At 73.6% G+C, this 56010-nt stretch carries 55 protein-coding genes, 4 tRNA genes, 1 other RNA gene and 1 pseudogene (2 of these 61 only partly in view); 26 read left to right on the plus strand and 35 right to left on the minus strand.

Features of this window, described 5'->3' with window-relative positions:
- Positions 1–92, minus strand: the start of a protein-coding gene (locus ACI78T_RS06310) for a MarR family winged helix-turn-helix transcriptional regulator (protein ID WP_456557230.1). It extends 349 nt beyond the left edge of the window; 92 of the gene's 441 nt are visible here — the first part of the coding sequence; it begins with the start codon at positions 90–92; its stop codon lies beyond the left edge, outside the window.
- A 61-nt stretch (positions 93–153) separates the two neighbouring features.
- Between ACI78T_RS06310 and ACI78T_RS06315 the strand changes: the two genes are divergently transcribed.
- Complete coding sequence (locus tag ACI78T_RS06315; RefSeq protein WP_456557231.1) at positions 154–486, plus strand: antibiotic biosynthesis monooxygenase; 333 nt, start codon at positions 154–156, stop codon at positions 484–486.
- A gap of 4 nt (positions 487–490) precedes the next feature.
- Here the strand turns inward: ACI78T_RS06315 and ACI78T_RS06320 are convergent, their stop codons facing one another.
- From ACI78T_RS06320 to ACI78T_RS06355, 8 genes are all read right to left on the minus strand, one after another.
- Complete coding sequence (locus ACI78T_RS06320) at positions 491–2176, minus strand: ABC transporter ATP-binding protein (RefSeq protein ID WP_456557232.1); 1686 nt, start codon at positions 2174–2176, stop codon at positions 491–493.
- On the minus strand, positions 2173–3234 hold the full coding sequence (locus ACI78T_RS06325; protein WP_456557233.1) for an ABC transporter permease: 1062 nt from the start codon (positions 3232–3234) through the stop codon (positions 2173–2175). The genes ACI78T_RS06320 and ACI78T_RS06325 overlap by 4 nt, the downstream gene beginning before the upstream one ends.
- Positions 3234–4343: an ABC transporter permease gene (locus ACI78T_RS06330; RefSeq protein WP_456557234.1), complete on the minus strand. Its 1110-nt coding sequence runs from the start codon at positions 4341–4343 to the stop codon at positions 3234–3236. Before ACI78T_RS06330 ends, ACI78T_RS06325 begins: the two co-directional genes overlap by 1 nt.
- Positions 4344–4445: 102 nt before the next feature.
- On the minus strand, positions 4446–6089 hold the full coding sequence (locus ACI78T_RS06335; RefSeq protein WP_456557235.1) for an ABC transporter substrate-binding protein: 1644 nt from the start codon (positions 6087–6089) through the stop codon (positions 4446–4448).
- Positions 6090–6540: 451 nt separating this feature from the next.
- Positions 6541–7140, minus strand: a complete 600-nt coding sequence (gene recR, locus ACI78T_RS06340; RefSeq protein WP_456557236.1) for a recombination mediator RecR — start codon at positions 7138–7140, stop codon at positions 6541–6543.
- Positions 7141–7168: 28 nt separating this feature from the next.
- Positions 7169–7507 (minus strand): YbaB/EbfC family nucleoid-associated protein, encoded by a 339-nt coding sequence (locus tag ACI78T_RS06345; RefSeq protein ID WP_456557237.1) that lies wholly within the window; start codon positions 7505–7507, stop codon positions 7169–7171.
- A gap of 64 nt (positions 7508–7571) precedes the next feature.
- Entirely contained in the window at positions 7572–8729 is a 1158-nt protein-coding gene (locus ACI78T_RS06350; RefSeq protein WP_456557238.1) for an acyl-CoA dehydrogenase family protein, read from the minus strand.
- A gap of 4 nt (positions 8730–8733) precedes the next feature.
- Positions 8734–10932 (minus strand): DNA polymerase III subunit gamma and tau, encoded by a 2199-nt coding sequence (locus tag ACI78T_RS06355; protein ID WP_456557239.1) that lies wholly within the window; start codon positions 10930–10932, stop codon positions 8734–8736.
- Positions 10933–11080: 148 nt separating this feature from the next.
- Here ACI78T_RS06355 and ACI78T_RS06360 point away from each other — a divergent pair, with 148 nt between their 5' ends.
- Together ACI78T_RS06360 and ACI78T_RS06365 are read left to right on the plus strand one after the other, a co-directional pair.
- A complete protein-coding gene (locus ACI78T_RS06360) occupies positions 11081–11599 on the plus strand; it encodes a SigE family RNA polymerase sigma factor (RefSeq protein WP_456557240.1) in 519 nt (172 codons plus the stop codon).
- On the plus strand, positions 11596–12429 hold the full coding sequence (locus ACI78T_RS06365) for a hypothetical protein (RefSeq protein WP_456557241.1): 834 nt from the start codon (positions 11596–11598) through the stop codon (positions 12427–12429). The genes ACI78T_RS06360 and ACI78T_RS06365 overlap by 4 nt, the downstream gene beginning before the upstream one ends.
- Positions 12430–12436: 7 nt before the next feature.
- Here the strand turns inward: ACI78T_RS06365 and ACI78T_RS06370 are convergent, their stop codons facing one another.
- Positions 12437–13099: a YceI family protein gene (locus ACI78T_RS06370; protein ID WP_456557242.1), complete on the minus strand. Its 663-nt coding sequence runs from the start codon at positions 13097–13099 to the stop codon at positions 12437–12439.
- Between the two features lie 74 nt (positions 13100–13173).
- An RNA gene (ffs, locus tag ACI78T_RS06375) (signal recognition particle sRNA small type) lies at positions 13174–13269 on the minus strand.
- 211 nt (positions 13270–13480) lie between these two features.
- Between ffs and ACI78T_RS06380 the strand changes: the two are divergent.
- A pseudogene (locus ACI78T_RS06380) lies at positions 13481–14353 on the plus strand (DMT family transporter); the annotation flags it as partial.
- Positions 14354–14368: 15 nt separating this feature from the next.
- On the opposite strand, the gene ACI78T_RS06385 reads toward ACI78T_RS06380, so the two are convergent.
- A tRNA-Ser gene (locus ACI78T_RS06385) sits at positions 14369–14453 on the minus strand.
- A gap of 160 nt (positions 14454–14613) precedes the next feature.
- Between ACI78T_RS06385 and ACI78T_RS06390 the strand changes: the two genes are divergently transcribed.
- Complete coding sequence (locus ACI78T_RS06390; RefSeq protein WP_456557243.1) at positions 14614–14961, plus strand: hypothetical protein; 348 nt, start codon at positions 14614–14616, stop codon at positions 14959–14961.
- A gap of 31 nt (positions 14962–14992) precedes the next feature.
- Positions 14993–16636, plus strand: coding sequence for a serine/threonine-protein kinase (locus ACI78T_RS06395; protein WP_456557244.1), 1644 nt, complete (start codon positions 14993–14995; stop codon positions 16634–16636).
- A gap of 47 nt (positions 16637–16683) precedes the next feature.
- Here the strand turns inward: ACI78T_RS06395 and ACI78T_RS06400 are convergent.
- From ACI78T_RS06400 to ACI78T_RS06420, 5 genes are all read right to left on the minus strand, one after another.
- Positions 16684–16772 (minus strand) — tRNA-Ser (locus ACI78T_RS06400).
- A 10-nt stretch (positions 16773–16782) separates the two neighbouring features.
- Positions 16783–17247, minus strand: a complete 465-nt coding sequence (locus tag ACI78T_RS06405) for a nucleoside deaminase (protein WP_456557245.1) — start codon at positions 17245–17247, stop codon at positions 16783–16785.
- A gap of 76 nt (positions 17248–17323) precedes the next feature.
- The gene (locus ACI78T_RS06410) at positions 17324–17971 is read right to left on the minus strand and encodes an HAD-IA family hydrolase (protein ID WP_456557246.1); all 648 of its coding nucleotides are present in this window, start codon (positions 17969–17971) and stop codon (positions 17324–17326) included.
- Positions 17968–18459, minus strand: coding sequence for a tRNA adenosine deaminase-associated protein (locus tag ACI78T_RS06415; protein WP_456557247.1), 492 nt, complete (start codon positions 18457–18459; stop codon positions 17968–17970). Before ACI78T_RS06415 ends, ACI78T_RS06410 begins: the two co-directional genes overlap by 4 nt.
- Complete coding sequence (locus ACI78T_RS06420) at positions 18456–19118, minus strand: O-methyltransferase (RefSeq protein WP_456557248.1); 663 nt, start codon at positions 19116–19118, stop codon at positions 18456–18458. Before ACI78T_RS06420 ends, ACI78T_RS06415 begins: the two co-directional genes overlap by 4 nt.
- Positions 19119–19156: 38 nt before the next feature.
- Here ACI78T_RS06420 and ACI78T_RS06425 point away from each other — a divergent pair, with 38 nt between their 5' ends.
- Together ACI78T_RS06425 and ACI78T_RS06430 are read left to right on the plus strand one after the other, a co-directional pair.
- Entirely contained in the window at positions 19157–20050 is an 894-nt protein-coding gene (locus ACI78T_RS06425) for a prephenate dehydrogenase/arogenate dehydrogenase family protein (RefSeq protein WP_456557249.1), read from the plus strand.
- A gap of 44 nt (positions 20051–20094) precedes the next feature.
- The gene (locus tag ACI78T_RS06430; RefSeq protein WP_456557250.1) at positions 20095–20328 is read left to right on the plus strand and encodes a DUF2630 family protein; all 234 of its coding nucleotides are present in this window, start codon (positions 20095–20097) and stop codon (positions 20326–20328) included.
- Positions 20329–20414: 86 nt separating this feature from the next.
- On the opposite strand, the gene ACI78T_RS06435 is transcribed toward ACI78T_RS06430, so the two are convergent.
- Positions 20415–21632 carry a PucR family transcriptional regulator gene (locus ACI78T_RS06435; protein WP_456557251.1) on the minus strand — a complete coding sequence of 406 codons (1218 nt, stop codon included), beginning with the start codon at positions 21630–21632 and terminating at the stop codon, positions 20415–20417.
- A gap of 256 nt (positions 21633–21888) precedes the next feature.
- On the opposite strand from ACI78T_RS06435, the gene ACI78T_RS06440 reads away from it, so the two are divergent.
- From ACI78T_RS06440 to ACI78T_RS06470, 7 genes are all read left to right on the plus strand, one after another.
- On the plus strand, positions 21889–22686 hold the full coding sequence (locus ACI78T_RS06440) for an ABC transporter ATP-binding protein (protein ID WP_456557252.1): 798 nt from the start codon (positions 21889–21891) through the stop codon (positions 22684–22686).
- Positions 22679–23449 (plus strand): ABC transporter ATP-binding protein, encoded by a 771-nt coding sequence (locus ACI78T_RS06445; RefSeq protein ID WP_456557253.1) that lies wholly within the window; start codon positions 22679–22681, stop codon positions 23447–23449. Before ACI78T_RS06440 ends, ACI78T_RS06445 begins: the two co-directional genes overlap by 8 nt.
- Before the next feature lie 36 nt (positions 23450–23485).
- Positions 23486–24364 carry a branched-chain amino acid ABC transporter permease gene (locus tag ACI78T_RS06450; protein WP_456557254.1) on the plus strand — a complete coding sequence of 293 codons (879 nt, stop codon included), beginning with the start codon at positions 23486–23488 and terminating at the stop codon, positions 24362–24364.
- A 2-nt stretch (positions 24365–24366) separates the two neighbouring features.
- Positions 24367–25554, plus strand: coding sequence for a branched-chain amino acid ABC transporter permease (locus ACI78T_RS06455; RefSeq protein ID WP_456557255.1), 1188 nt, complete (start codon positions 24367–24369; stop codon positions 25552–25554).
- Positions 25555–25676: 122 nt separating this feature from the next.
- Positions 25677–26999, plus strand: a complete 1323-nt coding sequence (locus ACI78T_RS06460) for an ABC transporter substrate-binding protein (protein ID WP_456557256.1) — start codon at positions 25677–25679, stop codon at positions 26997–26999.
- 173 nt (positions 27000–27172) lie between these two features.
- Entirely contained in the window at positions 27173–28168 is a 996-nt protein-coding gene (locus ACI78T_RS06465) for a UDP-glucuronic acid decarboxylase family protein (RefSeq protein WP_456557257.1), read from the plus strand.
- A 96-nt stretch (positions 28169–28264) separates the two neighbouring features.
- The gene (locus ACI78T_RS06470) at positions 28265–29902 is read left to right on the plus strand and encodes a VWA domain-containing protein (RefSeq protein ID WP_456557258.1); all 1638 of its coding nucleotides are present in this window, start codon (positions 28265–28267) and stop codon (positions 29900–29902) included.
- 116 nt (positions 29903–30018) lie between these two features.
- Here ACI78T_RS06470 and ACI78T_RS06475 read toward each other — a convergent pair whose 3' ends face one another.
- The 10 genes from ACI78T_RS06475 to ACI78T_RS06520 form a co-directional block, all read right to left on the minus strand.
- On the minus strand, positions 30019–30990 hold the full coding sequence (locus tag ACI78T_RS06475; protein WP_456557259.1) for a glycosyltransferase family 9 protein: 972 nt from the start codon (positions 30988–30990) through the stop codon (positions 30019–30021).
- Positions 30987–32348: a D-glycero-beta-D-manno-heptose 1-phosphate adenylyltransferase gene (rfaE2, locus tag ACI78T_RS06480; protein WP_456557260.1), complete on the minus strand. Its 1362-nt coding sequence runs from the start codon at positions 32346–32348 to the stop codon at positions 30987–30989. Before rfaE2 ends, ACI78T_RS06475 begins: the two co-directional genes overlap by 4 nt.
- Positions 32345–33028, minus strand: coding sequence for a D-sedoheptulose-7-phosphate isomerase (locus tag ACI78T_RS06485; RefSeq protein ID WP_456557261.1), 684 nt, complete (start codon positions 33026–33028; stop codon positions 32345–32347). The genes rfaE2 and ACI78T_RS06485 overlap by 4 nt, the downstream gene beginning before the upstream one ends.
- A complete protein-coding gene (locus tag ACI78T_RS06490) occupies positions 33025–34239 on the minus strand; it encodes a glycosyltransferase (protein ID WP_456557262.1) in 1215 nt (404 codons plus the stop codon). The genes ACI78T_RS06485 and ACI78T_RS06490 overlap by 4 nt, the downstream gene beginning before the upstream one ends.
- Positions 34236–35216, minus strand: coding sequence for a glycosyltransferase (locus ACI78T_RS06495; RefSeq protein WP_456557263.1), 981 nt, complete (start codon positions 35214–35216; stop codon positions 34236–34238). The genes ACI78T_RS06490 and ACI78T_RS06495 overlap by 4 nt, the downstream gene beginning before the upstream one ends.
- Positions 35213–36202, minus strand: coding sequence for a glycosyltransferase family 9 protein (locus ACI78T_RS06500; RefSeq protein ID WP_456557264.1), 990 nt, complete (start codon positions 36200–36202; stop codon positions 35213–35215). Before ACI78T_RS06500 ends, ACI78T_RS06495 begins: the two co-directional genes overlap by 4 nt.
- Positions 36203–36249: 47 nt before the next feature.
- Entirely contained in the window at positions 36250–37749 is a 1500-nt protein-coding gene (locus tag ACI78T_RS06505) for an HAD-IIIA family hydrolase (protein ID WP_456557265.1), read from the minus strand.
- A gap of 90 nt (positions 37750–37839) precedes the next feature.
- Complete coding sequence (locus ACI78T_RS06510) at positions 37840–38340, minus strand: MarR family winged helix-turn-helix transcriptional regulator (protein WP_456557266.1); 501 nt, start codon at positions 38338–38340, stop codon at positions 37840–37842.
- A gap of 25 nt (positions 38341–38365) precedes the next feature.
- The gene (locus tag ACI78T_RS06515; RefSeq protein WP_456557267.1) at positions 38366–39244 is read right to left on the minus strand and encodes a hypothetical protein; all 879 of its coding nucleotides are present in this window, start codon (positions 39242–39244) and stop codon (positions 38366–38368) included.
- A 316-nt stretch (positions 39245–39560) separates the two neighbouring features.
- Positions 39561–39752 (minus strand): hypothetical protein, encoded by a 192-nt coding sequence (locus ACI78T_RS06520; RefSeq protein ID WP_456557268.1) that lies wholly within the window; start codon positions 39750–39752, stop codon positions 39561–39563.
- A 137-nt stretch (positions 39753–39889) separates the two neighbouring features.
- On the opposite strand from ACI78T_RS06520, the gene ACI78T_RS06525 reads away from it, so the two are divergent.
- From ACI78T_RS06525 to ACI78T_RS06535, 3 genes are all read left to right on the plus strand, one after another.
- Positions 39890–41170: an alpha-hydroxy-acid oxidizing protein gene (locus ACI78T_RS06525; RefSeq protein ID WP_456557269.1), complete on the plus strand. Its 1281-nt coding sequence runs from the start codon at positions 39890–39892 to the stop codon at positions 41168–41170.
- A 96-nt stretch (positions 41171–41266) separates the two neighbouring features.
- A complete protein-coding gene (locus ACI78T_RS06530) occupies positions 41267–42715 on the plus strand; it encodes an amino acid permease (RefSeq protein ID WP_456557270.1) in 1449 nt (482 codons plus the stop codon).
- A 236-nt stretch (positions 42716–42951) separates the two neighbouring features.
- Positions 42952–43563: a maleylpyruvate isomerase family mycothiol-dependent enzyme gene (locus ACI78T_RS06535; protein ID WP_456557271.1), complete on the plus strand. Its 612-nt coding sequence runs from the start codon at positions 42952–42954 to the stop codon at positions 43561–43563.
- 60 nt (positions 43564–43623) lie between these two features.
- Here the strand turns inward: ACI78T_RS06535 and ACI78T_RS06540 are convergent.
- The 3 genes from ACI78T_RS06540 to ACI78T_RS06550 form a co-directional block, all read right to left on the minus strand.
- A tRNA-Arg gene (locus ACI78T_RS06540) sits at positions 43624–43696 on the minus strand.
- Positions 43697–43716: 20 nt separating this feature from the next.
- Positions 43717–43805 (minus strand) — tRNA-Ser (locus ACI78T_RS06545).
- 153 nt (positions 43806–43958) lie between these two features.
- Positions 43959–45167, minus strand: a complete 1209-nt coding sequence (locus ACI78T_RS06550) for an MFS transporter (RefSeq protein ID WP_456557272.1) — start codon at positions 45165–45167, stop codon at positions 43959–43961.
- Positions 45168–45271: 104 nt separating this feature from the next.
- On the opposite strand from ACI78T_RS06550, the gene ACI78T_RS06555 reads away from it, so the two are divergent.
- The 8 genes from ACI78T_RS06555 (at position 45272) to ACI78T_RS06590 (ending at position 51057) form a co-directional block, all read left to right on the plus strand.
- On the plus strand, positions 45272–45802 hold the full coding sequence (locus tag ACI78T_RS06555; RefSeq protein ID WP_456557273.1) for a CGNR zinc finger domain-containing protein: 531 nt from the start codon (positions 45272–45274) through the stop codon (positions 45800–45802).
- Positions 45803–45841: 39 nt separating this feature from the next.
- Positions 45842–47278 carry a phosphatase PAP2 family protein gene (locus ACI78T_RS06560; protein WP_456557274.1) on the plus strand — a complete coding sequence of 479 codons (1437 nt, stop codon included), beginning with the start codon at positions 45842–45844 and terminating at the stop codon, positions 47276–47278.
- A gap of 23 nt (positions 47279–47301) precedes the next feature.
- Complete coding sequence (locus ACI78T_RS06565) at positions 47302–47709, plus strand: GtrA family protein (RefSeq protein WP_456557275.1); 408 nt, start codon at positions 47302–47304, stop codon at positions 47707–47709.
- 30 nt (positions 47710–47739) lie between these two features.
- A complete protein-coding gene (locus tag ACI78T_RS06570) occupies positions 47740–47967 on the plus strand; it encodes a hypothetical protein (protein WP_456557276.1) in 228 nt (75 codons plus the stop codon).
- 118 nt (positions 47968–48085) lie between these two features.
- Positions 48086–48634, plus strand: coding sequence for a DoxX family protein (locus tag ACI78T_RS06575; protein ID WP_456557277.1), 549 nt, complete (start codon positions 48086–48088; stop codon positions 48632–48634).
- Positions 48631–49683 (plus strand): PHP domain-containing protein, encoded by a 1053-nt coding sequence (locus tag ACI78T_RS06580; protein WP_456557393.1) that lies wholly within the window; start codon positions 48631–48633, stop codon positions 49681–49683. Before ACI78T_RS06575 ends, ACI78T_RS06580 begins: the two co-directional genes overlap by 4 nt.
- 310 nt (positions 49684–49993) lie before the next feature.
- Entirely contained in the window at positions 49994–50356 is a 363-nt protein-coding gene (locus tag ACI78T_RS06585) for a hypothetical protein (protein WP_456557278.1), read from the plus strand.
- The gene (locus ACI78T_RS06590) at positions 50350–51057 is read left to right on the plus strand and encodes a hypothetical protein (RefSeq protein ID WP_456557279.1); all 708 of its coding nucleotides are present in this window, start codon (positions 50350–50352) and stop codon (positions 51055–51057) included. The genes ACI78T_RS06585 and ACI78T_RS06590 overlap by 7 nt, the downstream gene beginning before the upstream one ends.
- A 501-nt stretch (positions 51058–51558) precedes the next feature.
- On the opposite strand, the gene ACI78T_RS06595 is transcribed toward ACI78T_RS06590, so the two are convergent.
- The 4 genes from ACI78T_RS06595 to ACI78T_RS06610 form a co-directional block, all read right to left on the minus strand.
- Positions 51559–53061, minus strand: a complete 1503-nt coding sequence (locus ACI78T_RS06595; protein WP_456557280.1) for a hypothetical protein — start codon at positions 53059–53061, stop codon at positions 51559–51561.
- 118 nt (positions 53062–53179) lie between these two features.
- On the minus strand, positions 53180–54022 hold the full coding sequence (locus ACI78T_RS06600) for an SDR family oxidoreductase (protein WP_456557281.1): 843 nt from the start codon (positions 54020–54022) through the stop codon (positions 53180–53182).
- Complete coding sequence (gene rfbB, locus ACI78T_RS06605; RefSeq protein WP_456557282.1) at positions 54019–55014, minus strand: dTDP-glucose 4,6-dehydratase; 996 nt, start codon at positions 55012–55014, stop codon at positions 54019–54021. The genes ACI78T_RS06600 and rfbB overlap by 4 nt, the downstream gene beginning before the upstream one ends.
- Positions 55015–55131: 117 nt before the next feature.
- Positions 55132–56010, minus strand: partial view of a UDP-glucose dehydrogenase family protein gene (locus tag ACI78T_RS06610; protein WP_456557283.1) — the 3' portion only. 441 nt of this gene lie beyond the right edge of the window; the window shows 879 of its 1320 coding nt (coding positions 442–1320); its start codon lies off the right edge, out of view — the gene reads right to left on this strand; its stop codon occupies positions 55132–55134.

Genomic DNA, 56010 nt, shown 5'->3' on the forward strand with positions numbered 1-56010 from the left:
CGGGCCAGCACCTCGCTGGTGCGCCGCGACTCCCCGGCCAGCTCGTAGACGTCGGCCATCAGCAGCCGGTACGTCGTCAGGTCGTCGGACATGTTGACAGCATACTGTCAAGGGAGCAGTGTGCTGCCATCACCGGACGGACGGAGGGACGACGTGATCCTGCGACTGTGGCGCGGCTGGACCGAGCCCGCGAACACCGCTGCGTACGAGCAGCTGCTGACCGGGACGATCGCGCCCGGCATCCTCGACCGCGCCGTCCCGGGGCTCCGGAGCCTGACCGTGCTCCGGCGGCACCCGGACGAGCTCGACCCCGCCACGGGCGGCGAGGTGCTCACCGCCATGACCTTCGACGACCTCGCGGCCGTGGCAGCGTTCACCGGCGGCGACCCCCGCCGCTCCGTCGTCCCGCCCGCCGCCCGGGCGCTGCTGGCCCGCTTCGACGAGCACTCGCTGCACTACGAGCAGGTCGCCGACTTTCGGGCCTGAGCGCTCAGGCGTGCCGCAGCTGCTCCCAGACCCCTCGGCGGGTGGCCTGCTCGTCTGGATCGGGCACGGGCAGGGAGGCCAGCAGCCGCTGCGTGTACGGGTGCCGCGGCGCGCCCAGCACCTCGGCGCCCGTGCCCTCCTCGACCAGCTTGCCCTTGTAGAGCACCGCGATCCGGTCGGCCAGCAGGTCGACGACGGCGAGGTCGTGGCTGATGAACAGGCAGGCGAAGCCGTGCTCCCGCTGCAGCTCGTCGAAGAGCTCCAGCACGCGGGCCTGCACCGACACGTCGAGCGCGGACGTCGGCTCGTCGGCGATGAGCAGCTCGGGCTCGAGCGCCAGCGACCGGGCCAGGCTGGCGCGCTGCCGCTGACCACCGGAGAGCTCGTGCGGGAACCGGTCACCGAACGCCTTGGGCAGCTGCACCTGCTCGAGCAGCTCGTCCACCCGCGTCCGGGCGTCGCCGACGTCGCGCGCCCGCTTGTGCACGACCAGCGGCTCGGCGACCGCCTCGGCGATGGTGAGCAGCGGGTTGAAGCTGGACGCCGGATCCTGGAAGACGAAGCCGATGCGCTCTCGCACCGGCCGGAACGCCTTCTCCTTGACGCCGTTCATCTCCGTGCCGAGCACCTGCAGCGAGCCGCCGGTGACCTTGGTCAGCCCGGCGATGGCCCGGCCGATGGTGGTCTTGCCGCTGCCGCTCTCCCCGACCAGGCCCAGCACCTCGCCGGGGCGGATGGCGAAGTCGACGCCGTCCACGGCCACGAAGTCCGGCTGGCGCAGCCGGCCGGGGTAGACGATCCGCAAGTCGCGGGCCTCGACGACCGGCGTCGCGCCGTGCCAGTCGGCCGACCGGCCGGCCGCGCGCTCCTCCGTGCGGGCCCGGCCCGAGCCGAGCTTCGGGACGGCAGCCAGCAACTGCTGCGTGTACGGGTCCTGCGGCGCGGAGAACAGCGTGCGGACGTCGGCCTGCTCGACGATCCGCCCTTGGTACATGACGGCGACCCGGTCGGCGAGGTCGGCGACGACGCCCATGTTGTGCGTGATGAGCACGATGGCGGCGCCGAACTCGTCGCGGCAGCGGCGCAGCAGGTCGAGGATCTCGGCCTGCACCGTGACGTCGAGGGCGGTGGTCGGCTCGTCGGCGATGATCACGCCGGGGTCGAGCACGAGCGCCTGGGCGATGACGATGCGCTGCTTCTGCCCGCCGGAGAACTGGTGCGGGTAGTGGTCGACGCGGTGCTCGGGGTCGGGGATGCCCACCCGGCGCAGCACGTCGATCGCCTTCTCCCGCGCCTCCTTCTTCGAGTACTTCCCGTGCGCGCGCAGGCCCTCGGCGATCTGCCAGCCGACCGGGTAGACCGGGTTGAGCGCGGTCGACGGCTCCTGGAACACCATCGCGGCGTCCCTGCCCCGGACCTCGCCCAGGGCGGCACCGGTCAGCGGGACGACGTCCTGCGTCGTCCCGCCGTCCTTGCTGGTCAGCAGGATCGCGCCGCGGGTCAGCGCCGTCTCGGGCAGCAGGCCCAGGATGCTGCGCGCGGTGACGGTCTTCCCGCTGCCGCTCTCGCCCACGATGGCCAGCACCTCGCCGGCCGCGACGCCGAGGCTGACGCCGCGGACGGCGTCCACGGTGCCGAGGTCGGTCGCGAAGCTGACCGACAGGTTCTCGATGTCGACGACGTCAGTCACTGGTCGTACCGCCTTCCGTCGTCAGGTCCTTCCAGACCGGCCAGGCCACCCGGGCCGGCGTCCAGCGAGCCGCCGGGAACGACCGTCGTCTCCGCGACGTCGGCCGGCGTCGCCGCCGCCCGGCGCCGGGTGCGCAGCCGCGGGTCGGCCAGGTCGTTCAGGCTCTCCCCGACCAGGGTCAGGCCGAGCACGACCCAGACGATCGCCAGACCGGGGAACACCGAGGTCCACCAGATGCCGCTGGAGACGTCGGCCAGCGCGCGGTTGAGGTCGTAGCCCCACTCGGCAGCCGCGGTCGGCTCGATGCCGAAGCCGAGGAAGCCCAGGCCGGCGAGGGTCAGGATGGCCTCGGAGGCGTTGAGGGTCAGGATCAGCGGCAGCGTGCGGGTCGCGTTGCGCAGCACGTGCCGCGACATGATCCGCCAGTGGCCGGCGCCGATGACCTTCGCCGACTCGACGAACGCCTCGCTCTTGATCCGCACCGTCTCCGCGCGGACGACGCGGAAGTACTGCGGGATGTAGACGACGGTGATCGCGATCGCCGCCGCCAGGATGCCGCCGAGCAGGCTGGACTGGCCGCCGTTGATCGCGATGGCCACCACGATGGCCAGCAGCAGCGTCGGGAAGGCGTAGATCGCGTCGCAGATGACGATGAGGACGCGGTCCAGCCAGCCGCCGAAGTAGCCGGAGACCAGGCCGAGGAACACGCCCAGGAAGATCGACAGCACGATCGCGACGACGATGACGTAGAGCGCCGTCCGCGAGCCCCAGATCACCCGGGACAGGACGTCGTAGCCGCCGACCGTCGTCCCGAGCCAGTGCGCGGACGACGGCGCCTGCTGGGCGCCGAACGCGCCGGACGGGTCGCGCAGCTGGTTGTACTCGTAGGGCGCCAGCAGCGGGGCGAAGATCGCCGAGATCAGGAAGATCCCCGACAGCACCAGGCCGGCGATCAGCATGCCGCGCTGCAGGCCGACGCTCTGCCGCAGCTGGCGGACGACCGGCAGGTTCTTCCAGCCGCCGCGGGTGCGGGGCGCCGGGGCGGTGGTGGTGGCCATCAGTACCTCACCCGCGGGTCGATCAGGGCCGCGATGACGTCGACGATGAAGTTGGTGACCGCGACGATGACCGCCAGCAGCACGACGATGCCCTGGACGGCGACGAAGTCACGGGCCTGCAGGTACTCGGCCAGCTGGAAGCCCAGGCCCTTCCACTCGAACGTCGTCTCGGTGAGGACCGCGCCGCCGAGCAGCAGGGCGATCTGCAGGCCGATGACCGTGACGATCGGGATGAGCGCCGGCCGGTACGCGTGCTTCTTGAGCAGCCGTCGCTCGGCGACCCCGCGGGAGCGGGCGGCCTCGACGTAGCCCATGCCGAGGGTGCCGATGACGTTGGTGCGCACCAGCCGGAGGAAGACGCCGGCGGTGAGCAGGCCCAGCGCGATGGCAGGCAGGACGGCGTGCTCGAGGACGTCGGCGATGACCTCGCCGTCGCCGAGCCGGATGGCGTCGATCAGGTAGATCCCGGTGGAGCCGTCGAGCGTCTGCAGCTGGATCTCCGCGCCGGTCGAGGCGCGGCCGGCGACCGGCAGCCAGCCCAGGTTCACCGCGAAGACGAGCTTCAGGATCATCCCGAAGAAGAAGACCGGGGTGGCGTAGCAGAGGATCGCGAAGACCCGCAGACCGGCGTCGGGCCACTTGTCGCGCAGGTAGGCGGCCAGCCGGCCGAGCGGGATGCCGACGACGAAGGCCACCAGGAGCGCGTACACGGCGAGCTCGAGCGTGGCCGCCCCGAAGGTCGTGAGGATCTCGGTGACCGGGCGGCGGTCGCTGATCGCGGTCCCGAAGTCGCCGGTGAAGACGTTGCCGAGGTACTCGAGGTACTGGGTGAGCAGCGGGCGGTCGTAGCCGGCCGCGGCCACGCGCTCGGCCAGCTGCTCGCCGGTGAGCCGGCCGCCCAGCGCCGCGGTGATCGGGTCACCGGTCGAGCGCATGAGGAAGAAGACCGTCGTCACCAGGATGAACACGGTCGGGATGATCAGCAGGAAGCGGATCAGCAGGTAGGTGCCCAGCCCGCCGCCGCTGCGCCGTCCCTTCGACGGCGCCGCCACGGGGGCTGCGTCAGGAGCCGCACCGCCGCCGGTGAGCTCGGTGGTCGTGGTGGTCATCTCTCCCGCTCGTGTCGTCCCCGTACGTGCCCGACCCCGGGTGGCCCGCGCTGCGGGTCACCCGGGGTCGGAGTGTGCTCCTGCGGTTCTGCGGAGGAGCGATCAGCCCTTGCTGAGCGCGCCGTAGCGGAACTTGAAGGACGGGTCGAGGGTGTCCTCGGCGCCTTCCACGTCCGCACCGGTGACGGCGACCTGCGCACCCTGCAGGTACGGCACCGTCGACAGGTCGTCGGCGACGAGGTCCTGGATCTGCTCGATCAGGGCCTGGCGCTCGGCGGGGTCGGCGGTGGCGGCCTGCTGCAGGATCAGGTCGTTCACCTGCTGGTTCTCGTAGTGGTTGCTCAGGAAGTTCTCCGTGAGGAAGAACGGCGTGAGGTAGTTGTCGGCGTCCGAGTAGTCCGGGAACCAGCCCAGCTGGTAGGCCGGGTAGACGTCCTCGGTGCGCTGCTCGGAGTACTGGACCCACTCCGTGGTCTGCAGGTCGACCGTGAACAGGCCGGTGGACTCCAGCTGGTCCTTGATCAGCGCGTACTCGTCACCCGACGACGGGCCGTAGTGGTCGTTGGAGTACTGCAGGCTCAGCTGGACGGGGGTCTCGACACCCGCGGCCTCGAGGACCTGAGCGGCCTTGTCGGGGTCCGCGCCACCGCTGCCGTCGCCGTACTTCTCCTGGAGCGGCGTGGTGGCGCCGGTCAGGCCCTCGGGGACGAAGGAGTACAGCGGGGTGTAGGTGCCCTTGTAGACCTGGTCGGCCAGCTCCTCGCGGTCGATCAGGTTCGCGACCGCCTGACGGACGGCGAGCGCCTTGGCCGGGTCGGCCTCGGGCGTCGTGGCGCCGTAGGGCTGGGTGTTGAAGTTGAAGACGATGTAGCGGATCTCGCCGCCAGGACCGTCGACGACCTTGACCTCGTCGTTGCCGCGCAGGTCCTCGATGTCGGTGGCCGACAGGCTGCGGAAGGCGACGTCGATGTTGCCCTCCTGGATGTCGAGCTTCAGGTTCGAGGCGTCCGCGTAGTACTTGACGTTGACCTGGTCGGTCTTGGCCTCGCCGAGGATGCCCTGGTAGTCCGGGTAGGCCTCGTACGACACCAGGTTGTTCAGGTCGTAGCTGGTGATGACGTACTGGCCGTGGAAGGCGTTGCCGTCGACGATCTCGTCGTCCGGGGTCAGCTCGGTGGCCGAGAAGACGTCCTCGTCCACGATCGGGCCGGCCGGGCTCGACAGGATCTGCGGGAAGACCTGGTCGTTCTCCGACTTCAGGTTGAAGACGACGGTGGTGTCGTCGGGGGTCTCGACGCTGTCGAGGTTGTAGAGCAGCGACGACGGTCCGTTCTCGTCGGCGATCGCCAGCTGGCGGTCGAACGTGAACTTGACGTCGGAGCTGGTCAGGTCGTTGCCGTTGGCCCACTTCAGGTCGGGCTTGAGGGTGACCGTGTACTGGGTCGGCGAGGTGAACTCGGCCGACTCGGCGATGTCGGGCTCGACGTCGGGGCTGCCGAGCGGGGTGTTCATCAGGAAGGGGAACACCTGGTTCATGACGGCGAACGAGCCGTTGTCGTACGAACCCGCGGGGTCGAGCGTCGTGACCTTGTCGGTCGTGCCGATGGTGAGCGTGCCGCCACCGCCGCCGCCCTCGGAGCCGCCGCTGTCACCGTCGCTGCCGCCGCACGCGGCCAGCACCAGGGCCGTCGCCGCGACGCCCGCCGTGGCGACGACGCGCCGACGGCTGCTCGATCGGGGAGTCATCCGTACCTCTGTCTTCGTGACGGCGGCGCGACGGGCGCCCGCGGCGCCACGAGGCCGCCAGGGCCAATGGAGGATCTAGGTCTAACACCTGGGCAACGCCGTAAGGAGTCCTGCGAAAAAGGTGTTACCCGCTCGTGACTGCGCGACGTGAGGCGCAACACGCGCACGCACCCGTCCGGGCGACACGCCGCCCGCCCCGGCGCTCCCAGGCCCCAACTTCCCCGAACTAGGGGCCCACACGCGCAGCCAGGCCCCCACTTCCCCGAAGAAGGGCCGCGGATCAATCCTCGACTTCCCGACGCGCGGACCCAGGCCCCAACTTCCCCGAAGCAAGGCCCTGCGCGCGGAGCCAGGCCCCTACTTCCCTGAAGTGGGGGCCCGCCGTGAGCAGACACCCAGGGCCCCGCGCGCGGAGCCACGCCCCTACTTCGCCGAAGTGGGGGCGCCCGCCTCAGGCGTCGATGCGGCGGCGGCCCTCGAAGGCCCGTCCCAGGGTGACCTCGTCGGCGTACTCCAGGTCGCCGCCGACCGGCAGCCCGCTGGCCAGCCGCGAGACGGCCAGCCCCATCGGGGACACCAGCCGCGCCAGGTAGGCGGCCGTCGCCTCCCCCTCGAGGTTGGGGTCGGTGGCGATGATCAGCTCGGTGACGACGCCGCTCATCAGCCGGGTCATGAGCTCCTTGACCCGCAGGTCGTCGGGGCCGACGCCGTCGATCGGGCTGATCGCCCCGCCGAGCACGTGGTAGCGGCCGCGGAACTCACGGGTGCGCTCGATCGCCACGACGTCCTTGGGCTCCTCGACCACGCACAGGACGTCGTCGCTGCGGCGCGGGTCGCGGCAGATCTTGCACTGCTCGGCCTCGGCGACGTTGTAGCAGGTCACGCAGAAGCGGACGTTCTCCTGCACGCGGGTCAGCGCCTGCACCAGGCGGCCGACGTCGGCGGACTCGGCCGACAGCAGGTGGAAAGCGATGCGCTGCGCGCTCTTGGGGCCGACGCCGGGCAACCGGCCCAGCTCGTCGATCAGGTCCTGGACGGCACCTTCGTACACGGGGTTCCTCTGCGATCCGGGGAGGCGGTCAGAAGCCGGGCAGGCCCAGGCCGCCGCCACCCAGGCCGCCCGCGAGGGGGCCCATGGTGTTCTGCGCGAGCTCGTCGGCAGCCCGCTTGGCGTCGTGCAGCGCGGCGACGACGAGGTCCTGCAGGGTCTCCAGGTCTTCGGGGTCGACGGCGGCCGGCGCGATGGTCACCGCGGTGACCTCGCCGCTGCCGGTCATCGTGGCGGTGACCAGGCCACCGCCGGCCGAGCCGGTCACCTCGGTGCGCGCCAGCTCCTCCTGGGCGGCGACCAGCTGCTGCTGCATCTGCTGCGCCTGCTGGAGGAGCTGAGCCATGTCGGGCTGACCACCGGGGAACATGCCACGAGAGTAGGCCGCGGATACGACGCGCAGCGGCACGCCGGGCGTCGTCGTCCCTCCGGCCTCAGCTCTCCCGCGAGCGCTCCACCAGGCGGCGCACGATGACGTTCCGCTGGATCTCGTTCGTGCCCTCGCCGACGATCATCAGCGGCGCGTCGCGGAAGTAGCGCTCGACGTCGAGCTCGGCCGAGTAGCCGGCGGCGCCGTGGATGCGCATCGCGTCCAGGGCGACCTGCATGCACGCCTCCGACGCGTACAGCTTGGCCATCCCGGCCTCCAGGTCGCTGCGGCGGTCGTCGTCGATCCGCGCGGCGGCGTCGAGCACGAGCAGGCGGGAGGCGTGCACCTTCGTGGCCATGTCGGCGAGCAGGTTGCCGACCGACTGGTGCTCCCAGATCGCCTTGCCGAACGTCTCGCGCTGCTGGGCGTAGGCGAGCGCGTCGTCCAGGGCAGCCTGCCCCACCCCGACGGCACGGGCGGCGACCTGCACCCGGCCGAGCTCGAGGCCGGACATGAACTGGGCGAAGCCGTGCCCCTCCTCGCCGCCCAGCAGCGCGCCGGCCGGCACCCGCGAGCCGGCGAACGAGAGCTCGCACGACTCGACGCCGCGGTAGCCGAGCTTGGGCAGGTCGCGGGAGACGTCGACCTGGCCCGGCTCGACCAGCAGGATGCTGATGCCGCTGTGCCGGGGCCGCGCCTGCGGATCGGTCTTGACCAGCGTGGCGATCAGCCCCGCGTGCCGCGCGTTGGTGATCCAGGTCTTGCTGCCGTCGACGACGTACGCGTCGCCGTCCCGCACCGCCCGCGTGCGGATGTCCTGCAGGTCGGAGCCGCCGCTGGGCTCGGTGAGCGCCATGGCGGCCCGGACCTCGCCGGTCGCCATCCGGGGCAGCCACCGCTCCTGCTGCTCCGGGGTGCCGTGCCGCGCCAGCAGCCGGGCGACGACGCTGTGCCCGCCGACCGCCCCGGCCAGGCTCATCCAGCCGCGGGCCAGCTCCTCGGTGACCAGCGCGAAGCAGCGCGTGGAGACGGCGGAATCGCTCCAGCGGGCGGGGACGGCGAGCCCGAAGACCCCCATCTCCTTCATCTGGTCGATCAGCGCCTCCGGGTACTCCCCCGCCCGCTCGAGGCGCCCTGCCTGCGGACGCACCTCGCGGTCGACCCAGCGCGCGACGGCCTCGACGATCGCCCGTTCGTCGTCGGGGAGGTCGCGCGCGCTCACCGGCTCAGCCGTCGACGGGGTGCGCGCCCAGCTGGGCCTTGAGCAGCGAGAGCGCGGCCTGCTCCGGGTCGACGACCGGTTGCGGCTCGCGGTCGCCGGAGGCGTCGGCAGCCCGCTCGGCCATGAGCTCCCGGGCCTCGGCAGCCTCCGCGGCGCGGGCAGCCTCCTGCGCCTGCGCCGGGGGCACGGCCTGCCCGGTCGCCGCGGCGGCACCCTCGACCACTGCCTCGACCCGCCAGCGGACGCCGAGCAGCTCGTTGAGCGCCTCCCGGATCACGTCCTTGTTCAAGTCGTCACCGAGGCGGCGGGCCAGCGCGGGGGACGACGTCGCCAGCGTCAGGACCCCGCCCGCCAGCTGGTGGACCTGCGCGTTCTTGAGCAGCGCCTCGGTCGTGCGCTTGTGCTTCTTGACGACGCCGAGCAGCTCCGGCCACATCCGGCGGACGTCGGTCGTGGTGAGCTCGCCGTCCTCCGCCGCAGGCTCGGGGTTGGCCGAGACCACCGGGGTCGGCTCGCCGCCGCGGGGGGCGGGCGACGACTCGGCGGCCGCGCGGGGTGGAGACGCGGGCGGCCTGGTCCCCGCCGCGTCGGTCCGGGCCGCGGCCGCGCGCGTGGCGGCGGGGCTGGCCGGGTGCGGCCAGTCCTCGTCGTCGGTCGGCTCGGGCGGCAGCGGGATGTCCGGCTCGCTCGAGGCGGCGCGGACGGGCTGACGCTCGGCCGGCGGTGCGACCGGCGGGGCGGCCGGCGCCGGAGCGGCGGCCGGCTTGCCCCGTCCGCTGCCCGGCCGGACGGTCTCGGGCCAGTCGTCGGCAGCGGGTGCCTGCGCCGGAGCCGACGCGGCCGCGGGTGCGGGCGCCGGGGCCTCGGTGCGCTGCGACGGCCGCACGTACTCCTTGCGCGGCCCGGCAGCCGGAGCGGCCGGAGCCGGAGCGGCCGGCTCCGGGGCGGGACGGGGCGCGGCCTCCCGGGCGAGTGCGGCCTCCCGGACGGGCGGGGCCTCGCGGACGGGCGCCGCCTCCGGGCGCCCGGCGTGCTCGCCGGCGATCGACATGCGCCGCTCGAGCCGCTCGAGGCGCTGCAGGGTCGCGGCGGCGCCGTCGTCGGTGGCCGGCAGCAGCATCCGGGCGCAGACCAGCTCGAGGAGGAGCCGCGGCGCCGTGGTCCCCCGCATCTCGGTCAGGCCCTCGTGGACCGTGTCCGCCATCCGCGACAGCGTGGCCGAGCCGAGCGCCGAGGCCTGCTGGTTCATCAGGTCGAGCCGGTCGGGCGGGCAGTCCAGCAGCCCGTTGCCGCCCGCGTCGGGGACGGCGTCGAGCACGATCAGGTCGCGCAGCCGGTCGAGCAGGTCGGTCGCGAAGCGGCGCGGGTCGTGGCCGGCCTCGACCACGCGGTCGACGGCGCGGAACACCGCCGGGGCATCGTGCGCGGCCAGCGCGTCGATCGTCTCGTCGAGCAGCGCGTCGTCGGTGACGCCGAGCAGGCCGACGGCGCTCTTGTAGGTGACGCCCTCCGGGCCGGCGCCGGCCAGCAGCTGGTCGAGGATCGACAGCGAGTCGCGGACGGAGCCGCCGCCGGCGCGCACGACCAGCGGGTAGACGGTCGGCTCCACCTGCACGCCCTCGGCCTCGCAGGTCTTCTCCAGCAGGCCGCGCAGCGTGGTGGGCGGCACGAGCCGGAACGGGTAGTGGTGGGTGCGCGAGCGGATGGTCGGGAGGACCTTCTCCGGCTCCGTGGTGGCGAAGACGAAGACGAGGAAGTCCGGCGGCTCCTCGACGACCTTGAGCAGGGCGTTGAAGCCCTGCGTGGTCACCATGTGCGCCTCGTCGACGATGTAGACCTTGTACCGGCTGTTCACCGGCGCGAAGAAGGCACGTTCGCGCAGGTCACGGGCGTCGTCGACACCACCGTGGCTGGCCGCGTCGATCTCCATGACGTCGAGGGAGCCGGGGCCGTCGGGCGCCAGGGCGATGCACGACTCGCAGACGCCGCAGGGCGTGGACGTCGGCCCCTGCTCGCAGTTCAGCGAGCGGGCGAGGATGCGTGCCGACGACGTCTTGCCGCAGCCGCGCGGGCCGCTGAACAGGTAGGCGTGGTTGATCCGGCCGGCGTCCACCGCGTTCATCAGCGGGGCGGTGACGTGCTCCTGCCCGACCACCTCGGCGAAGGTCGCCGGACGGTACTTGCGGTAGAGCGCCAGAGCCACGCCGCGAGGTTACGTGCCCCCACCGACGCGACGGCGCAGTTCCCCGCGCACGGTGCCGATCCCCCGTTGTGGAACCGATACCTCCCGGTATGGGGCGGCCGGCCGCGCCCACGGCGTCCACCTGATGACGGCGACCAGCGGAGGGCCAGTGCGCGATCCACGTGACGACGAGTTCACCGACTTCGTCGTCGACCACGGTGCGCAGCTGCTGCGCACCGCCTGCCTCGTCACCGGCGACCGGCACCTCGGCGAGGACCTGCTGCAGACCGCGCTCGCGAAGGCGTACGGCTCCTGGTCGAAGGTGCGGCAGGCCGACCACCCGCACGCCTACGTGCGGCGGCTGCTCATCAACGCGCACCTGAGCTGGGCCCGCCGGCTGATGAACACCGAGCGGGTCATCGAGACGATCCCCGACCGGGCCGACGGCGACCTGCAGGCCGCCCACGCCGACACCGACGAGATGCGGGCCGCGCTCCTCACGCTCTCCCCGCGCGTCCGCGCCGCCGTCGTCCTCCGGTTCTTCGACGACCTCAGCGAGGCGGAGACCGCCGAGGTCATGGGCTGCTCGCGGAGCACGGTCAACAACCACGTCACCAAGGGCCTCGCCGCGCTGCGCGCGCTGCTGCGCGCCGACGAGCGCCCGCCCGTCTCGAGGAGGAACCCGTGAGCGACTCCGAGACGTCCCTCCTCGGTTCGCGCCTGGTGGAGCTGGCCGACCAGCTGGCGCCGTCCATCGACGTCGCGGGCCAGGTCGACGGCGCCCGCGGGCGGTACCGCCGCATCCGGCGGACGCGCATCGCGCTCGCCTCGGCGGCGGTCGCGGTGGCCGTCGCGGCCGTCGGCGTCACAGCAGCCGTCGGCTCTCTGGCCGGTCCGTCCTCGGGCGAGGTGGCCGGGACGTCGTCGTCGACGACGCCCTCCTCGGTCCCCGCGGCCACGACCACCCGCGACCGCGACGAGGCGGTGATCGACAACGCACTGGCCGACCAGGAGCTGGACCAGGCGGATGCGGAGCGGCAGTTCGCCCGCAGCCAGCCGATCGCGGACGCCCTCGCGGGGCGGACCCCGCCGCTGGACCTGCGCGCTCCCGCGCTGCGCGGCTGTCCGGAGGCGACGGCCCGGCTCGCCGAGCTGCTCGGTTCCCCGGTGACGGCCGGGGACGGCACCGACCTCGTCGGCGGCTGCGCGTGGTCGGCTGGCGTGCTCACGCTGCGGATCTCGCTCGCCCCCGAGCAGGCGAAGGAGGAGATGGTGCGCGAGGTCGACCGCTCTGCCGTGAACGACGACTGCTACCCGCGGGCCATGCCCAGCACGGTCGAGCTGACGGCGCTCACCCTCTGCCCGGCCGATGTAGGGACGACGTGGACCCTGCGCGTGCCGGACAGCACCGGCGCCGGCTACTGGTCGCTGTCCGCGGAGGGCGGCACCGCGGCCGACCCCGACGCGGCCGCCGGCGGCCTGCTCGCCCTGGTGGACCTCGCCGCCGAGACCTGGTGAGCCCCGGTCACAGCGCCAGGTGGAGGAGGAACTCGACCGCGCCCCGGTCCTCGACGCGGACGAAGCCCAGGTTCGGTGCCTCGATGCCGTGGTCGGCGAAGGTCACCGGGATCGACCCCGAGACGTCGACGCCGTCCGGGGTGCGTACGACGGAGAGCTCGACCTCGACCGGCCGCGTCACGCCCGCCAGCGTGAGCTCGCCGCCCACCGGCACGGTCACCGGCGTGCCGGTCAGCTCGGGCAGCTCCACCGCCTCGGTGACCGCGAAGGTCGCGGTCGGGTGGGTGCCGACGTCCATGACGCTGTCGCGGAAGTAGGCGTCCCGGCGGCTGCTGTCGGTCGTGATGCTCGCGACGTCGACGGTGACCTCGGCGGACGTCAGCTCGCCGGCCTCGACGACGACGGAACCACTGACCTGGTCGGTCGTCCCGGCGACGGTGACGTCGGCGCCGTTGAGCACCTCGTCGACCCGGTAGCCGGCGGTCGAGCCCTCGGCCACCGACCACGTGCCGTCGGTGTCGGCGGCGAGCTCGGCGTCCTCCGGCTGGACCTGCACGGTCTGCGCGGCGGGTGCGTCGTCCTGCAGCGCCGCGTACGCCAGCGGCCCGAGCACCAGTCCCAGCAGCAGCACGACGGGGACGGCGACCAGGATCCAGGCGCGGCGGCTCATGGGACTCCTCTGCGTGAAGGTTCATGCATCGAAGCGCACGAACCTGGCAGGGACCTGGGAGCAGAGCCGGGAAAGCAAAGGACCCCCCGCGCACCCGCCAGAGCCCGCTTATCCTTGCTGCCTTCCGGCCCTGGGGAGGTTCACAGGATGACGCCACACGAGGGGTCTGGAGCCCACTGTAGAGGAACGCGGCAGACAGCCGACGACGCCTCCCGCTACCCTTCGGCGCCATGACGCCCCGGCACGCGCTCGTCCTCCCTCCGCCGCGCTCCTGACCCGGAGCACCGCGGGCTGAACGCCCTGCCGGACGGCCGCTCGGCCGCCGGCCCTCACGCCGTGCTCCGGATCCGACTCCCCACCCGGAACCGATCCAGGAGCGTCATGTCCTCCCCCGTCCTCCCCGCGGCCCGCCGCGGCTTCCTGCTCGTCGTCCTGGCCGCCCTCTGCTGGGGCACCTCCGGGATCAGCGGCGCGATCGTCGCCGACCGCACCGACCTCGGACCGCTCGACATCGCCTGGCACCGGATGGCCATCGGCGCGGTCGTCCTGCTCGCCGCGTTCGCCGCCTCGCGCAGGCGACGCGCCGCGACCACCCCGCCGCTCAGCCGGGGAACCGCCGTCCGGCTCGGCCTCGTCGCGGCCGGGCTGGCCGCCTACCAGCTCGCCTACTTCGCCGCCGTCGCCCAGGCCGGCGTCAGCATCGCCACGCTGGTGGCGCTGGGGCTGGCGCCCCTGCTCATCGCGGTCGGCGCGACGGTGCTCGGCCACGGCCGGCCCGACGGCGCCACCCTCGTCGCGCTGGTGGTCGCCCTCGTGGGCCTCGTCCTGCTGGTCGGCATCTCCGCCGGCGCCGACACCGGGACGACGGTCGTCCTGGGCGCGCTGCTCGCCGTCGGCTCGGCGCTCGGCTACGCCGTCGTCACCCTGGCCGGCGCGGGGGTTCCCGGCGGCATCCCGGTGACCCTGGTCGGCTTCGCCGGCGGGGCGCTGCTGCTGACCCCGGTCGCGCTGGTCGCCGGCCTCCGGTTCACCACCGACCCGGTCGCCCTGGGGGTGCTGCTCTACCTGGGCGCGGTCCCGAGCGCCCTGGCGTACGGGCTGTTCTTCACCGGGATCCGCACCGTGCCGGGCGCGGTGGCCTCGATCGTCACGCTGCTCGAGCCGCTGACCGCGACCGCGCTGGCGACCGCGTTCCTGGGCGAGCGGCTCTCCCCCGGCGCGCTGGCCGGAGGAGTGCTCGTGCTCGCCGCCGTCGCGGGGCTGTACCTGCGGAGGATGGGAGATTCGAACTCCCGAGGGGTTGCCCCCAACCCGCTTTCCAAGCGAGCGCCATAGGCCACTAGGCGAATCCTCCAGTGCGCCGCTGATGCTACCGGGCGGGCGGTCCGGCGCGACGGACCGGCCCGTCGTGCGGCATCCTGCACCGCAGTGGTTGATCGTCCGGCCGCAGGGGAAGGCCCCGAGACGAGGGGCGAGCGACGCCCGCGCACGGACGAGCGAGAGGAGGCAGGGACATGAGCGAGTCGGGCGAGGTGCGACCGGAGGTGGTCGAGGCGATCGTCGGCGTCCTCAAGGGGGACGACCCCGCCGAACTGCCCCCGGGTGCGACGGCCGCGGAGAAGGCAGCCGCCAAGGACCGCTACCTCTCGGAGTTCCTCGCCGAGCGGGGCAAGCGCGACCGGCAGTCCCAGGCCTGGGAGCTGCTGCTCACCCGCAGCTACGACGAGCCGCCCACCTGGCGGCAGATCTTCGACGACCTCTCCCCCGAGGTGCACTCGCAGCTCGGTGACCTCTACGACGCCCTGCCGGCCGGCGCCCAGGAGGAGTACGCGCGCCGGTTCGGAGTGCCCTCCGCGGTCTGACCGCGGCCGACTCCGCCGCCCCGAGCCGTCCATGACCCGACCCGTCACCACTCCCGGCCGCCTCGTCGCGGGCCGGTACCGGCTGCAACGGCAGCTCGGCGGCGGCGGCATGGGCACGGTGTGGCTCGCCCGCGACGAGCTCCTGGGGCGGCAGGTCGCGATCAAGCAGGTCCTGACCCCGGTCGGCATCAGCGCGGAGGAGGCCGACCAGCAGCGCCAGCGCGCGCTGCGCGAGGGCCGCATCGCCGCCCGGCTGAGCCACCCGCACGCCATCTCGGTCTACGACGTGGCACTCGAGTCCGGGCAGCCGTGGCTGGTCATGGAGTACCTGCCCTCCCGCAGCCTGGCCGCCGTCCTCACCGAGGACGGCGTCCTGCGGTCGGACCAGGTCGCGCAGATCGGCGCCCAGGTGGCCGACGCGCTGGCCGCCACGCATGCGGCAGGCATCGTGCACCGCGACGTGAAGCCGGCGAACATCCTCATCGGCGAGGGCGGCCGGATCGAGGGCCTGGTGAAGATCACCGACTTCGGCATCTCGCACGCCAGCGGTGACGTCACGCTCACCCAGACCGGGCAGATCACCGGGACGCCCGCCTTCCTCGCGCCGGAGGTGGCCCAGGGGCACCCGATGACCGAGGCCAGCGACGTCTTCTCCCTGGGCGCGACGCTCTACACGAGCATCGAGGGCGCTCCGCCGTTCGGCATGGAGGACAACGCCCTCGCGATGCTGCACCGCGTCGCGGGCGGCTCGATCGTGCCGCCGCGTCGTGCCGGGTCGCTCACCGAGCCGCTCCTGCGCATGCTGGCCGCCGATCCCGCTGACCGGCCGACCATGGTCGAGGTCCGCGACGAGCTGGCCAAGCTGGCCGCCGGGCGGGACGGCGACACCACCACCGTGCTTCTGGCCCGGACCGACCTGCGGTCCAGCGGTCCCGGCCGTGACCGCACCGCGTCCTTCCCGGCCGGACCGACCGCCTCGGCGCCGCCGCCGACCCGGACGACCCCGACGCCGGATCCCGCGCCGGCCGCCGCTCCGGCGGCCGTGGCGGCAGGCACGGCCGCAGCCGTGGCCGACCGCCCGCCCGTCGAACCTCCGCCCCGGCCGTCCGTCGGCCCTAGGAGGAAGCGCAGACGGGGTGCCTGGATCGCCGCCGGGGTGGTCGCGCTGCTGGTCGCCGGTCTCGTCGCGGTGCTGCTGCTCGACCCGTTCGGTGGCGACGGCGGGACCGAGGCCCAGGAGTCGCCTCCCGCGACCAGCTCAGCGGCGCCGTCGACGTCCACCGAGCCATCCCCCACGGACAACTCCGGCGAGGGGAACGCCGACGAGGACGCCGAGGACAACAGCGGTCAGGGGAACGGCGACCCGCTGTCGGCGGACAACATCCGGGTTTTTCTCGAGGACTACCACCGCCAGGTCCTCTCCGACCCGGCCGCCGCCTACGCACGGACGGGCCCGACGCTGCGCGCCAACATCAGCGAGGCGAACTACGTCGACTACTGGAGCCAGTTCGAGGACGTGCGCCTGAGCGACATCCAGGCGGTCGACGGGCAGAACACCGCGACGGCCACGATGGAGCTCGTCTACGCCGGCGGCGGCACCGAGACCTCGCAGCGGCTGTTCACGCTCATCGTCGAGGGCGACCAGCTGATCCTCGACAGCGACTTCCCGGCCTGACGGCAGACGGCGGCGCCCACTGGTGTGGACGCCGCCGTCGTGGTGCTTGGCGGTGGCGGTGGGATTTGAACCCACGGAGGGGGTTGCCCTCACACGCTTTCGAGGCGTGCTCCTTCGGCCGCTCGGACACGCCACCGCCGAAGAGACTACAGGGCCCTCTGCGCGCGGAAGAACGCACGTAGCAGCGTGGCGGACTCCTCGGCCCGCACACCCGCCGTCACCTCCGGCCGGTGGTTGAGGCGACGGTCCCGGACGACGTCCCACAGCGAGCCCGCCGCGCCCGCCTTCGGGTCGTCGGCGCCGTAGACGACGCGGTCGACACGGGCGAGCACGCTGGCGCCGGCGCACATCGTGCAGGGCTCGAGGGTGACCACCAGCGTGCAGCCGGTCAGCCGCCAGCCGTCCCCGTGCACCCGCGCGGCGGCCCGGAGCGCCAGCACCTCCGCGTGCGCCGTCGGGTCGCCCTGCTTCTCCCGCTCGTTGGCCGCCTCGGCGAGCACCGCACCGTCGGGCCCGAGGACGACGGCGCCGATCGGCGTGTCGCCCCACTCCTGCGCGGCGGCCGCCAGTTCGAGGGCACGTCCCATCGCGCCGTCGAGGTCGACGGTCACCACGTGACCTCGTCGACGCTCTGCCTCTGCTTTCCGGTGCAAGCAGAGGCAGAGCGTGCGGAAACCCTCGACCGCGTCACGCGGCGCCGTCCAGGGAGAAGCCGACGAGCTCCGAGAGCTCGGCGAGCGCGACGGACGGGTCCACGACCTTGATCGTCGAGAAGCCCAGCGCCCGGGCCGGCTTGAGGTTGATGCCGAGGTCGTCGAGGTAGGCGCAGTCGGTCGCCTCGACCGTCCGGCCGACCGCCTCGGACAACCGGTCCAGCGCCCGACGGTAGATGTCCGGCTCGGGCTTGCGCACACCCTCGACCGAGGACTCGACGACGGCGTCGAACAGCCCGAGCAGCTCACCGATCGGCCCGGTGCGCTCCATCGGCGCGACGTTGTTCGACAGCAGCGCCAGCGGCAGCCCTTCCTCCCGCAGCCGGCGCACCGCCGCCACCATGGCCGGCCGCACCTCGCCCCGCAGCGCGGCCAGCACCCGGGCGGCCTCCACCCGGTGCCCCGCGGCCGCCGCCTCGGCCTCGAAGGCCTCGGAGAAGCCGGCGACGTCGAGCTCGTTGCGCTCGAACCGCGCCCAGGCGTTGGTGTCCGGGTCGGTCGAGTTCAGGCGCACGATCAGCCCCTCGGGCAGCCCGGCCTCCCGCTCGTACGAGGTGAAGGCGGTGATCGGGCTCTCGGTGATCACGCCGCCGAGGTCGAACACCACGGCCGAGACGGTCACGGTGCGACCGCCGCGGCCAGCTCGTCCGCGAAGCCCAGCCGGCCGGCGATCCGCTCCACCATCTCGTCCGCCCAGAGGTCGTCGGCGGTGACGATCGCGCGCAGCTCGTCGTGCGACAGGCCGTCGTCGGAGAACACGTCGAGGTCGCCGCCGGGCCAGCCGGACTCGTCGTCGTCGAACGCGCCGTCGGTGTCGACGCCGATGCCGTACCGCTCGACCACCTCGGCGGCCAGCACCCACTCGAGCATCGTCGCGTCGGAGATCAGCGCCCGGACCATCCCGCCGGGGCCGTGGCGGAGGACGACGAAGTACAGCCGCGAGTCCACGACGACGACGAACGGTGGCGGCCAGCCGTCGGTCCCCGGCTCGCCGAGGGCGCGCTCGAGCACGGGCAGCTCGTCCCCCGCGTCCTCGGCCAGCAGTTCGACCCGCCACCGGTCACCGGGCCGGCTGACCCGGACCGCGAAGCTGGTGCGCGCGTCGCTCATCGCTTGCGCAGCATGGTCAGGCCGTCCGACAGCGGCAGCAGCACGGTCTCCCAGCGCGGGTCGGCGGCCAGTGCGGCGTTCAGCTCGGTGAGGGCGCGGTCGTCCTCGTCCTGCGGGTCGAGGACCCGCCCGTCGCGCAGCGTGTTGTCCAGCAGGACCACCCCGTTGTCCGTCATCCGTGCGTGCAACTCCTCCACGTAGGCGGCGTACCCGGTCTTGTCCGCGTCGACGAAGGCCAGGTCGAAGGTCGGCCGGGCGGGCAGCCCCCGCAGCGTCGGCAGCGCCTCGCCCAGGCGGACCTCGATGCGGTCGGCCACGCCGGCGCGCTCCCAGTAGCGGCGCCCGACCGCCGTCCACTCGGCGCTGCGGTCCAGGCAGACCAACGAACCGTCGTCCGGCAGGCCCCGGGCGATGCACAGGGCCGAGTAGCCGGTGAACGTCCCGATCTCGATCGCCCGGCGGGCGCCGAGGGCGCGGGTGAGCAGCTGCATGAACGTGCCCTGCTCGGGCGCGATCTGGAACGTCGGCGACGCCTCGCCGCGGGCCGCCAGCTCGGCGGTCTCGCGCAGCAGGTCGGCGACGACGTCGTCAGGGGCCTCCGACGACGCGCGCACGTAGTCGCCCAGCTCCGGGGTCAGGAGGAAGGACCGGGGGGTCATAGGGTCCGATCATGGCGGAAAGGTTCCCGGTGCCGACCATGCCCGCACCCCCGGTGGCGGTCGTGGGCCTCGGTCAGCTCGGCGGATCGCTCGCCGCCGCCCTCGTCGAGGCCGGCCGACCGGTCCAGGGCTGGGACATCGACCCCGCCGCCCGGGACGCCGCCGCGGCCTGCGGGGTGGAGATCACCCGCGAGCTGTCGGGCGTCGTCGTCCTCGCCGTCCCGTTGCCGGCGATGGCCACCGCCCTCGACGGTCTGACCGTCGCGGGCGACGCCACCGTCACCGACCTCGGGTCGGTGAAGCGGCCGGTGCTGGAGACGCTCGGCGGCACGTACGGGGCCCGGTTCGTCGGCGGCCACCCGATGTGCGGCACCGAGCGCTCCGGGCACACCGCCGTCGACCCCGGGCTGTTCGCCGGCGCCCGCTGGGCGCTCTGCCTGGAACCGGGCACCGAGCTGCCCCGCTGGCTGCGTGTCGCCGAGGTCGCGCTCGCGGTGGGCGCGGAGGTCGTCCCCGTCACCGCGGCCGAGCACGACGACGCCGTCGCGGCGATCAGCCACGTCCCGCACCTGCTGGCCGCCGCCCTCGCCGCCGCCGCGGGGCAGGCCGGACCGCTCGCGCTCTCCCTGGCAGCCGGCAGCTTCCGCGACGGCACGCGGGTCATCGGGAGCGATCCCGCCTTCGTGCGGGCGATGGTCGAGGGCAACGCGGCGCCCACCGCCGCCGCGCTGGCCCGCGTGCAGGAGCAGCTGGCCCGGCCGTGGCCGGAGCTGGTCGAGGACGGTCACGCCGTCGTCACCCGGCAGCGGGGACGGCGGGGCCTGCGGATCCCGCTCGAGCGGGCGGCCCTGCTGTCGTTGGGTCGGTCCGGGGGCGCGGTCACCCGCCGGCTGGCCGCGTTCGTCGAGGGGTACGTGCCCGACCCGGCGTGACACCCGCCCTGTTTCGCGCGGGCGCCGCGGGGCAGGCTGTCGGCATGGACGAGACCGACATCCTCAGCCGCATCCACTCGCTGGTGGACGAGGAGCACAAGCTCCGCGAGAACGCCGAGCACACCGACGAGACGCGCGCCCGGATGAGCAAGCTCGAGGCAGACCTGGACCAGTGCTGGGACCTGCTGCGCCAGCGGCGCGCGAAGCGGCAGTACGACGAGAACCCCGACGAGGCCTCCGCCCGCCCCGAGTCGACGGTGGAGAACTACCTCCAGTAGTAGAAGGACCCCGCTGCCCCCCGCGCCTCGCGCGCTCGGCGCGGGCCCCTGCAGCGGGGCCGGAGAAGACCGGAAGAGGCCCTCTTCTACGCCGACCGCTTCGCCGGCCTCCGGTGCTCGGTGCCCAGCAGCGCGAGCTGCCACAGCAACCGGGACCGGGGGTCGGTGAGCTTCCGGCCGGTCACGGTCTCGATCCGGCGCAGCCGGTGCATGACCGTGTTGCGGTGGCAGTACAGCTCGTCGGCCGCGCGGGTGGGCGAGCCGTCGGAGGCCAGGAACGCGGCCAGGGTGTCCAGCAGCACCTCGCGCTCGTCGGCGGGCAGCTCCAGCAGCCCGCCCAGCGACTGCCCCACCAGCCGGGAGCTGATCTCCGGGGAGTTGCGCAGCAGCGCCTCGGGCAGCCGCTCGTCGATGGTGACCACGCTGGTGCTGCCCTCGGGCAGGGTGCGCGCCGCCGTCTCGGCCAGCCGGTAGGCCGACCCGGCGGCCGCGGCGCCCTCGACGACGGCGGAGACCCCGACCGGGCCGGCGGTCATCCCGCGCAGCCAGCCCATCACCTCGCAGCCGGTCAGGCTGCCCAGGGCGACGATCCCCACCTGCGTCCCGTTCCGGGTGCCCCAGACGGAGCGGACCCCGCGCTTGAGCAGCGCGGCCGTGGGTGCCTCCAGCGACGGGAAGCCGTCCGGGCAGGGCAGCGCGACCACCGCCACCAGCCGGCCGTCCAGCGGGACGGCGAGCAGCTCCGACGCCGTCCGCACGAACGCCGGGTCGCCGCCGCGGCCGTCCAGCAACGCGTCGAGGAGCTGCTGACGGGCGCCGTCGTCGACCCCGGCCAGCCGGCGCTGCTCCTCGCGGTAGCCCTCGGCCACGGCGGCGCACTCGGCGTCGTTGGTGCGCCAGACCGACCCGGCGACCTCCAGCAGCAGCGTGTCGTGCCGGTTGCTGCGCCGCGAGACCTCCAGCAGCGCCTCCCACGTCACCTGACCGCCGAGCCGGTAGGCGCGCAGCACCGCCTCGAGCGGGATGCCCTGCGCCGCCCGCCGCCGGCCCACGTCGCGGGCGTCGCGCAGCGAGGTCCGGGCGTTGCCCGACGCGGCGCCGATGAGGCTGTGCAGACCGCGGGCGAGGTTGGCGCGGGTCGTCGCCCGCATCTCCTCCTCGCCGTTCACCAGCGCGTCGCGGTAGGAGGGCTCGCTGCGCACCAGGACGTCGAGCATCCGGTCGGTCATGCCGTCGAGCTGATCGAGCAGGAGCGGGGCCAGCTCCGCCAGCCGGGCCGACACCTCGGGCCGGAACGGTTGCACTCGATCACCTCCTCGTGACGCGTCGCACTCAGCACAACACGCCTGCACGATGACTGTGCGGTCAGCCCATTGTGACGACGGACACTGCCCGGCAAGCTCATACGGACGTACTCGTGACCCAATCGTCGCCGACCGCTCCGCGGGCCGGTCGACGACCCCTCCCCGACGAAGAGGAGCAGTGGGCCCCTTGGCGCAGCCGCCTCCGCACTCCGGCAGCCAGCCTCCCCAGGAAAGAACGCCCACCGCACGGCTCGAGATGAGCGGGATCAGCGTCGCCTTCGGCGGCGTCGCCGCCCTCAGCGACGTCTCGCTGACGGTGGAGCCCGGTCAGGTGCACGGGCTCATCGGCCCGAACGGCGCAGGGAAGACGACGCTGTTCAACGTCGCCTGCGGCCTCGTGCGCCCCTCGGCCGGCCGCATCACCTGGCGCGACCAGGAGCTGCGCCGGCTCCGGCCGAGCCAGCTGACGAAGCTGGGCATCTCGCGCACGCTGCAGGGCGTCGGCCTGTTCGCCGGGCTGACCGTGCTCGAAAACGTGATGATCGGCGCGCACCGGCACGCGAAGGCGGGGTTCTTCTCCGCCCTGTTCGCGCTGCCCACCGCCGACAAGGACGACAAGCTGCTCCGCGAGCGCGCCCAGCAGGCGCTGGTCGAGCTCGGCGCCGAGAGCTACGCAGACCGCTACCCGGGCAGCCTCCCCTACCCGGTGCAGAAGCGCGTCGCCCTCGCCCGCGCACTGGTCGCCGACCCCGAGCTGCTCCTCCTCGACGAGCCGGCCTCCGGTCTCTCCGAGGACGAGATGCACGAGCTGGGCGAGATCATCCGCGGCGTCACGTCGCGGATGAGCGTCCTGCTCGTCGAGCACCACATGGACCTGGTCATGCGGGTCTGCGACCAGATCACCGTCCTCGACTCCGGGCAGCAGATCGCCGCCGGCACGCCGGCCGAGGTGCAGGCCAACCCCGCCGTCACCGAGGCCTACCTGGGCGACGACGTCGACGTCGAGGCCGACGCGGCCGAGCTGGCCCGCACCAACGGAGGGTCGAATGCCTGAGTCGCACGGCAGCACCGCCGTCTCCGCCGGTGGCGGTACCGCCACCGCCCCCGGCACGGCGCTGCTCGAGGTCCAGGGCCTCACGTCCGCGTACGGCCCCGTCCGCGCCCTGGACGGCGTCACGCTGAGCGCCGAGGCCGGGAGGATCACCGCCGTCCTCGGGGCGAACGGCGCCGGCAAGACGACGCTGCTGCGCACGATCAGCGGCCTGGTCCGCCCGCAGGCCGGCACGGTCCGGCTGGGCGGCGAGGACATCACCAAGGCGCCGGTCGAGGCCATGGTCAGCAAGGGCATGGCGCACGTGCCGGAGGGCCGGGGCGTCATCGCCGAGCTGACCGTCGACGAGAACCTGCGCGTCGGCTCGCTGTTCCGCGGCAAGGTCGCCAAGAGCGAGTACGACCGCGTCTACGACATCTTCCCGCGCATCGCCGAGCGGAAGAACAACGCCGCGCACACGCTCTCGGGCGGCGAGCGCCAGATGCTGGTCATCGGCCGGGCGCTGCTGGCCCAGCCGCGGATCCTGCTGCTCGACGAGCCGTCGCTGGGTCTCGCCCCGCGGATCGTCGCGCAGATCTTCGGGCTGCTGCGGCAGCTGGTCGACCGCGAGGGCCTGTCGGTGCTGCTCGTCGAGCAGAACGCCCGCAGCGCCCTGTCGGTCGCCGACGTCGGCGTCGTCCTCAACCTCGGGAGGGTCGTCGTCACCGACCAGGCCCGCACGTTGATGGCCGACGAAGGCCTCCGGCACGCCTACCTCGGCTTCTGACCCGCCCGCCGCCCACGGTTCAGGAAGGCACACTTCGTGCAGCAATTCATCAACATCACCCTCTCCGGGTTGGTCGAGGGCATGATCTACGCCGCCTTCGCCCTGGCCCTGGTGCTGATCTGGCGGTCCACGCGCATCGTCAACTTCGCGCAGGGCTCGATGGCCGCGGCCACCACCTTCGTCGCGCTGGCCCTCATCGACAACGGCCAGTCCTACTGGGTGGCGTTCGTCGTCGCGCTGATCAGCGGCTTCGTCCTCGGCGCGATCGTCGAGCGGGTGATCATCCGGCCGGTCGAGGGCGGCCCCGAGCTCAACGCCGTCATCGTGGCGCTGGGTCTGTTCGTGGCGCTGCAGGCGCTGATCGCCGTCATCTTCGGCTCGTCGTTCCAGTCCTTCCCGACGCCGTTCGGCGTCCGGGGCTTCGAGGTCGGCGACACCACGATCGCCGTCACGCCGACCAGCCTCTACATCATCGGCTCGGTGCTGATCGTGATGGCGCTGCTGGTCGCGCTCTTCCGCTTCACCCGCATCGGCCTGGCCATGCGGGCGTCCGCCTTCAGCCAGGAGGTGTCCCGGCTGCTGGGAGTCCGCGTCGGCCGGATGCTCACCCTCGGCTGGGCGCTGGCGGCGGTCGTCGGGTCGCTCGCGGGCCTGCTCATCGCCGGTGGCGAGTTCGTCTACCCGGCCTACATGGACAGCCTGATCGTGTTCGGCTTCGTCGCCGCGGTGCTGGGCGGCCTCGACTCCCCGGTCGGCGCCATCGTCGGCGGGCTGCTGCTCGGCCTGGCCCTCAGCTACGTCAGCGGTTACCTCGACAGCGCGCTGGTCAACGTCGCCGCGCTGGTGATCCTGATGATCGTCCTGCTGGTGAAACCCGGCGGGCTGTTCGCCAGCAGCGTCGCGCGGAGGGCATGACGATGACCGACCCCCAGACCCCCACGACCGTCGACGGCGCGGCGACCCTGGCCGCCACCGACGAGGCGCCGCTGACCGCCACGGCCGCCGCCAACGCGCCGTCCGCCCAGGCGGCCGGTGGCGGGCGCTCCTTCCTGCCGAAGTCCACCCTGCTGCGGCACCTGGTAATCCTCGTGCTCTGCGCCGTGGGCGCCGTGATCCTCCTGGAGATCACCAGCCCGTTCCAGAACTCCCAGCTGGCGACGCTGTCCTACTACGCCATCGCCGCCGGCGGCCTCACCGTGCTCACCGGCCTCAACGGTCAGATCTCGCTCGGCCACGGCGCGCTGATGGCCGTGGGCGCGTACACCACCGCCCTGTTCCTCCAGGAGCGCGAGGCGGCGCTGCCGCTCCCGCTGATCCTGCTGGTGGCCGTCGTGATCGCCACCGCGGTCGGTGCGCTGGTCGGGGTGGCGGCCGCGCGGCTGCACGGCCCGTACCTCGCCGGCGCCACGCTGGCCCTCGCGGTCGGCCTGCCCGGCCTGGCGCTCTACTTCGACTCCGTCCTCGGTGGCGAGCAGGGCCTGCGCGTGCGGGCTCCGCAGGCCCCGGAGGTCTTCGACGACTTCATCGGGTTCGTCTCGGGCAACTCGCCGACGAACACGAAGTGGCTGGCCTACGTCGGGGCGATCTGCCTGCTGATCACGTTCTTCCTGCTGGCGAACCTGGTGCGCAGCCGGATCGGGCGCACGTGGCGCGCGGTCCGGGACCAGGAGGTGGCGGCCGAGCTGGCCGGCATCAACCTGGGCGCCTGGCGGGTGCTCGCGTTCACGGTGAGCGCGGCCGCCGCCGGTCTCGCCGGCGGGGTGCTGGCGCTCGTCGTCCGCCTCGCCGCCCCCAGCGGGTTCACGCTGGTGCTCTCGCTCTCGCTGCTGACCGCGATCGTGCTCGGCGGTCTGGGCAGCCTGCTCGGCGCGCTGCTCGGCTCGGCACTGCTGGTCTTCCTGCCGCCCTGGGTGACCAACGTCGGCGCCGACTTCGGCCTCGACAACACCGAGGCCGCCCAGCTCGCGCCCCTCGTCTACGGCGTGGTCCTGATCGTGGCGATGATCTTCGCCCCGGCGGGCTTCGTCGGCACCGTCCGCCTCCGCTGGCTCACCTACCGGGCGAAGCGGCGGATGGCGGCGGCCCGCGCCTCGAGCGGGGGGTGAGGACGACCCGATCCGTCTGCCCCACGCAGCGCACTGCCGATAACCAGACTCCCGGGCACCGACGCCCGGGCCGCACCAGAGGAGAACTGTTGTCCAGATCCTCCCGACGTCTCGTGTCCTTCGTGGCCGCAGCAGCCGTCGTCTCCACCGTCGCCGCGTGCGGTGGCGGCAACGACGACAGCGGCGGCGGTGGCGGTGGTGGTGGCGAGAACGAGGCCTCCGACATCGGTGTCACCGAGGACTCCATCAAGATCGGCTCGCACTACCCGCTGACCGGTGTCGCGGCACCCGGCTACAGCGAGATCCCGACCGGTGTCCAGGCGTACTTCGACTACGTCAACGAGAACGGCGGGGTGTACGACCGGCAGATCGAGTGGATCTACCGCGACGACGCGTACAACCCGACCAACACCAGCCAGGTCGTGAACCAGCTCGTCCTCGAGGACGAGGTCTTCGCGATCATGGGCGGTCTCGGCACCCCGACCCACAGCGCCGTCCTCGACTTCCTGAACAGCGAGGGCGTGCCCGACCTGTTCGTCTCCTCGGGCTCGCTGCTGTGGGGTGACGACCCGGAGGCCAACCCCTACACCTTCGGCTGGCAGACCGACTACGAGAGCGAGGGGAAGATCATCGGCCAGTACATCGCCGACGAGTTCCCCGACGCCAAGGTCGGGCTCTTCCTCCAGGACGACGACTTCGGCGAGGACGGCGAGGCCGGCATCCGCCAGTACCTCGACGAGGACCAGATCGTCGCCGCGGTGCGCTACACGCCGGGCAACACGAACGTGGCCCCGCAGATCTCCGAGCTGCAGGCCGCCGGGGCGGACTTCGTCGTCGGCTTCAACGTGCCCAGCTACACGGCCCTGTCGCAGCTGACCGCGCTGCAGCTGGGCTACCAGCCGGAGCAGTGGTTCTACTCCAACGTGGGGTCGGACCCGACGCTGGTCGGCTCGCTGCTGGCCCGCTTCTCGCAGGGTGCGGTGAGCGACGCCAGCCTGCTCGACGGCGCGCTGACCACCGACTACCTGCCGACGATCGACGAGACGGACAACCCGTGGGTCCAGAAGTTCCAGGAGATCTGGGACGCGTCCGGCCAGGAGGGTGAGCTCACCAACTACCGGATCTACGGCATGAGCATGGCCTACACGATGGTGCAGGCCCTGCAGGCCGCCGGTCAGAACCCGACCCGTGACGGCATCGTCGAGGCGATCGAGACCGCCGGTGCCGACTGGGAGGGTCCGGTCCTCGCGCCGTTCCGCTACTCGGCCGACAGCCACATGGGCACCAGCGGCATGTCGATCACCCGGATCGTCGGGACGGGCTCCGAGGAGGTCGTGCCGGTCCAGATCACCGACATCGGTGACGCGGAGATCGAGGAGTTCGACGGCGAGCCCGCGTCCCCGCCGGAGAACGGCATCCCGGACGAGGAGTCGGTCGTCGACTAGCAGTTCGCACCACGCACGCGGGCCGTCGGTCCCCTTCGGGGGCCGGCGGCCCGCCGCCGTTCCGGGACCGTGCCGAAACACTTCAGCTCCGAAGTGTGTGCACCTGCGCGCCGGGTAGGAGGCGCCCGACGGCCGCTCCGCTGCCGCGGCGGATCCAGCAGGAAGAGGTCGGCATGACCCACGAACCGAACATCGTGCGCGAGGCCCGGACGATCCGGCGGGCGGTGGTGACCGGTGGCGCCGGCTTCCTCGGTTCGCACCTGTGCGAGCACCTGCTCGACCGCGGCGTCGAGGTCGTGTGCCTGGACAACTTCCTCACCGGGTCCCCGGAGAACGTGGTGCACCTGATGGAGCACCCCGGCTTCCGGCTGGTCCGCTGCGACGTCACCGATTTCGTGCACGTGCCGGGCCCGGTCGACCTCGTGCTGCACTTCGCCTCGCCGGCCAGCCCCATCGACTACCTGAAGATGCCGATCGAGACGCTCAAGGTCGGCAGCCTCGGCACCCTGCACACGCTCGGCCTGGCCCACGAGAAGGGCGCCCGCTACGTGCTGGCGTCGACGTCGGAGGTGTACGGCGACCCGCTGGAGCACCCGCAGCGCGAGGAGTACTGGGGCAACGTCAACCCGGTCGGTCCGCGCGGCGTGTACGACGAGGCCAAGCGCTTCAGCGAGGCCATGACGACGGCCTACCGGACGTCGAAGGGCACCGACACCGGCATCGTCCGCATCTTCAACACCTACGGGCCGCGCATGCGCCCCGACGACGGGCGCGCCATCCCCGCGTTCGTGGGACAGGCCCTGGAGGGGCGGCGGCTCACGGTGGCCGGGGACGGGTCGCAGACCCGGTCGATCTGCTACGTCGACGACACGGTGCGCGGCATCCTCGCGATGGCCTGGTCGGGGCACCCGGGTCCGGTCAACATCGGCAATCCCGACGAGCTGTCGATGCTGGAACTGGCCGAGCGGATCGTCGCCATGACCGGGTCGTCCTCGGAGATCGGCTTCATCGACCTGCCGATCGACGACCCGAAGGTGCGCCGCCCGGACACCACCCGCGCCGAGCAGCTGCTGGGGTGGCGGCCGACGGTCCCCTCCGAAGAGGGCCTGCGGCGGACCGTCGAGTGGTTCGCGGCGCAGCGCGACGGGGCCGTTCTTCGCGCGGTGTGAGCGACACACCACGCACGGTCCGCCTCCGGCCAACTAAGCTGTGGTCCGCGGACTCGGGGGGGCCGCGTCTCCCCGAGTCGACCACAGAGAGCGAGCATGGGCCGCCACGCCGATCCCACTGCCCCGCGCCGCACCGCGCCCCTCCCCCTCCTGATCGCCGCCGGCGTCGTCGTCCTGCTGGTCGCCGGCGGGCTCGTCTGGTGGCTGACCGGGTCGGACGACGGGTGCGACACCCCCGAGGCGGTCGCCGTCACGGTGGCCCCGGAGCTCGAACCGGTCACGGAGGACCTGCTCGCCGACCCGATCGAGCTCGACGGCGGGGGCTGCGCCGAGGCCGAGGTGACGGCGCAGGAGCCGCTGCAGACGGTCGGTGACCTCTCCGCGCTGGAGGCCGACGCGCTACCCGACGTCTGGCTGCCCGACTCCTCGCTGTGGGTCGCGCGCGCCGGCGACGCGCCGCTGGAGCCGGTCGGCAACTTCGCCTCCTCCCCCGTGGTCCTGGGCACCAGCCGCGAAGCGGTCGACGCGCTCGGCTGGGCCGCTGCTCCCCCGGGCTGGGGTCAAGCGCTCGCCGGCGAGCAGGCGCTGGCCGTGCCGGACCTCGCCACCAGCGCCGAGGGGCTGGCCGCGCTCGGCGCCGTCCGCACCGCTTTGGGGAGCGACGAGGACGCGGACAACGCCGTCGTGCAGGCGGTGCTCGCCGCCCAGCGGGGGCCGTCGGTCTCCGCCGCTGACGGGCTGGCCGCGGGCGAGGCCGGTGGCCCGGACGCGCCGCTGGTGCCGGTGAGCGAGCACGAGGTCTACGCCACCAACCAGGCGGCCGACGGCTCGTCGCTGGTGGCGGTGTACCCGACCGAGGGCAGCCCGTCGCTGGACTACCCGATCCTGCAGGTGGGCTCCCCGTCGGACGACGCCGCCGCCGCGGTCGACGCCGTGGTGCGCCGGCTGACGTCCGACACCGCCCGCACGGCCGCCGTGGACGCGGGCTTCCGCGACCGCGACGGGGCCGGGCCGACCGACGCCGCCGACTCCGGCATCCAGCAGGCGGCCCCCGCGGCCCTCGAGCTCGACCCCGCCGCGATCCAGGCGCTGCTGTCGCGGCTGTCGAGCCTCGCCTCGCCGTCCCGCATCCTCGCGGTGTTCGACGTCTCGACGTCCATGGAAGCTCCGGTCGGCGACGGGACTCGCGCCACGCTGGCCCGGGACGCCGCCAAGGCGACCCTCTCGCTGGTGCCCGGTGACTACGCCATCGGGCTGTGGGTGTTCGCCTACCAGCTGGAGAACGGCCAGGACTGGGCCGAGCTGGTGCCCACCCGCGAGCTCGACGCCGACGCCGAGGGCCGGCCGCAGCGCGAGGTGCTCGACACCCAGCTCGACAGCATCCCCGGGCGGCTGACCCCGGGCGGGACCGGGCTGTACGACTCCACGCTGGCCGCGGTGCGCGCGGCCCGGGACAACTACGACCCCACCGCGGTCAACAGCGTCCTGGTGCTCACCGACGGCACGAACGAGGACGACGCGTCGGGTCTGCAGCTGGACGCTCTCCTGCAGACGCTGCGCGACGAGGCCAACCCGGAGCGGCCGATCAAGGTGATCGGTGTCGCGCTCGGCCCGGACGCCGACCTGGCCGCCCTGCAGCAGATCGCCGACGCCACCGCGGGTGCGGCGTACTCCGCGGTCGACCCGGCGGACCTCCAGACGGTGCTCTTCGACGCCCTCCGCCAGCGCGGCTGACAGCCGCGAACCCGCGTCCGCTTCCTGAGCAGGAGCGGCCTCTCGGGAGGAGACACCGATGACGCTCTGCCCCTGCTTGCACCGGTAAGCAGAGGCAGAGCATCGACCCAGGTGGGTCAGCCGCGAGCAGGCGCGTCGTCCAGAGCCCGGATGACCTCGTCGACGGTCACGGCTGCCAGCGCCGGGTCGAGGTCGGTGCCCCACGGGTCGCCGGTGCCGTCCCCGTGCCAGATGACCGTGTGCAGTGCTCCTCCGCCGAGCCCGGCCCGCGGCGGCGGCCCCCAGAGCGCCGGCGACACCGGTCCGAACAGCACGACGGACGGGCGGCGGTAGGCGGTCGCCAGGTGCGCGACGCCGGTGTCCCCGCACACCACGAGCCGGGCGGCGGCGACCACGGCGGCCAGCTCGAGCGACGTCGTCCGCCCGGCGAGCACGGCCTCCTCCCCGAGCCCGGCCAGGTGGGCGACCTCGCGGGCCAGCTCGACCTCGGCCGGCCCGCCCGTGATCCGCACGTCGTGCCCGTGGTCGGCGAGGTGGCGGGCGACGGCGGCGAACCGGTCCGGCGGCCAGCGGCGCCCGGGGAAGGCCGCCCCCGGGTGGACGACGCTCGCACCGGTCACCGGCGGCGGGACGTCCGGGACGGCGAGGTCGAGCGCGTCCGGGTCGGCGTCGACACCCAGGCCCTCGGAGACCAGCCGGCACCAGCGCCGCACCTCGTGCTCGTCGGCGTACCAGGTAGGCCCCGGGTAGCCGGGGCTGCCGAACGTCAGCAGCCGCTGGGGGTGGAGGTCGGCGACGATCACGTGCGAGGCCGGGCCCTTGCCGTGCAGGTCCACGGCGAGCTCCGGCGGCGGTCCGTCCCAGTCGAGCGGCTCCAGCTCGCGGGCGGGCAGCACCTCGTCGACGGCGTCGATCAGCTCGGCCAGCGGACGCAGCGCCTCCGTCGTCGCCAGAACCAGCCGGTGGTCGGGAACCGCGGACCGGATCGCCCGGATCGCCGGCACCCCGGTGAGCAGGTCCCCCAGCCCCAGCGGCCGCAGCACCACAGCGGTCGGGGGGCCGAAGTGGCCACTTTGGCCCCTGGTCACACGCGGGAGCGTTCGACCAGGGCGGTCGTCGAGTGGCCGTCCAGGTAGGGCAGGACGACGGCCTGGCCGCCCCACGTCCGCAGCACCGCGGCCTCCGGGAGGTCCGCCCCGGCGTAGTCGCCGCCCTTCGCCCACACGTCGGGGCGCAGCCGGTCGAGCACCTCGGCGGGGGTGTCCTCGTCGAAGACCACGACGGCGTCGACGAACTCCAGCGCCTCGAGGACGCGGGCGCGGTCGGTCGCGGTCACCAGCGGCCGCGTCGGGCCCTTGAGCCGCCGCACCGACTCGTCGGAGTTGATGCAGACCACCAGGCAGTCGCCGAGTCCGCGTGCCGCCCGGAGCGTCGCGACGTGGCCGGGGTGCAGCAGGTCGAAGCAGCCGCCGGTGGCCACCACGGTGCCCCCGGCCGCGCGCACGCGGGCGATCACGCCGTCGGCGCCCGGCTCTGCGACCACGTTGGCGCCGGCGGAGTCGCGGTCCCACGCCGAGGCGCCGCCGCCGGCCACGAAGGCGCCGGCGAAGGCCACGGCGGCCGACACCGCCTCGCCGGTCACCGCGCCGTCGGCCAGCGCGATCGTCGCCGCCGCCGCGAACGAGTCACCGGCACCGCACGGGTCGCCGCCGGTCACCGGCACGGCGGGGACGACCATCGGCGCGCCCGAGCCGTAGGAGAGCAGCGCCCCGCGGGCACCCATCGTCACGGCCACGGCCCCCACGCCCCAGGTGGCGATCAGGGTCTCGGCCCGCGCACCGACGGCGGCGAGCCCCTCGCCCTCCACATCGGGCACCACGCGCGCGGCCTCGGCCCCGTTCGGCGTCACCAGACGGGCGGTGGGCACGGGGTCGGCGCCGCGCGGGTGCGGGTCCCAGACCACCGGCCCGCGGGCGGCGGCCAGCGCGGCCCGTACGTCGGCCGCGGCGGTCGTGCCGCGCCCGTAGTCGGCGACCAGCACGGCGGCCGCGTCGCGGATCACGGCGGCCGCCTCCTCCGGCAACGGGCCGAGCGTCGCGAGCGGCGAGCCGCTGTCCAGCCGGACGACGGAGTGGTCCCCCACCCGCACCCGCTGCTTGACGGCGGTCCCGCCGCTCGACGGGATCTCGACCAGCCGCACCCGGCCGTCCAGCAGCTCCCGCAGCCGGCGGGCCCCGTCGTCGGTGTCGATCGGCGCGACCAGCACGACCTCGCGGGTGGTCGCGGACGCGGCGATGACCGCCGCCAGCGCGGCACCTCCGGGACGCTCCCGCGTCTCGACGTCCTCGACCACGGGCACGGGCGCGTCGGGAGTGAGCCGGGACGCCGTCCCGACCAGGTCGACGTCGAGCAGCGCGTCGCCGACGACGACGAGCGGAGCCTTCACGAGGCGCTCCCGAGCGACGGCCCGGTCGGCACCCGCGACGGCTCGGCGAGCACCGCCGCATCGAACGCGGCGCAGATCAGGTGCAGCGCGACCAGGTGGCACTCCTGCACGGTCGCCGTCCACGGCGACTCGATGCACACGGCGTCGTCGGCGACGGCGGCCAGCGGGTTGGGCGACGGCCCGGTCAGCGCCAGGACGGTGATCCCGCACTCGCGGGCCCGCCGGGCGGCGGCCACGGCGTTGGGCGAGCGGCCGGACGTCGACAGCAGGATCAGCACGTCGCCGGCGCGGCCGTGCGCCTCGACCTGCCGGGCGAACAGCTCGTCGGCCGGGTAGTCGTTGGCGATCGCGGTGAGCGACGAGGTCTCCGCGGTCAGGCAGATCGCGGAGAACGGCGGCCGGTCGGCGCGGTAGCGGCCCACCAGCTCGGCCGTCAGGTGCTGGGCCTGGGCGGCGCTGCCCCCGTTGCCGGCGGCCAGCAGCCGCCCGCGGGACTCGCTGCACAGGACGTCGGCCAGCTGCCGCCCCCACCGGTCGAGCGCGTCGAGCTGCCCGTTCAGCGAGCCCAGGGCCGCGGTCAGCGAGGCCACGTGGTCGGCGCCGGTGAGGTGCGTGCACGTGTCCGGGGCGGGCACCTCGGCGACCACGTTCTCGAAGAAGGAGTGCGGCGAGACGCTCATCGGGCGACCTCCACGGGACGGCGGCGGGCGAGCACCTGCCGGTAGACGGTTTCGGTGTCCGCGACGACGCGGCTCCAGCGGTAGCGGTCGCGCGCCCGGCGCACGCCGGCGGCGCCGTACGCGGCCCGCCGGTCGTCGTCGGCCAGCAGGGCGGCGAGCACCTCACCGAGCCGCTCCGGGTCGCGCGCGGGGACGAGGTCGCCGGTGACGCCGTCGGCGACGGAGTCCTGCAGCCCGCCGACGGCGGTCGCGACGACGGGACGCCCGCACGCCATGGCCTCCAGCGGCGTGATGCCGAACGGCTCGTACCAGGGAACGGCGAGGACGACGTCGGCCGAGCGGATCCAGCCGGGGACGTCGGCGCGCGCGACGGCGCCGGTGAACACCAGCCGCTCGGCCACCCCGGCGTCGGCGGCCACGGCCCGCAGCCGCTGCACCTCGGGGTCGGCGGCGAGCTGATCGGTCGGCGGGCCGCCCACGACGACCAGCTCGGCGTCGGGCACCGCGCGCAGCGCCCGCACCGCGTCGTCCTGGCCCTTGCGCTCGACCAGCCGGCCGAGGACGAGCAGCCGCTTCCGCTCCCCGCGCGGCGCCACCGGGCCGCGGGGCGTGAACACCGAGGTGTCGACGCCGCAGGGCACGATCGAGACGCGGTCCTTGGGCAGGCCGAGCCGCCGCAGCTCGAACACCTCGTCGGAACAGGTGGCGACCACGTGGCTGACGTCGCGGCAGAGCCCGCGCTCGAGGTCGATCCGCTCGGCGGGCGAGGTGTCGGCGTCCCCCTGGTGGCGCCGCTTCACCGAGCCGAGCGCGTGGAAGGTCTGCAGCACCGGGACCGGGGAGAGCAGGCTCGCCGACGCCTCGACCGAGGCCAGGCCGCTCATCCAGAAGTGCGCGTGCACGACGTCGGGCCGAGCGGCCGCCCAGCCGTGCCGCAGCACCCGCGCGAACGCCGGCATGTGCTGGAGCAGCTCGTCCTTGGGCAGCTGCTCGGGCGGGCCCGCGGTCACGTGGACGACGTTGTAGCCGTCCTGCACGACCACCCGTTCCGGCAGCGCGGCGTCGTCGCGGCGGGTGTGCACGGTGACCTCGTGGCCGCGCGCGGCGAGCCCGGCCGCGAGCGCGGCCACGTGCACGTTCTGCCCGCCGGCGTCCACGCCGCCGATGGCCGCCAGGGGGCTCGCGTGCTCGCTGACCAGGTCGATCCTCATCGGGTCACCTCCTCGAGCAGTGCATCCCAGTCGCGGAGGAACCGGGGAAGCCCGTACCGCTCCAGCGCGGCGGCCCGCGCCGCCTTGCCGGCCAGCCGGGCGGCGTCCTCGTCGTGCAGGTACGTGCGGACGGCCTCCCACAGCCGTTCGGGGCGCGTCGACAGCACGCCGGCGTCGGCGGGCACCGCCTCGACGGCCTCCGTCGTGGCCAGCGCGACCACGGGCAGGCCCAGGTGCATGGCCTCGAGCAGCGAGAGCCCGAGCGACGTCCAGCGCACCGGGTGCACGTAGACGCGGCGCTTGGCCAGCTCCGCGTGCATCGCCGCCTGCGGCGGGTCGTCGAAGAGGCTCACGCGGTCGGGGTCGAGCCCGTACCGCTCGTGCAGGCCGGACAGCCCCATGCCGAAGACGTCGACCGGCGCGACCTCCGCGAGCCCCGGCAGCAGGTCGGCACCCACCGTGCGGCCGCGGCGGACCGGCTCGTTGGTGACGACGGCGGCCCGCGCCAGCTCGCCGGTGTAGCGCTCCCCCGGGTCGACGATGCCGTGCTCGATGACCGTCGTCGGCGCCCGGCCGTTGTCGTAGAAGAGCCGGTTGAAGTGGGTGACGTGCGCGATCGGGATGTCGTCGCGATCGGCCAGCGGGTGCAGCGTGAGAGGTATCGGTGCGGCTCCGTCGTCCAGTCCCGGCGCGTTGTGCTCCAGGAAGACGGCCGGCAGGTCCCGGCCCGGCTCGCGGCCCAGCCACTCGCGCACGAGCTCGAGGTCGCGGGTCCGCTGGAGGACGACGACGTCGACGTCCTCCTCGCGCAGCTGCTCCGGGGTCACCTCGCGGGCCGACGCCGGCCAGTCCCACGTGCGGGCGCGGCCGAGGCCGTCGGGCCCCCGATCGGGCGTCACGGGGATCAGGTACTCGTGCAGTCCCTCGACGAAGGCCGTCGTCCAGGAGCCGTGCACGTGCCAGACCAGGACCTTCACGTCGTCACCAGCTTCTCCACCGCGGCGACCACGTCGTCAGCGGTCACCGAGGTCAGGCAGGGGTGGCCGGGCACCGGGCACTCGCGGGCCCGGGTGCCGCGGCAGGGGGCGGTCTGGTCGCCGAGCAGCACGGTGGGGACGCCGTAGGGCGCCCAGCGGGCGGCCGGGACGACCGGCGCGAACAGCGAGACGACGGGCGTCCCGACGGCTGCGGCCAGGTGCGCCGGGCCGGTGTTGCCGACGACGACAGCCGCGGCGCCGTCGAGCAGCGCGGCCATCTCGGGCAGCGAGGTGGCGCCCCCGAGGTCCACGCCGGAGGTGCCGGCGACGGCGGCGGTCAGGTCGCGCTCGCCCGGGCCGCCGGTGACCAGCACCCGGTGCCCCGCGGCGGTCAGCGCCTCGACCGCCTCCGCGCACCGCTGCGCGGGCCACGCCCGGGCCGGCACCGAGGCGCCCGGGTGGAGCACCACGTACCCCGGCTCGTGCCGGGGCTCAGGCAGCGGACGACGGACGGACAGCCGGCCCTCGTCGCCCTCGGGCAGGTCGAACCCCGCGGCGCGGGCCAGCGACAGCGCTCGTTCGGGTTCCGGCAGGTCGTCGTCCACCCGGTGGCGGACGTCGAGCAGCGACCCGGGGTAGTCGACGCTGATCGCCGAGATCCGCGGTACCCCGGCGGCACGCAGCAGCAGGGCCAGCGGCAGCGGCGACTGGTGGAACGACGTGCTGATCAGCGCCTCGTCGGGCGCGAGCGCGCGGACCCGCTCGGTGAGCACCGCGAGGTCGGTGGCGTCGACGGGCGGCGGGTCGCCGAGGATCCACGGGCAGGCCCAGGTCCAGACCTCGTCCACCCCGGGCAGCAGTCGCGCGGCCTCCGCACCGGCGGGTCCGGCCAGGAACACCACGCGGTCGGCACCAGCGGCGACCGCGCGGACCATCGGGCCCTGCAGCAGCACGTCCCCGGCGTTGTCCAGCCGGGCGACCAGCACCGTCCGCCCCTCAGGGACTTCCTGTACGGAAAGTCCCTCGGGGTCGGTCACCATCGCCCCGCCAGCACGTCGTCGACCGCCGCCGTCAGCGTGCCGGCGCGACGGCCGGCGGCGTCGACCTCCTCGCGGCGGGTGACCGGCGTCGGGACCATGATCCCGACCGCGCCGGCCGCCGCGGCGGCCTCGACGTCGGCGCCGATGTCGCCGATCAGCACGCACCGCGCGGGGTCGACGTCGAGCACGGCGCAGGCGGCCTTGACCATCCCCGGCGCGGGCTTGCGGCAGGTGCAGCCGTCGTCGGGGCCGTGCGGGCAGACCTGGACGGTGTCGAACGGGCCGAGCAGCTCCTCGAGCCGCGCCATGCAGGCGTCGACCTGCTCGCGGGTGATCAGCCCGCGGGCGACGCCGGACTGGTTGCTGACCACGCCGACCCGCACCCCGCGGGCGCGCAACCGGTCCAGCGCCTCCCGCGCACCGTCGACCGGCTGCACCTTGTCGGGATCGCCGTTGTAGGGGACGTCGTGCACGAGCGTGCCGTCGCGGTCGAACAGCACCAGGTCGGGCAGCCCGCGCCAGGCGGGGACCCCCCGGTGTCGGACGACCCCTTTCAGCCAGTGCCAGGTCGCCAGCGGCGGGATGGCGGCGCTGGTCAGGGTCATCGTGGCCACTTCGTCGCGGGTGCGGGGTCCGGATGCGATCCGTGCCCAGGCGAACTCCGCCGTGCCGGCCAGCCACGCGGCCGCGGCCACAGCCGCCGCGCGCGGCCGGCGCGCCGCGGCGAACCCCAGGGCGGCCACCGCCGCGGCCGTCACCGCGGTGTGCTGGGGGCGGCGGCCGAGCGCGGCGTCGGCCCGATCCCGCCAGTCCGGGCCGTGCAGCCGGCGCATGAGGACGTCGTCGGCGTTGCCCGCCTGCACCCGCACGCTGACCCAGCGGTCGGTCGGCCGCACCGGGTGGGTGATCCAGCGGTCGCCGCGGACCAGCCGGGCGCCGGTGTCCATCACCCGGAGGGCCAGGTCGGAGTCCTCGCGGAAGGCGCGGGGGAACCGCTCGTCGAAGCCGCCGACGGCGGCCAGCGCGGCCCGGCGGTAGGCCAGGTCGGCGGTGATCCAGCTGCTGGTGGCCAGGCCCGCGGTGCCCCGCTCCCAGTCGGTGGGCCGGCGGTCCTCGGGCAGCGGCACGCGGACCCGGCCCTGGCTGCCCGCGACGTCGGCCGGCAGGGAGGAGAGGTCCCGCTCGAGGCGCTCGTACCAGTCGGGGTCGGGGACGACGTCGTCGTCGAGGAAGGCGATCCAGTCGGTGCGGGCGGTCCGCCAGCCGAGGTTGCGGGCGCGGGCGGGGCCTCCGCCGCCGGTGCGGACGACGCGCACAGGCGGGAGACCGGGCCGCTCGGGCCGCAGCGGCGCTCCGGAGGGCCGGTCGTCGACCAGGATCAGCTCCGCGGGGCGCGGGCCCGGGGCAGCGGCGAGGGCGTCGAGCAGCACGTCCAGGGACGGCCGCCCGATGGTGGGAACGACGACGCTGGTGCTCGCGATCGTCGACGACATGATCGAGCCGGTGCCCGATCTTGTTCCGGTGAAACACTACGGGCTTGAAGCTTTTCCGGCCCGAAGTCGTCCGTCTGCCGGGAGGACGCCTCAGCGTCGAGTGCGCGTCGCCGCGGACACCCTCGCCAGCGCGTCGGTGACCAGCGGGGCGTCGTCCCCCAGCAGGGTCAGCAGGTGGGCCACGAGGTCGTCGTGGGTGCCGGTCGCCTGGACGGCGCGCTCCCGCCCGGCCGGGGTCAGCCGGGCGTGCAGGAGGCGGCGGTCCTCGCCCCCGCGCTCGCGCAGCACCAAGCCCTGGGCGACCAGCCGGTTCACCGTGCTGGTGACGCCCGCCCGGGAGAGCCCGACCGCCTCGGCCAGCTCCCCCATGCTCGCCCGCTCCCCGGCCGACTCCGCGAGCCGGCGCAGCACCTCGAACCCGGTCAGCGAGAGGTCGTGCTGGGTGTGCAGCGCGGAGTCCACCCGGTGCGAGATGCGGTCGTGCACCTGCACGATGCGCAACCAGGTCTCCGCCGGGCGGGGCGTCGCGCCGGGCACCGCCCCGGCGTCCCGGGGAACTCCGCGCGCGAGCGCGTCCTCGGGGCGGGGCACGCCTCCATGGTCGCCGATGCCGGCCTCAGGCGCTCCACGGGACGGCGAGTCGCCGGGCGGCGCGCCGGTCGCCGGCGACGGAGACCAGCCCGGAGACGCTGCCCACCAGCGCGACGGCCGCGGCGGTCAACGGGACCAGGTCGGCCCAGCCCTCGCTCGCCACGACGCGCTCCGAGCCGGCGATGCGCAGCTCCACGTCGGCGACCACCGCGGAGTCGGCGCCGACCAGGTCGACCGTCGTCCGGCCGGCGGCCGCGCCCTCGGGGATGCGGATCTCGGCCGAGACCGTGCCGTCGGGCCCGGCGGTGGCCGTGCCGAGGACCTCGCCCCCGGCCCGAAGCTGGATCGTGACCTTCTCCCCGGGCAGGAAGCCGCTGGCCTCGACCGTGACCGTCTCGCCGGGGCTGACCGCGCGCGCGGGCGGGGTGGCAGCACCCCCGGCGGGCGCGGGGACGGCCGGGTCGGACGACCGCGGCTCCGCGGTGGGTGCCGGCGTCGGGGACGTCGAACCGCTGGGCGGCGCCGCTCCGGTGCTCGGCCCGCCCGGCGTGCCGGAGGCGCTGCCCGAGGGGGACGCCGACGTCGGGGGCGCCGGGTCGGGGTTCGTCGGCTGGGCGACGGCGGCGCAGTCCTCCCGGGTGGGACGGGTGAAGCTGTACTCCTCGAGCTCGTCGACGTAGGTCGTCCCGGAGCCGTCGCCGGCGGTGAACTCCAGCCGGCCGTCGATGGTCTCGCCCCAGGCGACGTCGCCGCTGCGGAGCACCACGGTCTCGCCGGGCTGCAGTTGGGCCTCGTCCTCACCGGTCGGGGTGCGGGTGGTCGCCAGGCGGACGGTGTAGGGCAGCGTCCCCGCCACGACCTCGACCACCAGGCCGCCGGGCTTGCAGCTCGGGCCGTGCGTCACGCGGGCGTCGGGGCGGGTGGGGTCGTCGATCGCGGCGGCAGGCGCGGCGGAGGCCAGTGCGGCACCGAGGAAGGCGACGAGGAAACCGGTGAACAGACCTGCGGACGCGACCGGTCGAGCGAAGCGGGGCGTCGCGCGCTGATCGGCGACGAGCCGCGAGGTGGTGGTGATACGTGCTCCCCCAAGCGTGGTGCAACTTCGCAGCGACTATGACGGAAGTGACGCTTCGTTGCTAGCCCGTTACTGGTCAGTCGGGCGTGTCGTGCGGCGTGTCGGGAACTTTCCGGCCGAGCGGTCGCCCGCGGCCCCGGCCCGGTCAGCCGAAGATCGTCGGGCCGAGGCCACGCGGTGGGTTGCGGGGAAGGGCGATGAGGTGGTCGTCGCGGTTCTTCCCGCAGCGACGGCACACCTTCTCCCGGTACTGGTCCGGTCCCTGGTGCTCGTCGCGGGGATGCGCGTACACGTAGGAGTGGATCCCGAGTCGGCACATCACGGGCTTGCTGGCCATGAGGGACGCTATGTCCGTCGAGCTGCCCGCCTCCAGAGGCGAAGGCCCTCCACCCGCTCCGCGCGGATGCACGCTGCCGAGCACCGGGGAACTCCCCTCGGCGGACGCACGAGAGCTGGATCACTACGGTGACCGGCGTGGATGAAGCAGGAGCCGGGCGCCGTCGGCAGAACGAGGTCTACCGGGCCGGCGTGTACGGCCACTCCCCGCGCGTGCCGGTGGCGGCGCGCAAGCTGCAGGAGGCCGCCAAGAGGGCGTTGAACCCGCGCGCCTACGCGTACGTCGCGGGCGGCGCCGGGGACGAGGTCACCCAGCGCGCCAACCGCGCGGCGTTCGACCGGTGGGCCGTCGTCCCCCGCGTGCTCCGCGACGTGAGCAGCCGGGACACCTCCGTCGAGATCTTCGGACGGCGGATCCCCGCACCGGTGCTGCTGGGGCCGGTGGGCGCCCTCGAGCTGGTGCACGACGAGGCCGACCATGCCGTCGCGCGCGCGGCCGCTGCCACCGGCGTCCCGATGGTGTTCTCCAACCAGGGGTCGTACTCGATGGAGGAGTGCGCCGCCGTGATGGGCGACTCCCCGCGCTGGTTCCAGCTCTACTGGTCGACGTCCGACGAGCTGGTGGAGAGCCTGGTCGGGCGGGCCGAGAAGGCCGGCTGCGACGCCGTCGTCGTCACCCTGGACACCACGATGCTCGGCTGGCGCCCGCGCGACCTCGACCTGGGGCACCTGCCGTTCGCCCTGGGCAAGGGCATCGCGCAGTACACCTCCGACCCGGTGTTCCGCCGGCTGGTCGAGGAGAAGGTCGCCGCCGGCGGGCCCAAGGAGCCGCAACCGCGGCCCACGCCCGCGGCTGTCAAGGCGCTGGTCAGCATGGCCAAGGCCTGGCCGGGGTCGTTCCGGGACAACCTGAAGTCGCCGCTCCCCCGGGCTGCCGTCGAGACGTTCCTCGGCATCTACTCCCGGCCGTCCATCACCTGGGACGACCTGGCCTGGCTGCGCTCGAAGACGCGGCTGCCGATCCTGCTCAAGGGCGTCCTGCACCCGGACGACGCCCGGCGCGCGCTCGACGAGGGCGTCGACGGCCTCGTGGTCAGCACCCACGGCGGCCGGCAGGTCGACCGCTCGATCTCCGCGCTCGACGCGCTGCCGGAGGTGCTCGGCGCGGTGGCGGGGCGGGCGCCGGTGCTGCTGGACAGCGGGATCCGGACGGGCGGCGACGTCTTCACCGCCGTGGCGCTGGGTGCGACGGCGGTCCTGCTGGGCCGGCCGTTCGCGTGGGGGCTGGCGCTGGCCGGCGAGGAGGGCGTGAAGCAGGTGATCTCCGACGTCCTGGGCGAGTTCGACCTGACGCTGGGGCTCACCGGGCACACCGCCGTCGACCAGCTCTCCCCGGACGTCCTGCGCCGCGTCGGCTGACCAGGGGACTTTCTGTACCGGAAGTCCCCGGACTTCCGGTACGGAAAGTCCCCTCGGCGGTTTGCTCGGACGGCGGGTGGGGGCACCGGGGGGCGCGTGACCGCTCCCTCCGTGCGTGCGCAGCTGTTCCGCCGCAAGCCGGTCCCCGTCCTGGTGGACGAGGCCGGCCACGACACGGCGCACGGCGAGGGGCTCGCCCGGCGCATGGGCCTGGTCCAGCTCACCTGCCTGGGCATCGGGTCGACGATCGGCACCGGGATCTTCTTCGTGCTGAGCACCGCGGTCCCTGAGGCCGGCCCGGCCGTCGTCCTCTCCTTCGTGCTGGCCGCCGTGACCGCGGCGCTGACGGCGCTCTGCTACGCCGAGCTGGCCTCGACCATCCCGGTCGCCGGCTCGTCGTACTCCTACGCGTACGCGACCCTCGGCGAGGTCGTCGCGTACGGCGTGGGCTGGTGCCTGGTCCTCGAGTACGCGGTCAGCTCGGCGGCGGTCTCCGTGGGGTGGAGCGAGTACCTCAACCAGCTGCTCGACGACCTGGTGGGCGTCCGGATCCCGGAGGCGTTGTCGGCCGCGCCGGGGGCGGGCGGCCTGGTGAACCTGCCCGCGATCGTGCTCGTCACGCTCTGCGCGGTGCTGCTCGTCGGCGGCGTGCGCGAGTCGGCCCGGGCGAACGTGATCATGGTCGTGATCAAGGTCGCGGTGCTGCTGCTGTTCGTCGCCGTCGCGGCCACCGCGTTCGACGCCGGCAACTACGCGCCGTTCGCCCCGCTCGGCATCGCCGGGGTCAGCATGGCCGCGTCGTCGATCTTCTTCTCGTTCATCGGCCTCGACGCCGTCTCGACCGCCGGCGAGGAGGTGCGCGACCCGCGGCGGAACCTGCCCCGGGCGATCATCGCGGCGCTCGTCGTCGTCACCGTCGTCTACCTGCTGGTGGCGATCGCCGCCGTCGGCGCCCAGGAGGCCGGGGCGTTCGAGGGCCAGGAGGCGGGGCTGGCGGTGATCCTCGAGCAGGTCACCGGGTCGCGCTGGCCGGCCATCGTGCTCGCCGCGGGGGCGGTGGTCTCGATCTTCTCGGTGACGCTCGTGACCATGTACGGCCAGACGCGGATCCTGTTCGCGATGAGCCGCGACGGGATGATCCCGTCGTTCTTCGGCCGGGTGGACGCGCGCCGCCGGACGCCGGTGCGCGGCACCGTGGCCGTCGCCCTCTTCGTCGGTCTGCTGGCCGGCTTCGTGCCGCTGGACTTCCTCATCGACCTGACCAGCATGGGCACGCTCGTCGCGTTCACCGTGGTGTCGATCGGCGTCCTCGTGCTGCGGCGGACCGCGCCCGAGCTGCCGCGCGGCTTCCGCGTGCCCGGCTACCCCGTCGTCCCGGTGCTGTCGGTGGCCTTCTGCCTCTACCTGATCTGGGGGCTGCCGGGCATCACGTGGGCGCTGTTCGCCGGCTGGCTGGCGATCGCGGCGGTCAACTACGTCGCCTACGCACGGACCCACTCCGCACTGGCGGGACACGCCGGGGGCGACACTCCGGACCGGGGTTGACGGACGGCTGTGGCGCAGCTCACAGTGGTCTGCGGGGCGGGAGAGCCGGCAATCGAGTGGCTATCCACTGCTGGGTAGACCGACCAACGCGGCCAGACCGTCAGGCCCGGCCTCCCGCCCCCACAGCACGCACCTGCTGGGCCTCGGCGGCCGGCACGGTGCAGGATCTCCTCCGCGGGCGATGACTTCCCGGGCCGGTGGACGTCTCCCCCGGGACGCCGACGAAGGAGATGCGCATGACCGACGACGTGGCCGTCGACCTCCAGCCCTGGGTGGGGCGGACCTACGACGGCCTGGCCGACCTGCTGGCCGCCGGGCCGGACGCGACGTGGGACGCCCCGTCGTTGTGCGAGGGGTGGCAGGCCCGGCACGTGGTGGCGCACGTGACGATGCCCGCGCGGCTCACGCCGGAGCAGTTCGGCGCGGAGATGGCGGCCGCCCGCGGCGACTTCGGCGTCCTGTCGGACACCGTGGCCGCTCGCGACGCCGCGCTGCCCACCGGTGAGCTGCTCGACGCGCTGCGTTCGCCGGCCCTGCACGCGTGGCAGCCGCCGGGCGGGGGTGCCGCCGGCGCGCTCAGCCACTCGGTCATCCACTCCCTCGACGTCACCGTCGCCCTCGACCGACCGCCCGTCGCACCGGTGGAGGCCGTGGTCGCCGTCCTCGACCAGCTGACCGCCGCGGACGGCGCGTTCTTCGGGATCGACCTGACCGGCGTCCGCCTCGAGGCGACCGACACCGGCTGGAGCTGGGGCGACGGCGAGCCCGTGCGGGCGTCGAGCGGGGAGCTGGTCGTGCTCCTGGGCGGGCGCACGCTCCCGGACGGCCGGAGCCTGGCCCGCCGCTGACGACGAAGCGGCCCCGCACTTCCGTCGAAGTGCGGGGCCGCTCGGTGTCTCAACCAGACGTGCACCCGAAGGGATTCGAACCCCTAACCTTCTGATCCGTAGTCAGATGCTCTATCCGTTGAGCTACGGGTGCCTGTGTTCAGTTGTCGTGCGCGGAGGCTCCGGGATTTGAACCCGGGATGGGGATTAACCCAAACCGCATTAGCAGTGCGGCGCCATAGACCGGACTAGGCGAAGCCTCCCGGGGTCCGAGTCACCTCGTAACCACCGAGGAGAGAGACTACCAGCGGCCTCGAAGCGTCTCCCAGCCCGGGTCCCGGCCCCCGGCGAGATCTGCACACTCGCCCCCAACAAGCCCCTGATCGGGGCGAGTGTGCAGATCCCGTCCGGGCAGGTCAGGCGGTCACCGGCTCCCGGGCGCCGTCGACCGGCGCTCCGGCCCGGCGGCCGGGCACCAGGGTGACGACGACGGCCAGCGCCGCGCCGAGGGTGGCGAGCACCAGGCTCCCCGGCACCCCGGACGGGCCCTCGATCAGCGCGCCGCCCAGCGCCGCGCCGATAGCCGAGGCACCGACGGTGATCGTCGACAGCCAGGTGAACGCCTCGGTGGTGGCGTGCACCGGGGCCATCGCGCCGACCAGCGTGTTCTGCACCGTCAGCGTGGGGGCGATCGCGGTGCCGCCCAGGAACAGCAGCACACCGAGCGCCCACGGGCTGGAGATCCAGGCCAGCGGGGCCAGCCCGATGGTCACGCCGAGCAGCAGCAGCCGGTACTGGCGGGGCAGCGACGTGCTGAGCACGCGGGCGCCGAACCAGAGCCCACCGGCCACCGAGCCGAGCGCCCACAGCGCCAGCAGCAGACCCGACAGACCCGGCGACCCCGCGGAGTCGGCGAACGCCGGGATGGCGACCTCGAGCGCGCCGAAGCCGAGCATCAGGGCAGCGCCGCTGAGCAGCAGCCGCGGCATGCCCGGGGTGAGCACAGTGGAGAACAGGCCGGCCCGTGCGCCGACCACCGGCACGTAGGCCCGGGTGGCCGCCGACGTCGCGATGCCGAGGGCACCGACGACGCCGAGCACGCCGGCCAGGGCGACGGCCGCGGCGGGCGACACGAACACGGCCAGCGCAGCCACCAGCGAGGGGCCGACGACGAAGACCAGCTCGGTCGCCGTCGCGTCGAGCGCGTAGGCGGTCGAGCGGACGCGGACGTCGACCCGCGACCACAGCGCGCGGACCGTGCCGGAGACCAGCGGGGTGGCCATGCCGGCCAGCGCCGCGGCGGCGATCACCAGCACGTCGGCCGCACCGCCGAGGACGACGGCGATGAGCAGCGCCAGCAGGAGCGGGTAGGCCGCCGCCTGGGAGAAGAGGACCGGGCGGGGGCCGCGGCGGTCGGCGACGCGGCCGAGGACGGGCGCCATGACGGCGGAGGCCACACCCAATGTGGCGGAAGCGAGGCCCGCCACCGCGTAGGAACCGGTCTGCTGCTGCACCATCAGCAGCAGCGCCAGCGGCACCATGGCGGACGGCAGACGACCGGCGAAGCCGGCAAGGAGGAGGACCGGGGCGGAGGGAAGCCGCCACACGGACAGGTACGCACGCACAGCACTACTCGTTTCAGACTTGCGGGGAAGGAATCCGTAGGGGACTAACACTGTTTTAGCCCCTACGTAGTCCCGAACGCTATCACCCAGGGGTAGGGAGTCATATGGATTACGACACCTACGGGTCGACGGCGGTCGAGCTGGCCATCGAGCTGGCCAACGCCGACCGCACCGATCCGGGCTGGGCGCGCGCCTTCCTGAGCTCCCACGACGACTGGTTCACCCCGGGCACCCCGCTCGAGCTCTCCCCCGGCGAGACGCACAAGGCCGGCGCCACGGCCGAGCTCGTGCGCGCCGTCGCGCTGGCGCAGACGCAGGACGACGTCCTGACCCGGCTCAACGAGCTGCTGGCGCTGGCCCGGCCGCGCCCCTACGCCACCGACCACGACGGCGAGCTGCACCTGCACTACGCCCGGCCCGACGCCCCGGTGCTCGAGCAGCTGACGACGACCGTCGCGATGGGGCTGTCGCAGGTCGTCGTCCAGCACGGGTGGCAGCGGCTGGGCGTGTGCTCCGCCGAGGGCTGCGGCAACGTCTACGTCGACACCTCGCGCAACGCGAGCCGGCGCTACTGCTCGAACACCTGCGCCAGCCGCTCGACCGTCGCCGCCTACCGCGCCCGCCAGAAGGCCTGACCGCCGCTCCCTGGCGGCCGGCAGGACTAGCGTCCGTGCGTGGCCTCTCCCCGGCAGCTCGACCGACGCCTGCACGCGTTCATCGGCGGACTGCCGACCACCCCCGCCGACAGGTGGCTGCGCCGGCTGTCCACGGCGGCCAACCACGGCCGGCTCTGGCTGGCGATCGCCGTCGTCCTCGGCGCGAAGAAGGGCCCGCTGCGCCGCGGCGCCGTCCGCGGCATCGGGTCGATGGCCTTCTCCAGCGCCCTGGTCAACGTCGTCCTCAAGCGGATCTTCGGGCGGGTCCGGCCCGACCTGGAGAACCTGCGCGCCGAGCGCCGGCTGCGCCGCTCCCCCGTCACGCTGTCCTTCCCGAGCGGGCACTCGTCCTCGGCCGCCGCCTTCGCCACCGGCGTCGCCATGGAGAGCCCGCTGGCCGGGGCCGCCCTCGCGCCGCTCGCCCTCGGGGTGGGCTACTCGCGGGTGCACGTGGGCGTGCACTACCCCGGGGACGTGGTCGCGGGGCTGGCCGTGGGCGGCGCCGTCGCGGCCGCCACCCAGCACTGGTGGCGGGTGCGCCCGAAAGAGCCGGCCCGGGTGCGCGATTCCCACGAGGCGCCGGCGCTCCCCGACGGCGAGGGGCTGGTCGTCGCGGTCAACCCCCGCTCCGGGCCCGAGGACTACGACCCGGCCGCCGACATCCGCCGCATCCTGCCCCGCGCCGAGGTGCTCGAGACGACGGAGGACCGAGGGGTCGACGCGCTGCTCGGCGAGGCCGCCGCGTCGGGGCGCGCCCGCGCGCTCGGCGTCGCCGGCGGCGACGGCAGCGTCGCGTCGGCCGCGGCGGTCGCCGTCGAGCACGGCCTGCCCCTGGCGGTCATCGCCGCGGGCACGCTGAACCACTTCGCCCGCGACGTCGGCCTGGAGACCCCGCAGGACACCGCCGACGCCGTCGTCAGCGGGCAGGCGGTGAAGGTCGACGTCGCCGACGTGAACGGGACGCCGTTCCTCAACACCTCGAGCATCGGCGCGTACCCGGAGATGGTGCGCCGCCGCGACCGGCTCTCGGGCCGCATGGGCAAGTGGCTGGCACTGACGGTCGCCGTCGGGCAGACGCTGCGCCGGCAGTCGCCCGTCGAGCTGGTGGTGAACGGCCGGCCGCTGTCGGTGTGGATCGTCTTCATCGGCAACTGCCTCTACACCCCGCGCGGGCTCTCCCCCGCCTGGCGGCCGCGGCTGGAGGACGGGCTGCTCGACGTCCAGTACCTGCGGGCCGACCTGCGCTTCGGCCGCACCCGCGCCGTCCTGGCCACGCTGCTCGGCGTCAGCGACCACACCCGCAGCTACGGGCACTTCACCGCGACCGAGGTGCGCATCGAGTCGCGGTCGGGGGCGCAGCAGGTCGCCTACGACGGCGAGATGGGCGCGAAGGCCGAGGAGTTCGTGTTCGGCAAGCGCGCCCCGCTGACCGTCTACTGCTGCCGCACCGACTGAGCCGTCCCTCCTAGAGTCTGGCCGTGGTCGTCGGGGAGAGCAGCGACCGCCGCGGCCTGCTCGGGCAGCTCGTCCGGTTCGCCCTGGTCGGCGTGCTCGGTGCCGCCGTCGACTACGCCGTCTACTCGCTGTCGCTGCACCTGGGCCTGTGGGTCACCGCCGCCCGGACGCTCAGCTTCATCTGCGGCACGGCGACCGTCTACGTCATCAACCGGCGGTGGACGTTCGGCGTGGCGGGCGGCGCGCGCCGCGCCGCCGGCTTCGCGCTGCTCTACGGAACGACGTTCTTCGTGATCATCGGGGTGAACGAGCTGGCCCTGGCGCTCCTGCCGGAGAGCTCGTGGCGGATCACGCTCGCCTGGGTGCTCTCGCAGGGCTTCGGGACGGCGGTCAACTTCGTCATGCTCCGCCTGGTGGTCTTCCGCGACTGAGATGCCCCAGCGGGCCACTAGCGTGGTCGGGTGCTCCGCTGGCTGTCCGCCCTGGTGGTCGGTGCCGTGCTCTCCGGCTTCGCGTTCCTCCTCCTCACCGGCCGCTACCTCACCGACGGGCCGGTGCTCCTCACGCTCGGCGCGCACCACGGCCTGCACGCGGGAGACCTGTTCGTGCTCGCCGCATGGGCGCTCGCGATGGCTGCCCTGGCGGTCCTCGTCCGACGCGGACGGCAGGTGGGCACACCTGGGGCGTGAGTTCCCGCTGGGCAGGGGCCCGCCCCGGTCGATACGGTCGGCACCCGGGATTGCCCCGGCGATCTTGTGGGCAGTGCACGCCTCGACGCACCCAGGTACCGAGGGAAAGAGGGACACCATGCTGGTTCGCCGGATCGCCCGGCCCCTGCTCGCCGCTCCGTTCATCTACGGCGGCATCAGCACCCTGCGCAAGCCGCAGGACCGCGTGCCCGGGGCCGCCCCGGTCGTGGAGAAGATCGCGGAGACGGCCGACAAGCAGCTCCCGGTGCAGGTGCCCCGCGACGTCCAGCAGTGGGTGCAGGCCGACGCCGCCGTCAAGGTGGCCGCCGGCTCGCTGTTCGCCCTCGGCAAGTTCCCCCGGCTGACCGCTCTGGTCCTGTCGGCCTCGATCGTGCCGACGACGCTGGCCGGCCACCGCTTCTGGGAGCACGACGACCCGACGGAGCAGTTCGGCCAGATCTCGAACTTCCTCAAGAACACCGGCCTGCTGGGCGGGCTGCTGCTGGCCGCCGTCGACACCGAGGGCAAGCCGTCGGTCGGCTACCGGGCCCGCCGCGCCGCCAAGAAGGCGGCGAAGGGCACCGAGAAGAGCTTCGAGAAGGCCCAGAAGCGCGCCGCCAAGGCGCAGAAGAAGGCCGCGAAGCGCGCCAAGAAGGTCAAGAGCTGAGCAGCCCCCTCCCGCCCGCGGCCGCGCTCCGGAGGATCGCCTTCCTCCTGGAGCGCGCCCGCGAGCCCAGCTACCGGGTGCAGGCCTTCCGCACCGCCGCGGCCGTCGTCGACGGGCTGAGCGACGAGCAGCTGGACCTGAAGATCCGCACGAACACGCTCAAGGACCTCAAGGGCGTGGGCCCGAAGACGGCGGCCGTCGTCGTCCAGGCGCACAAGGGGCAGGTGCCCGAGTACCTGACCACGCTCGAGCAGGACCTGGCCGAGCTGGTCCCGATGGCCGACGACGTCGCCGAGTTCCGGGCCGCCCTGCGCGGTGACCTGCACCTGCACTCCGACTGGTCGGACGGCGGCAGCCCCATCCGCGAGATGGCCGAGGCCGCGATGGCGCTGGGCCACGAGTACATGGCGCTGACCGACCACTCCCCCCGGCTGACGGTGGCCAACGGCCTGTCGCCCCAGCGGCTGGAGGAGCAGCTGGACGTCGTAGCCGCGCTGAACGAGGAGCTCGCGCCGTTCCGGATCCTCACCGGGATCGAGTGCGACATCAACGTCGACGGCAGCCTCGACCAGACCGACGAGCTGCTGGGCCGGCTCGACGTCGTGGTGGCGAGCGTGCACTCGGAGCTGCGGGCCGACGCGAAGGCGATGACGGCGCGGATGCTGACCGCTGTCGCCAACCCGCACACCGACGTCCTCGGGCACTGCACCGGTCGGCTGGTGATCGGCCGCCGGCAGCGCGACGGCACGCAGAAGCCACGGCCGGAGAGCCAGTTCGACGCCGAGGCCGTGTTCAGCGCGTGCGTCGAGTTCGGGACCGCCGTCGAGATCAACTCCCGGCCCGAGCGGCTGGACCCCCCGAAGCGGCTGCTGTCGTTGGCGGTGGAGCTCGGCTGCGAGTTCGCCATCGACACCGACGCGCACGCGCCCGGTCAGCTCGACTGGCAGTACAACGGCGTCGAGCGGGCGATCGAGTGCGGCGTCCCGGTCGAGCGCGTCATCAACACGAGGACGGCGGACGACCTGCTGGGACGGACGGGTCGGGACTGACGCGCGACCTTCAATCGAGCACCCAGAGGGCGGCCCTCCGGACACAGGTCGCGGACGAGATCGGGGACACGAACACCCTCATGGGCGCCGCCGCCGCGCAGGCGTTCGTCGCCTCCACCGGCGGCCTCCGGCTGCGGGCCTCGGTCGACCCCAACGAGCCGATGGAAGACGGCGACGTCCTGCTCGTCTACGAGCCCCGGCCACCACCTGGATCACCGACTTCTCCGAGGGCATCGACGACTGGTCCGCCAAGTGGAACACCGCCGTCGCCTTCACCCAGGTCGCCGACGGGGGCGCCACCGGCGGCTACGTGCTGCGCAACACCAACAGCCCGGCCGCCCGCCGCGGATTCGCCTTCGACCCCGTGGTGGCTTCCGGTGGGGACACCTCACGCGTTGCGGTCTACGGGCGGCTCAAGGCGGCCACGCTCGACGCGTCGCTGCTGTCCTCGGGGCTGGCCGTGCGCGGGGGGCGCGGGCAGCGAGACCGCGTATATGTTCATGCTCACCACCACCGAGGTCGTGCGGCCCGCTACTGGGCAGGGGTGTACCTCAAGCTCGCCGGGGCGCCGTTCGCCGCCGGGAACAACACCTACGCGCGGACCGCGATCCGCGCCGACGGGGCGACGCGTCCGGCGCCGAAATCCCCGGCGGCGGCTGGGCCGGGGTGCTGACCGCCACGAACGCCACCACGCAGACTTGGGACATCGTGGGCCTCGCCGTCGACGGCCAGACCCCCCCGGACCCTCTGATGCCGCCACCGGTCACCGCCTTCGAGAGCAGCGGCGGAGTCACCAGCCTCGCCGACGAGACCACCTTTCTGCAGCAGGTAGCCGCTGAGACCAGCGCAACGCTGACCACGGCCGGGCTGACCACGCTGGGCAAGACGATCCACCGTCTCGACATCGGCGACGGCCCGCACACGATGCTGATCGTCACCCTGCAGCACGGCAGCGAAGTCGCCCCCCGGGAGGCGATCCTCGCGTTTCTGCGAGACCTGGCCTACTCCACCGGCCCCGACGTGCTCGCCTACCTGGCTGAGCACCGGGTCGTGTACGTCGGCCCCGTCAACGCCGGCCAGTTCCCCACTCACCGGGACAACCCGAACGGCGTCAACCTCAACCGGGACCACTTCCAGCTGACCCAGGCCGAAACCCAGGCCGTCGCCGCGGTCATCGCCGACACGCAGCCACACCTGATCATCGACGCACACGAGCGGTTCGGCACCGGCGGCATGGACTGGGAAGGCGCCGTCACCGCACTCGACGCCGCAGACCCGGCGATCCGCGACCTGGCCGACGAACTGCTCGCCGACACGTTCACCTCCGTGGACGGCGCCGGCTACACGCACGCCCCTACTTCGAGGACATCCTGACCTCCCTCGCCGGGGCCGCCGGCGTGTGGCACGCGGTCGGCATCCTGTCCGAGACGTTCGTCACCGGCGTGCCCCTGGCGCATCGGGTGGCCGTCAACGCGCACGTCATCGACTACTTCCGGGCCTGGCACGAAGCCCACAGCGCCCGCCTCGCCGCCGCATCCGACATCCCGCGGGCTACCACGGCGTACGGCCTGCACTCCTACCCACTGGAGAATGGCGACATCAAGGGCACCGCTGCGCCGGTTCCGATCAAGCCGCGCTCTACGAGCTCGACGAGCCGCTGCCCGCGCAGGTCGCAGCGTTCGGCATCGTCGCGGACGGAACCACCGTGTCGAGGGCGCAGGAAGCCGGGCGGGTCATCCCGCTGCTGTGCGACCCGTGGTCTTCACACGCGATTGTCTCGGCTACCCGCGTTGGCCCACCGCGGCCATATCTGCCCTTGCTGTCGGCGAAGATCAAACTCGACGGCAAGGTCTCCCCGATCACGCAGATCCGCCATCAGGTGGGCGATGAGATCCGCGAAGGCATCTTCGGCCCATAGCCCCCGCTGTAGCGGTCCCGGAGCCGGTGAACCGACTCGCGGTATAGCGCCTCGCTGCTCCGCTCGTACCAAGCCGGCACGGGGCTCCGCCGGCGGCCCGTCAACCGAGCCCAGGCCAGTGACAGCGCCTGGGCGATGCGCACATGCCACAGCGCCACCCGGTCACGGACGGGCCCGATCTGCCGCCGGTAGTCCCGGCGCAGCACCGGGTGGCGGGGCGCGAGGCGGCCGATGTACCCCCACACGGCGCGCTTGTTCCGCCCGAACGCCTCACGCGGGACCCCGGCCTCTTCCGCGATGCGCCGCGGGATCGGCCGGTCGTAGTCGCCGCCCACGCTCCACGGAACCATGTCCGGCGAGCGGTTGATCGCCCGTAGGTCGGCGATCGCCTCGGCGCCGACGAACGGCAGGGCGACGGTCAGGAAGCCGGCGATGAGCCTTGCCTCGGCCAGCGGCAGGCCCGAGATGTCACCTCGGACGATGTCCGGCCCCAGGTAGGCGTCTGGCGTGGCGATGTCCCACACCTTGTCGCCGTGGTAGCCGGTGAAGACGGCCGTCGGCTGCCCATCAGCGAGGTGAGCAGCCAGGGGCAGGAACGCCATCTCCCGCGACGACGGACCACCCGCCAACAGGGCTGCCTCGAGCTCGTCGCCGTACGCGCCCGCCGGCCGGTCAGGGATTTCCACCGCGTCGAAGCCGAGCGCCGCGGCCGCAATGGAGCCGTCGTCGTTGGCTAGGTCCTTGAAGACGGACGGGAACAGCGACGACGACCGCTTCCGCAGGAACGCCGTCTTCACCCCGGCCTCCGCTGCCAGCGCGCTCACGGCCGTGGAGTCGTACCCGCTCGACAGTGTGGTCGCCAGCTGCACCGGGTTCGACCGGCGCGGGTCCTGGGCGTTGACCACGAGCCGGCAGATGACGTCCGCCAGCGCGCTCCGGTAGTCCTCGAAGGAGCCGAATGACGCCGGAAGCCGGTACCGGCTGAACCGGACCGCGAGCGAATCGTGGTCGACCTCGACCGTGCCGTAGAAGTACTGGGCGAACCGCCACGTCGAGCCGTCGACCGGGAACGCCGTCTCGTAGGTGTCAACGCCGCTGAGGATGGCGGCGTACTCCTGGTGGTAGCCGTGGTCGGAGCGCAGGCTGGCCCCGGTTGCGGCGAGCGCCAGCGGCAGGCTGTTGGAGACGACCACCCGATCGTCCGACGTCGCGACGATCAGCCGATCCACAAGGCTCGTCGCCGTCAGCAGGCGGGTCTGGCCGGGCTCGAGGTAGCCGGCGCTCCCGAAGAGGTGCTTCGCGTCGGCCAGGCCATGGGCGGTGAAGTCGCCGTCCCAGATCCCTTCGGCGAAGGCGCCCTGCAGCTCCTCGACGAGCGCGCCGCACTGAACGGTCCGCGCGTCACGCCCGATGTCCACCAGCCATCCGAGCGCGGGCAGCTCGGTTTCCCCGTCGCGCATGGCGGGGACGGTACCTGCGCTGCCCCGTTCCGCTCGACCTGAGTCGCCCGTAGGGGGCGCTTCGGGCGCTCCCGTCGGGAAGGCGCTGCGCTCGATGGGACGGAGCAGCGGGCAGACTTCATTCCCGCGAGAGGTACACCGCGAGAGCCTCGCGCCAGTCGCGCGGGGTGAAGCCCGTCACCTCGATCTTCGCCAGGTCGAGCACGCTGTTCAGCGGCCGGACGGCGGCCTGCGGCTTGTCGGCGAAGTACTTCTCGGTGCTGGTCCGGCCGACGTCGTCCGCCGACCGGCCGCGGGCCTCGAACACCGCGGCGGCGACGTCCGCCCACGACGCGGGCTCGCCGGAGTTGGTCAGGTTGTAGGTGCCGAACGGCGCCCGGTTGTGGAGCAGGTGCTCTATGGCCGCGGCGAGGTCGGCGGTGAACGTCGGCCGGCCGATCTGGTCGTCGACCACGGTCGGCGAGATCCCGCGGTCGGCGAGGCCGGCCATCGTCCGCACGAAGTTGCCGCCGTCCCCGACGACCCACGTCGTCCGCACGACGTAGCGCCGCGACGCGGTGGCAGCCTGCGCGTCGCCGTCGGCTTTGCTCCGCCCGTACACCGACAGCGGCGAGGGCTCGAGGTCCTCGGGAATCGGTCCCTGGTGCCGCCCGTCGAACACGTACTCGCTGGAGATATGCACGAATACCGCGCCCGCCGCCTCGGCGGCCCGGGCCAGGTGGCCGACGGCGTCCACGTTGACCGCCCGGACGGCGGCCAGGTTGGCCGGGTCCTCCGCGGCGTCGACGGCGGTCCAGCCGGCGGCGTTGACGACCGCGTCGACGCCCGACCAGTCGTAGGCCGCGACGGCGTCGGCGTCGGTGACGTCCAGCGCGGCCCGGTCGAGCGCGACGGCGTCGGGGAACTGCTGCCGCAGCGCCCGGCCGAGCTGGCCGTTGGCGCCGACGACGACGATCGTCACTGGCCCCGCGCCGCGTAGGCCGCCTCGACCTGCTGCTTGAGCGGGCCCCACCACGCCTCGTTCGCGCGGTACCAGTCGACGGTCGCGGCCAGCCCGTCGCGGAAGTCGGTGAACTGCGGCTTCCAGCCCAGCTCGTCCCGCAGCTTCGAGGCGTCGATGGCGTAGCGCAGGTCGTGCCCGGCGCGGTCGGTCACCGAGTCGAAGGCGTCGCCGGGCTGGCCGAGCAGCTCGAGGATCAGCGAGAGCACCTCGCGGTTGTTCTTCTCGCCGTCCGCGCCGATCAGGTACGTCTCGCCGCTGCGACCGCGTTCGAGGATCGCGTGCACCGCCGAGTTGTGGTCGTCGACGTGGATCCAGTCGCGGACGTTCTCGCCGGCGCCGTACAGCTTCGGCCGCAGCCCGGAGAGCACGTTGGTGATCTGCCGCGGGATGAACTTCTCCACGTGCTGGTAGGGCCCGTAGTTGTTCGAGCAGTTCGAGATCGTGGCGTGGATGCCGAACGAGCGGACCCAGGCGCGCACCAGCAGGTCGGAGCCGGCCTTGGTCGAGGAGTACGGGCTCGACGGGTTGTACGGCGTCTCGGGGGTGAACCTCTGCGGGTCGTCGAGCTCGAGGTCGCCGTAAACCTCGTCGGTGGAGATGTGGTGCAGCCGCACGCCGTGCTTGCGCACCGCCTCGAGGATCGTGAACGTGCCGACCAGGTTGGTCTGCACGAAGGGCGAGGGGTCGGCCAGCGAGTTGTCGTTGTGGCTCTCGGCGGCGAAGTGGACGACGACGTCGACCTGCGGCACGAGGCGGTCGACGAGCTCGGCGTCGGCGACCGAGCCGCGCACGAACTGGATGCGGTCGCGCACCGGCGCCAGCGACGCCTCGTTGCCCGCGTAGGTCAGGGCGTCGAGGACGGTGATCTCGTGCTCGGGGTGCTCGCGGAGCGTGTAGTGGACGAAGTTCGCGCCGATGAAGCCGGCCCCACCGGTGACGAGCATGCGCATCGTCGGACGAACCCCCTGCTCACGGAACGAACTGTCGGCTTCGACAGTAGCCGCGACGCGGCCAGGAGCCGCCCCGCTCGACCCCTGCGGGTGAGGGCCCCGCTCGGCGGACAAGCCTCAGCCGGCGCGGCGGCCGAGGGCCCGGTAGGTCCAGCCCGCGGCGACCCACGCCTCGCGGTCCAGGGCGTTGCGCCCGTCGAGCACCCGCTTCTGCTTGACGATCTCGCCGAAGGCGACCGGGTCGAGGCTCCGGTACTCCTTCCACTCCGTCAGCACGAGGACGGCGTCGGCGCCCTGCGCGGCCTCCTCGGCGGTGTCGGCGTAGTCGAGCTGCGGCCACTGGCGGCGGCTGTTCTCCACGGCAGCCGGATCGGTCACGCGGACGACCGCGCCCTGCAGCTGCAGCTGGGCGGCGACGTTGAGCGCCGGGGAGTCGCGGATGTCGTCGCTGTCGGGCTTGAACGCCGCCCCCAGGACGGCGACCCGCTTGCCCAGCAGCGAGCCGTCGCAGACCTCGCGGGCGAGTTCGACCATGCGGATCCGCCGCCGCATGTTGATGTTGTCGACCTCCTTGAGGAAGGTCAGCGCCTGGTCGGCACCCAGCTCGCCGGCGCGAGCCATGAAGGCGCGGATGTCCTTGGGCAGGCACCCGCCGCCGAAGCCGAGGCCGGCGTTGAGGAACTTGCGGCCTATGCGGTCGTCGTAGCCGATGGCGTCGGCCAGGAGCTTCACGTCAGCACCGGTGGCCTCGCACAGCTCGGCCATGGCGTTGATGAAGGAGATCTTGGTGGCGAGGAAGGAGTTCGCCGCCGTCTTCACCATCTCGGCGGTGGCGTAGTCGCTCTCCACCTTCGGGGTGCCCCGCTCGACGATCGTCGCGTAGACCTCGTCGAGGAGGGCGCGGGCGGTGTCGCCGTCCTGGCCCGACGGTAAGCCGTAGACCAGGCGGTCGGGGTGCAGGGTGTCCTCGACAGCGAAGCCCTCGCGGAGGAACTC

This window comes from Blastococcus sp. SYSU D00922 (assembly GCF_054050495.1).

What these genes read in the sequence shown, in the direction of transcription:
- ACI78T_RS06325 (WP_456557233.1), bottom strand. Translation starts at nt 3,234, where the DNA reads ATGGCCACCACCACCGCCCCGGCGCCCCGCACCCGCGGCGGCTGGAAG.
- ACI78T_RS06330 (WP_456557234.1), bottom strand. Translation starts at nt 4,343, where the DNA reads ATGACCACCACGACCACCGAGCTCACCGGCGGCGGTGCGGCTCCTGAC.
- ACI78T_RS06335 (WP_456557235.1), bottom strand. Translation starts at nt 6,089, where the DNA reads ATGACTCCCCGATCGAGCAGCCGTCGGCGCGTCGTCGCCACGGCGGGC.
- ACI78T_RS06345 (WP_456557237.1), bottom strand. Translation starts at nt 7,507, where the DNA reads ATGTTCCCCGGTGGTCAGCCCGACATGGCTCAGCTCCTCCAGCAGGCG.
- ACI78T_RS06370 (WP_456557242.1), bottom strand. Translation starts at nt 13,099, where the DNA reads ATGAGCCGCCGCGCCTGGATCCTGGTCGCCGTCCCCGTCGTGCTGCTG.
- ACI78T_RS06390 (WP_456557243.1), top strand. Translation starts at nt 14,614, where the DNA reads ATGAGCGAGTCGGGCGAGGTGCGACCGGAGGTGGTCGAGGCGATCGTC.
- ACI78T_RS06395 (WP_456557244.1), top strand. Translation starts at nt 14,993, where the DNA reads ATGACCCGACCCGTCACCACTCCCGGCCGCCTCGTCGCGGGCCGGTAC.
- ACI78T_RS06415 (WP_456557247.1), bottom strand. Translation starts at nt 18,459, where the DNA reads ATGAGCGACGCGCGCACCAGCTTCGCGGTCCGGGTCAGCCGGCCCGGT.
- ACI78T_RS06420 (WP_456557248.1), bottom strand. Translation starts at nt 19,118, where the DNA reads ATGACCCCCCGGTCCTTCCTCCTGACCCCGGAGCTGGGCGACTACGTG.
- ACI78T_RS06425 (WP_456557249.1), top strand. Translation starts at nt 19,157, where the DNA reads ATGCCCGCACCCCCGGTGGCGGTCGTGGGCCTCGGTCAGCTCGGCGGA.
- ACI78T_RS06430 (WP_456557250.1), top strand. Translation starts at nt 20,095, where the DNA reads ATGGACGAGACCGACATCCTCAGCCGCATCCACTCGCTGGTGGACGAG.
- ACI78T_RS06440 (WP_456557252.1), top strand. Translation starts at nt 21,889, where the DNA reads ATGAGCGGGATCAGCGTCGCCTTCGGCGGCGTCGCCGCCCTCAGCGAC.
- ACI78T_RS06445 (WP_456557253.1), top strand. Translation starts at nt 22,679, where the DNA reads ATGCCTGAGTCGCACGGCAGCACCGCCGTCTCCGCCGGTGGCGGTACC.
- ACI78T_RS06455 (WP_456557255.1), top strand. Translation starts at nt 24,367, where the DNA reads ATGACCGACCCCCAGACCCCCACGACCGTCGACGGCGCGGCGACCCTG.
- ACI78T_RS06465 (WP_456557257.1), top strand. Translation starts at nt 27,173, where the DNA reads ATGACCCACGAACCGAACATCGTGCGCGAGGCCCGGACGATCCGGCGG.
- ACI78T_RS06470 (WP_456557258.1), top strand. Translation starts at nt 28,265, where the DNA reads ATGGGCCGCCACGCCGATCCCACTGCCCCGCGCCGCACCGCGCCCCTC.
- ACI78T_RS06485 (WP_456557261.1), bottom strand. Translation starts at nt 33,028, where the DNA reads ATGAGCGTCTCGCCGCACTCCTTCTTCGAGAACGTGGTCGCCGAGGTG.
- ACI78T_RS06490 (WP_456557262.1), bottom strand. Translation starts at nt 34,239, where the DNA reads ATGAGGATCGACCTGGTCAGCGAGCACGCGAGCCCCCTGGCGGCCATC.
- ACI78T_RS06505 (WP_456557265.1), bottom strand. Translation starts at nt 37,749, where the DNA reads ATGTCGTCGACGATCGCGAGCACCAGCGTCGTCGTTCCCACCATCGGG.
- ACI78T_RS06520 (WP_456557268.1), bottom strand. Translation starts at nt 39,752, where the DNA reads ATGGCCAGCAAGCCCGTGATGTGCCGACTCGGGATCCACTCCTACGTG.
- ACI78T_RS06535 (WP_456557271.1), top strand. Translation starts at nt 42,952, where the DNA reads ATGACCGACGACGTGGCCGTCGACCTCCAGCCCTGGGTGGGGCGGACC.
- ACI78T_RS06555 (WP_456557273.1), top strand. Translation starts at nt 45,272, where the DNA reads ATGGATTACGACACCTACGGGTCGACGGCGGTCGAGCTGGCCATCGAG.
- ACI78T_RS06575 (WP_456557277.1), top strand. Translation starts at nt 48,086, where the DNA reads ATGCTGGTTCGCCGGATCGCCCGGCCCCTGCTCGCCGCTCCGTTCATC.
- ACI78T_RS06595 (WP_456557280.1), bottom strand. Translation starts at nt 53,061, where the DNA reads ATGCGCGACGGGGAAACCGAGCTGCCCGCGCTCGGATGGCTGGTGGAC.
- rfbB (WP_456557282.1), bottom strand. Translation starts at nt 55,014, where the DNA reads ATGCGCATGCTCGTCACCGGTGGGGCCGGCTTCATCGGCGCGAACTTC.